The sequence below is a fragment of the Sporolactobacillus sp. STSJ-5 genome, from assembly GCF_024385605.1.
Taxonomy (GTDB): domain Bacteria; phylum Bacillota; class Bacilli; order Bacillales; family Sporolactobacillaceae; genus Sporolactobacillus.
In genome coordinates this window covers 1-54,949 of sequence record NZ_JANFOJ010000011.1, presented here as the reverse complement: position 1 = coordinate 54,949, position 54,949 = coordinate 1, and the positions used below count along the sequence as shown (strand labels likewise).

77 protein-coding genes and 1 pseudogene (1 of these 78 cut by a window edge) are annotated in these 54,949 nt (G+C 42.8%); 71 read left to right on the top strand and 7 right to left on the bottom strand.

The genetic code is table 11. The features are described from left to right. On the bottom strand, positions 1-722 hold the 5' portion of the coding sequence (locus tag NOM01_RS11245) for a type I restriction endonuclease (protein ID WP_255748592.1). The gene continues 349 nt to the left of window position 1, outside the view; the window shows 722 of its 1,071 coding nt (coding positions 1-722); the start codon lies at positions 720-722; its stop codon lies beyond the left edge, outside the window. 68 nt (positions 723-790) lie between these two features. Beyond that, the gene (locus tag NOM01_RS11240; RefSeq protein WP_370646071.1) at positions 791-1,153 is read right to left on the bottom strand and encodes a helix-turn-helix domain-containing protein; all 363 of its coding nucleotides are present in this window, start codon (positions 1,151-1,153) and stop codon (positions 791-793) included. A 178-nt stretch (positions 1,154-1,331) separates the two neighbouring features. On the opposite strand from NOM01_RS11240, the gene NOM01_RS11235 reads away from it, so the two are divergent. From NOM01_RS11235 to NOM01_RS10950, 58 genes are all read left to right on the top strand, one after another. Then, the gene (locus tag NOM01_RS11235; RefSeq protein WP_255748591.1) at positions 1,332-1,559 is read left to right on the top strand and encodes a helix-turn-helix transcriptional regulator; all 228 of its coding nucleotides are present in this window, start codon (positions 1,332-1,334) and stop codon (positions 1,557-1,559) included. Positions 1,560-1,592: 33 nt separating this feature from the next. Beyond that, complete coding sequence (locus NOM01_RS11230) at positions 1,593-1,781, top strand: hypothetical protein (protein WP_255748590.1); 189 nt, start codon at positions 1,593-1,595, stop codon at positions 1,779-1,781. Between the two features lie 14 nt (positions 1,782-1,795). Next, positions 1,796-2,113 carry a hypothetical protein gene (locus NOM01_RS11225; RefSeq protein WP_255748589.1) on the top strand — a complete coding sequence of 106 codons (318 nt, stop codon included), beginning with the start codon at positions 1,796-1,798 and terminating at the stop codon, positions 2,111-2,113. Between the two features lie 53 nt (positions 2,114-2,166). After that, complete coding sequence (locus NOM01_RS11220) at positions 2,167-2,781, top strand: hypothetical protein (protein WP_255748588.1); 615 nt, start codon at positions 2,167-2,169, stop codon at positions 2,779-2,781. Beyond that, entirely contained in the window at positions 2,778-2,921 is a 144-nt protein-coding gene (locus tag NOM01_RS11215) for a hypothetical protein (protein ID WP_255748587.1), read from the top strand. The genes NOM01_RS11220 and NOM01_RS11215 overlap by 4 nt, the downstream gene beginning before the upstream one ends. Further along, the gene (locus NOM01_RS11210; protein ID WP_255748586.1) at positions 2,909-3,055 is read left to right on the top strand and encodes a hypothetical protein; all 147 of its coding nucleotides are present in this window, start codon (positions 2,909-2,911) and stop codon (positions 3,053-3,055) included. The genes NOM01_RS11215 and NOM01_RS11210 overlap by 13 nt, the downstream gene beginning before the upstream one ends. After that, positions 3,048-3,209: a hypothetical protein gene (locus tag NOM01_RS11205; RefSeq protein ID WP_255748585.1), complete on the top strand. Its 162-nt coding sequence runs from the start codon at positions 3,048-3,050 to the stop codon at positions 3,207-3,209. The genes NOM01_RS11210 and NOM01_RS11205 overlap by 8 nt, the downstream gene beginning before the upstream one ends. Before the next feature lie 14 nt (positions 3,210-3,223). Then, positions 3,224-3,448, top strand: a complete 225-nt coding sequence (locus NOM01_RS11200; RefSeq protein ID WP_255748584.1) for a hypothetical protein — start codon at positions 3,224-3,226, stop codon at positions 3,446-3,448. A gap of 76 nt (positions 3,449-3,524) precedes the next feature. Continuing rightward, on the top strand, positions 3,525-5,513 hold the full coding sequence (locus NOM01_RS11195; protein ID WP_255748583.1) for an AAA family ATPase: 1,989 nt from the start codon (positions 3,525-3,527) through the stop codon (positions 5,511-5,513). Further along, positions 5,514-6,650 carry a hypothetical protein gene (locus tag NOM01_RS11190; RefSeq protein ID WP_255748582.1) on the top strand — a complete coding sequence of 379 codons (1,137 nt, stop codon included), beginning with the start codon at positions 5,514-5,516 and terminating at the stop codon, positions 6,648-6,650. It abuts the gene before it with no gap. After that, on the top strand, positions 6,650-7,354 hold the full coding sequence (locus NOM01_RS11185; protein WP_255748581.1) for an MBL fold metallo-hydrolase: 705 nt from the start codon (positions 6,650-6,652) through the stop codon (positions 7,352-7,354). The genes NOM01_RS11190 and NOM01_RS11185 overlap by 1 nt, the downstream gene beginning before the upstream one ends. Positions 7,355-7,367: 13 nt before the next feature. Further along, on the top strand, positions 7,368-7,847 hold the full coding sequence (gene ssb, locus NOM01_RS11180) for a single-stranded DNA-binding protein (protein WP_255748580.1): 480 nt from the start codon (positions 7,368-7,370) through the stop codon (positions 7,845-7,847). A gap of 28 nt (positions 7,848-7,875) precedes the next feature. Next, complete coding sequence (locus NOM01_RS11175; protein WP_255748579.1) at positions 7,876-8,724, top strand: DnaD domain protein; 849 nt, start codon at positions 7,876-7,878, stop codon at positions 8,722-8,724. Between the two features lie 13 nt (positions 8,725-8,737). Continuing rightward, positions 8,738-8,872 carry a hypothetical protein gene (locus NOM01_RS11170; RefSeq protein ID WP_255748578.1) on the top strand — a complete coding sequence of 45 codons (135 nt, stop codon included), beginning with the start codon at positions 8,738-8,740 and terminating at the stop codon, positions 8,870-8,872. Then, the gene (locus NOM01_RS11165) at positions 8,859-9,086 is read left to right on the top strand and encodes a DUF3850 domain-containing protein (protein WP_255748577.1); all 228 of its coding nucleotides are present in this window, start codon (positions 8,859-8,861) and stop codon (positions 9,084-9,086) included. The genes NOM01_RS11170 and NOM01_RS11165 overlap by 14 nt, the downstream gene beginning before the upstream one ends. Before the next feature lie 13 nt (positions 9,087-9,099). Next, positions 9,100-9,441, top strand: coding sequence for a hypothetical protein (locus NOM01_RS11160; RefSeq protein ID WP_255748575.1), 342 nt, complete (start codon positions 9,100-9,102; stop codon positions 9,439-9,441). Further along, positions 9,441-9,962, top strand: coding sequence for a Holliday junction resolvase RecU (locus tag NOM01_RS11155; protein ID WP_255748574.1), 522 nt, complete (start codon positions 9,441-9,443; stop codon positions 9,960-9,962). The genes NOM01_RS11160 and NOM01_RS11155 overlap by 1 nt, the downstream gene beginning before the upstream one ends. Then, entirely contained in the window at positions 9,959-10,138 is a 180-nt protein-coding gene (locus NOM01_RS11150) for a hypothetical protein (protein ID WP_255748573.1), read from the top strand. The genes NOM01_RS11155 and NOM01_RS11150 overlap by 4 nt, the downstream gene beginning before the upstream one ends. A gap of 108 nt (positions 10,139-10,246) precedes the next feature. Then, positions 10,247-10,597, top strand: a complete 351-nt coding sequence (locus tag NOM01_RS11145) for a hypothetical protein (RefSeq protein ID WP_255748572.1) — start codon at positions 10,247-10,249, stop codon at positions 10,595-10,597. A 12-nt stretch (positions 10,598-10,609) separates the two neighbouring features. Then, positions 10,610-11,413 carry a DNA adenine methylase gene (locus NOM01_RS11140; RefSeq protein WP_255748571.1) on the top strand — a complete coding sequence of 268 codons (804 nt, stop codon included), beginning with the start codon at positions 10,610-10,612 and terminating at the stop codon, positions 11,411-11,413. 325 nt (positions 11,414-11,738) lie between these two features. Then, on the top strand, positions 11,739-11,939 hold the full coding sequence (locus NOM01_RS11135) for an XtrA/YqaO family protein (RefSeq protein ID WP_255748570.1): 201 nt from the start codon (positions 11,739-11,741) through the stop codon (positions 11,937-11,939). Then, a complete protein-coding gene (locus tag NOM01_RS11130; RefSeq protein ID WP_255748569.1) occupies positions 11,936-12,319 on the top strand; it encodes a hypothetical protein in 384 nt (127 codons plus the stop codon). The genes NOM01_RS11135 and NOM01_RS11130 overlap by 4 nt, the downstream gene beginning before the upstream one ends. A gap of 100 nt (positions 12,320-12,419) precedes the next feature. Beyond that, complete coding sequence (locus NOM01_RS11125; protein WP_255748568.1) at positions 12,420-12,590, top strand: hypothetical protein; 171 nt, start codon at positions 12,420-12,422, stop codon at positions 12,588-12,590. Position 12,591: 1 nt separating this feature from the next. Continuing rightward, complete coding sequence (locus tag NOM01_RS11120) at positions 12,592-13,008, top strand: hypothetical protein (protein WP_255748567.1); 417 nt, start codon at positions 12,592-12,594, stop codon at positions 13,006-13,008. Positions 13,009-13,189: 181 nt separating this feature from the next. Beyond that, positions 13,190-13,714 carry a YfbU family protein gene (locus NOM01_RS11115; RefSeq protein ID WP_255748566.1) on the top strand — a complete coding sequence of 175 codons (525 nt, stop codon included), beginning with the start codon at positions 13,190-13,192 and terminating at the stop codon, positions 13,712-13,714. Then, the gene (locus NOM01_RS11110; RefSeq protein WP_255748565.1) at positions 13,714-14,211 is read left to right on the top strand and encodes a hypothetical protein; all 498 of its coding nucleotides are present in this window, start codon (positions 13,714-13,716) and stop codon (positions 14,209-14,211) included. The genes NOM01_RS11115 and NOM01_RS11110 overlap by 1 nt, the downstream gene beginning before the upstream one ends. 102 nt (positions 14,212-14,313) lie before the next feature. Next, positions 14,314-14,637 (top strand): hypothetical protein, encoded by a 324-nt coding sequence (locus tag NOM01_RS11105; protein ID WP_255748564.1) that lies wholly within the window; start codon positions 14,314-14,316, stop codon positions 14,635-14,637. A gap of 63 nt (positions 14,638-14,700) precedes the next feature. Then, positions 14,701-15,285: a DNA-packaging protein gene (locus tag NOM01_RS11100; protein ID WP_255748563.1), complete on the top strand. Its 585-nt coding sequence runs from the start codon at positions 14,701-14,703 to the stop codon at positions 15,283-15,285. Next, positions 15,272-16,681 (top strand): phage terminase large subunit, encoded by a 1,410-nt coding sequence (gene terL / locus NOM01_RS11095; protein WP_255748646.1) that lies wholly within the window; start codon positions 15,272-15,274, stop codon positions 16,679-16,681. The genes NOM01_RS11100 and terL overlap by 14 nt, the downstream gene beginning before the upstream one ends. Positions 16,682-17,067: 386 nt before the next feature. After that, the gene (locus NOM01_RS11090; protein WP_255748562.1) at positions 17,068-19,905 is read left to right on the top strand and encodes a phage minor head protein; all 2,838 of its coding nucleotides are present in this window, start codon (positions 17,068-17,070) and stop codon (positions 19,903-19,905) included. Next, positions 19,895-20,038 (top strand): hypothetical protein, encoded by a 144-nt coding sequence (locus tag NOM01_RS11085; protein WP_255748561.1) that lies wholly within the window; start codon positions 19,895-19,897, stop codon positions 20,036-20,038. Before NOM01_RS11090 ends, NOM01_RS11085 begins: the two co-directional genes overlap by 11 nt. Then, on the top strand, positions 20,031-21,236 hold the full coding sequence (locus NOM01_RS11080) for a hypothetical protein (protein ID WP_255748560.1): 1,206 nt from the start codon (positions 20,031-20,033) through the stop codon (positions 21,234-21,236). Before NOM01_RS11085 ends, NOM01_RS11080 begins: the two co-directional genes overlap by 8 nt. Next, positions 21,236-21,622 carry a hypothetical protein gene (locus tag NOM01_RS11075; protein ID WP_255748559.1) on the top strand — a complete coding sequence of 129 codons (387 nt, stop codon included), beginning with the start codon at positions 21,236-21,238 and terminating at the stop codon, positions 21,620-21,622. The genes NOM01_RS11080 and NOM01_RS11075 overlap by 1 nt, the downstream gene beginning before the upstream one ends. Before the next feature lie 13 nt (positions 21,623-21,635). Then, positions 21,636-22,721, top strand: coding sequence for a phage major capsid protein (locus NOM01_RS11070; protein WP_255748558.1), 1,086 nt, complete (start codon positions 21,636-21,638; stop codon positions 22,719-22,721). Positions 22,722-22,733: 12 nt separating this feature from the next. Next, positions 22,734-22,904 (top strand): hypothetical protein, encoded by a 171-nt coding sequence (locus NOM01_RS11065; protein ID WP_255748557.1) that lies wholly within the window; start codon positions 22,734-22,736, stop codon positions 22,902-22,904. 1 nt (position 22,905) lies between these two features. Continuing rightward, complete coding sequence (locus tag NOM01_RS11060) at positions 22,906-23,322, top strand: head-tail connector protein (protein WP_255748556.1); 417 nt, start codon at positions 22,906-22,908, stop codon at positions 23,320-23,322. Beyond that, positions 23,319-23,681 carry a putative minor capsid protein gene (locus tag NOM01_RS11055; RefSeq protein ID WP_255748555.1) on the top strand — a complete coding sequence of 121 codons (363 nt, stop codon included), beginning with the start codon at positions 23,319-23,321 and terminating at the stop codon, positions 23,679-23,681. Before NOM01_RS11060 ends, NOM01_RS11055 begins: the two co-directional genes overlap by 4 nt. After that, positions 23,682-24,089 carry an HK97 gp10 family phage protein gene (locus NOM01_RS11050; RefSeq protein WP_255748554.1) on the top strand — a complete coding sequence of 136 codons (408 nt, stop codon included), beginning with the start codon at positions 23,682-23,684 and terminating at the stop codon, positions 24,087-24,089. Positions 24,090-24,101: 12 nt separating this feature from the next. After that, entirely contained in the window at positions 24,102-24,461 is a 360-nt protein-coding gene (locus tag NOM01_RS11045; protein ID WP_255748553.1) for a hypothetical protein, read from the top strand. A 13-nt stretch (positions 24,462-24,474) separates the two neighbouring features. Further along, complete coding sequence (locus NOM01_RS11040) at positions 24,475-25,287, top strand: phage tail tube protein (protein WP_255748552.1); 813 nt, start codon at positions 24,475-24,477, stop codon at positions 25,285-25,287. Positions 25,288-25,300: 13 nt separating this feature from the next. After that, the gene (locus NOM01_RS11035) at positions 25,301-25,738 is read left to right on the top strand and encodes a hypothetical protein (protein WP_255748551.1); all 438 of its coding nucleotides are present in this window, start codon (positions 25,301-25,303) and stop codon (positions 25,736-25,738) included. A 65-nt stretch (positions 25,739-25,803) separates the two neighbouring features. Further along, the gene (locus NOM01_RS11030) at positions 25,804-26,091 is read left to right on the top strand and encodes a hypothetical protein (protein WP_255748550.1); all 288 of its coding nucleotides are present in this window, start codon (positions 25,804-25,806) and stop codon (positions 26,089-26,091) included. 40 nt (positions 26,092-26,131) lie between these two features. After that, the gene (locus tag NOM01_RS11025; protein WP_255748549.1) at positions 26,132-29,377 is read left to right on the top strand and encodes a tape measure protein; all 3,246 of its coding nucleotides are present in this window, start codon (positions 26,132-26,134) and stop codon (positions 29,375-29,377) included. Then, on the top strand, positions 29,374-30,222 hold the full coding sequence (locus tag NOM01_RS11020; RefSeq protein WP_255748548.1) for a phage tail family protein: 849 nt from the start codon (positions 29,374-29,376) through the stop codon (positions 30,220-30,222). Before NOM01_RS11025 ends, NOM01_RS11020 begins: the two co-directional genes overlap by 4 nt. A gap of 9 nt (positions 30,223-30,231) precedes the next feature. Beyond that, positions 30,232-31,311 carry a phage tail protein gene (locus NOM01_RS11015; protein WP_255748547.1) on the top strand — a complete coding sequence of 360 codons (1,080 nt, stop codon included), beginning with the start codon at positions 30,232-30,234 and terminating at the stop codon, positions 31,309-31,311. Then, the gene (locus NOM01_RS11010; RefSeq protein WP_255748546.1) at positions 31,304-31,591 is read left to right on the top strand and encodes an HU family DNA-binding protein; all 288 of its coding nucleotides are present in this window, start codon (positions 31,304-31,306) and stop codon (positions 31,589-31,591) included. The genes NOM01_RS11015 and NOM01_RS11010 overlap by 8 nt, the downstream gene beginning before the upstream one ends. Positions 31,592-31,606: 15 nt before the next feature. Then, the gene (locus NOM01_RS11005) at positions 31,607-33,775 is read left to right on the top strand and encodes a hypothetical protein (RefSeq protein WP_255748545.1); all 2,169 of its coding nucleotides are present in this window, start codon (positions 31,607-31,609) and stop codon (positions 33,773-33,775) included. Beyond that, entirely contained in the window at positions 33,776-33,952 is a 177-nt protein-coding gene (locus NOM01_RS11000; protein WP_255748544.1) for a hypothetical protein, read from the top strand. It abuts the gene before it with no gap. Continuing rightward, complete coding sequence (locus NOM01_RS10995) at positions 33,953-34,270, top strand: hypothetical protein (RefSeq protein WP_255748543.1); 318 nt, start codon at positions 33,953-33,955, stop codon at positions 34,268-34,270. It begins immediately after the preceding gene. 1 nt (position 34,271) lies between these two features. Then, a complete protein-coding gene (locus NOM01_RS10990; RefSeq protein WP_255748542.1) occupies positions 34,272-34,706 on the top strand; it encodes a gp53-like domain-containing protein in 435 nt (144 codons plus the stop codon). Between the two features lie 14 nt (positions 34,707-34,720). Further along, positions 34,721-35,038: a hypothetical protein gene (locus NOM01_RS10985; RefSeq protein WP_255748541.1), complete on the top strand. Its 318-nt coding sequence runs from the start codon at positions 34,721-34,723 to the stop codon at positions 35,036-35,038. Beyond that, positions 35,031-35,162 (top strand): XkdX family protein, encoded by a 132-nt coding sequence (locus NOM01_RS10980; protein ID WP_255748540.1) that lies wholly within the window; start codon positions 35,031-35,033, stop codon positions 35,160-35,162. The genes NOM01_RS10985 and NOM01_RS10980 overlap by 8 nt, the downstream gene beginning before the upstream one ends. Before the next feature lie 261 nt (positions 35,163-35,423). Further along, complete coding sequence (locus tag NOM01_RS10975; RefSeq protein WP_255748539.1) at positions 35,424-35,966, top strand: hypothetical protein; 543 nt, start codon at positions 35,424-35,426, stop codon at positions 35,964-35,966. A 95-nt stretch (positions 35,967-36,061) separates the two neighbouring features. Beyond that, a complete protein-coding gene (locus NOM01_RS10970; RefSeq protein WP_255748538.1) occupies positions 36,062-36,586 on the top strand; it encodes a hypothetical protein in 525 nt (174 codons plus the stop codon). 71 nt (positions 36,587-36,657) lie between these two features. Continuing rightward, positions 36,658-37,077 (top strand): phage holin family protein, encoded by a 420-nt coding sequence (locus NOM01_RS10965; protein WP_255748537.1) that lies wholly within the window; start codon positions 36,658-36,660, stop codon positions 37,075-37,077. Further along, positions 37,074-38,192, top strand: a complete 1,119-nt coding sequence (locus NOM01_RS10960; RefSeq protein WP_255748536.1) for a GH25 family lysozyme — start codon at positions 37,074-37,076, stop codon at positions 38,190-38,192. The genes NOM01_RS10965 and NOM01_RS10960 overlap by 4 nt, the downstream gene beginning before the upstream one ends. 2 nt (positions 38,193-38,194) lie before the next feature. After that, entirely contained in the window at positions 38,195-38,587 is a 393-nt protein-coding gene (locus NOM01_RS10955) for a hypothetical protein (RefSeq protein ID WP_255748535.1), read from the top strand. Positions 38,588-38,704: 117 nt separating this feature from the next. Next, a complete protein-coding gene (locus NOM01_RS10950; protein WP_255748534.1) occupies positions 38,705-39,751 on the top strand; it encodes a hypothetical protein in 1,047 nt (348 codons plus the stop codon). A gap of 426 nt (positions 39,752-40,177) precedes the next feature. Here NOM01_RS10950 and NOM01_RS10945 read toward each other — a convergent pair whose 3' ends face one another. Next, positions 40,178-40,405, bottom strand: a complete 228-nt coding sequence (locus NOM01_RS10945) for a hypothetical protein (RefSeq protein WP_255748533.1) — start codon at positions 40,403-40,405, stop codon at positions 40,178-40,180. A 152-nt stretch (positions 40,406-40,557) separates the two neighbouring features. After that, positions 40,558-40,878: a YolD-like family protein gene (locus tag NOM01_RS10940; RefSeq protein ID WP_255748532.1), complete on the bottom strand. Its 321-nt coding sequence runs from the start codon at positions 40,876-40,878 to the stop codon at positions 40,558-40,560. Positions 40,879-40,958: 80 nt separating this feature from the next. Here NOM01_RS10940 and NOM01_RS17350 point away from each other — a divergent pair, with 80 nt between their 5' ends. The 9 genes and pseudogenes from NOM01_RS17350 to NOM01_RS10900 all read left to right on the top strand — a co-directional run bounded on the left by NOM01_RS17350 (position 40,959) and on the right by NOM01_RS10900 (position 46,298). Beyond that, entirely contained in the window at positions 40,959-41,207 is a 249-nt protein-coding gene (locus NOM01_RS17350; protein WP_483315991.1) for a WYL domain-containing protein, read from the top strand. A gap of 100 nt (positions 41,208-41,307) precedes the next feature. Then, the gene (locus tag NOM01_RS10935) at positions 41,308-41,487 is read left to right on the top strand and encodes a type II toxin-antitoxin system RelB/DinJ family antitoxin (protein ID WP_255748531.1); all 180 of its coding nucleotides are present in this window, start codon (positions 41,308-41,310) and stop codon (positions 41,485-41,487) included. Positions 41,488-41,696: 209 nt separating this feature from the next. After that, a complete protein-coding gene (locus NOM01_RS10930) occupies positions 41,697-42,029 on the top strand; it encodes a hypothetical protein (RefSeq protein WP_255748530.1) in 333 nt (110 codons plus the stop codon). 59 nt (positions 42,030-42,088) lie between these two features. Continuing rightward, positions 42,089-43,060, top strand: coding sequence for a ParM/StbA family protein (locus tag NOM01_RS10925; protein WP_255748529.1), 972 nt, complete (start codon positions 42,089-42,091; stop codon positions 43,058-43,060). Then, on the top strand, positions 43,039-43,323 hold the full coding sequence (locus NOM01_RS10920; protein WP_255748528.1) for a hypothetical protein: 285 nt from the start codon (positions 43,039-43,041) through the stop codon (positions 43,321-43,323). Before NOM01_RS10925 ends, NOM01_RS10920 begins: the two co-directional genes overlap by 22 nt. Before the next feature lie 116 nt (positions 43,324-43,439). Beyond that, positions 43,440-43,511, top strand: a pseudogene (gene rpsI, locus NOM01_RS10915) (30S ribosomal protein S9); the annotation flags it as partial. Between the two features lie 316 nt (positions 43,512-43,827). Continuing rightward, positions 43,828-44,382 carry a biotin transporter BioY gene (locus NOM01_RS10910; protein ID WP_255748527.1) on the top strand — a complete coding sequence of 185 codons (555 nt, stop codon included), beginning with the start codon at positions 43,828-43,830 and terminating at the stop codon, positions 44,380-44,382. 17 nt (positions 44,383-44,399) lie between these two features. Beyond that, positions 44,400-45,392, top strand: coding sequence for a biotin synthase BioB (gene bioB / locus NOM01_RS10905; RefSeq protein WP_255748526.1), 993 nt, complete (start codon positions 44,400-44,402; stop codon positions 45,390-45,392). A gap of 474 nt (positions 45,393-45,866) precedes the next feature. After that, entirely contained in the window at positions 45,867-46,298 is a 432-nt protein-coding gene (locus NOM01_RS10900) for a DUF2383 domain-containing protein (RefSeq protein WP_255748525.1), read from the top strand. Positions 46,299-46,366: 68 nt separating this feature from the next. Here NOM01_RS10900 and NOM01_RS10895 read toward each other — a convergent pair whose 3' ends face one another. Next, the gene (locus NOM01_RS10895) at positions 46,367-49,735 is read right to left on the bottom strand and encodes a hypothetical protein (protein WP_255748524.1); all 3,369 of its coding nucleotides are present in this window, start codon (positions 49,733-49,735) and stop codon (positions 46,367-46,369) included. Positions 49,736-49,755: 20 nt separating this feature from the next. After that, positions 49,756-50,079 carry a hypothetical protein gene (locus NOM01_RS10890; protein ID WP_255748523.1) on the bottom strand — a complete coding sequence of 108 codons (324 nt, stop codon included), beginning with the start codon at positions 50,077-50,079 and terminating at the stop codon, positions 49,756-49,758. Between the two features lie 213 nt (positions 50,080-50,292). Here NOM01_RS10890 and NOM01_RS10885 point away from each other — a divergent pair, with 213 nt between their 5' ends. From NOM01_RS10885 to gerD, 4 genes are all read left to right on the top strand, one after another. Continuing rightward, positions 50,293-50,727: a DUF2521 family protein gene (locus NOM01_RS10885; protein WP_255748522.1), complete on the top strand. Its 435-nt coding sequence runs from the start codon at positions 50,293-50,295 to the stop codon at positions 50,725-50,727. Between the two features lie 71 nt (positions 50,728-50,798). Then, positions 50,799-51,509 carry an N-acetylmuramoyl-L-alanine amidase CwlD gene (cwlD, locus tag NOM01_RS10880; protein ID WP_255748521.1) on the top strand — a complete coding sequence of 237 codons (711 nt, stop codon included), beginning with the start codon at positions 50,799-50,801 and terminating at the stop codon, positions 51,507-51,509. Between the two features lie 84 nt (positions 51,510-51,593). Further along, a complete protein-coding gene (locus NOM01_RS10875; RefSeq protein ID WP_255748520.1) occupies positions 51,594-52,637 on the top strand; it encodes an Mrp/NBP35 family ATP-binding protein in 1,044 nt (347 codons plus the stop codon). A 623-nt stretch (positions 52,638-53,260) separates the two neighbouring features. Further along, positions 53,261-53,845, top strand: a complete 585-nt coding sequence (gerD, locus tag NOM01_RS10870) for a spore germination lipoprotein GerD (RefSeq protein WP_255748519.1) — start codon at positions 53,261-53,263, stop codon at positions 53,843-53,845. Here gerD and NOM01_RS10865 read toward each other — a convergent pair. Beyond that, positions 53,842-54,594, bottom strand: coding sequence for a polysaccharide deacetylase family protein (locus NOM01_RS10865; protein ID WP_255748518.1), 753 nt, complete (start codon positions 54,592-54,594; stop codon positions 53,842-53,844). The genes gerD and NOM01_RS10865 overlap by 4 nt on opposite strands. Positions 54,595-54,949: the final 355 nt, after the last annotated feature.

Here is a 54,949-nt window from a genome sequence, read left to right as displayed (position 1 = left end):
TCTTCTTTTGAATCATCTAATGCAGATTGCAGTTTATCATTAATTTTTTCGTTAATGAACTGATTGAGCGTCGTTTTTACTATGCCCTTAAACTTATCAATCACATTCTGTGTTTTGCGTCCGTCATAAAAACCATTCAGAAAGAAAACTGTAAACTCATCTGATGGATTGTCTAACTCTGCGGTCAAGATTCGACGAATTTCACTTTTGTAGCGAAGTACAGAGGCTGAATCGAATATCTGTTCAACATCAAAACCTGCTTTGCGAAATTTCTTTAATTCTACTATCCGACTGTCTTTAAGATCGGCCAAATCAAATGTGAAGAATGGCTTTTTATCCATCTTGTTCTGTTCATCGAGGTCGGTATAGAATTTATAAATTTTTCCATTTGTTAAAATACCAAATTTGGCTGATGTTGTTCCAAAATATCGAAAAAGTTGGGAATCGCGTTTGGAAAGGTCATCGTAAAATGCCTTGCATTCAATGAGAATCAAGGGAGCACCATCTTTTAAAATGGCATAATCTACTTTTTCGCCTTTCTTAATTCCAACATCTGCGGTAAACTCTGGCATAAATTCCGTTGGATCAAATACATCATATCCTAGTGCTTGAAAGAAAGGCATGATCGCACTTGTCTTGGCTGCTTCTTCATTTGTCTGTACTTCACTAATTTGAAGAACACGTTTTGATAAAGTTTTAATCTTTTCTGCAAATTCATCCATATGTATTACCTCCCTGAAACAGAACGTATATTTGTAATACAAAATACCTATTATGACGATAAAAATTTTTATTTCTTCTTTTTTCGTTCATCACGCTCTTTAATCAGCTTAAGAAAGCCAATCAAGTCCTCTTTAGCTTCTTCTGGGCTGCCTGGGTATTCTTTGTAAGCAACCATGAAGTCAGGATCTTCTAAAAGATTTTTTAACTCCGCGTCAATTTCTTCATTAGGATTATCAGTGTCACCTAGTAAATAGCCTCTGGTTACCCCGAAAAAGTCTGCAAGCTTTTGCAAAGTATCATAATCAGGATTGCGCTTCCCTTGCTCATACATCGCATAGGTAGTCCGAGCAATACCGATCTTCCTTGCTAAGTCCTCTTGTCTTAATTTTCTTTCAGTTCTCAATTCGCTAAGTCGATCATTTAGCAGCATAAGATCATTCTCCCAACATTATTGAGACAATTATAACTCCACAATATGTGACATTTAAATATATTACGCAATAAGTGTAAATAATTTATAAATAGTATTGACACTACACATAACGTGACATATAATTAGTTCATAAGTTAATTACACAATATGCGTCATTGAAAGGATGGTGAATAATATGAGAGATTGGCTTCTTGCTATTCGCAAGCAACGAAATCTTACACAGTCAGAAGTTGCTGAACGTGCTGAGATAGCGAGAACAACTTATGCCATGATTGAAACTGGTGAACGCAACGCTTCTGTTGATAATGCGAAAAGAATTGCTGAGTCACTGGGATTTGACTGGACTATTTTTTTTGAAAATCAATGTCACGAAACGCGTAATAAAGAGCAGGAGGTGCACTAACCAACCCCACTACAGAAAGGAGGCGGATCAAAAATGAATCAACCAGTAACCGTAGCAGATTTCCGAATTGCAGGATCAGGACAGCTTTACATCACGAAATCGCCTGAAAAGCAACTCGTTTCAAATCTAGCAGAACAAGCAAATATTCTTATTGCTAGAGACGGATTCTCTGATGATGTTAGGGACATTGTCCAAGCCATTGCCACACTTAAGCAAAACTGAAAGGAGGCGATCACGTGGCTCGCGTAGCACTCACACCAGACGATTTCAATGATGACATGATCGACTACATTCAAACGCTGTGCCGGAAAGCTTATGAACAAGGAGTACAAGAAGGCCGAGATAAATACGATCTTCCAATGATGCTTACTCGCCAGCACATTGCAGCACAGTTGCAGGTCAGTCTGCCAACGGTTGATCGGATTACAAGTCTTCCTGGATTTCCAAGAAGTAAGTTAATCAAAAGTCGTTTTCCAAGAGACGCGGTGTTCAAGTTTATGGAAGAGAACATTGAGCGAGTTCGACAGATCACAGTACGTCGGATGAAAATCTAGCAATCCATATTTCTATATTATTCCAAGTCATTAATCAGTCGGAGGCGAACGTTGTGGCGAACATGAAACGGCCTGCTCTCGTGTTTCGGGCATCTTCTTTACGTGAGGTTCTTAAAGCAGCACGAGAATATTCTGTCAAGGAGAACATGCGAACGAAAACAGGTCTTGCAGAAGCAATTGGCACTCAGCGGTTTAGGATTGCAAGTGTCGAGGATGGACTAAGTAATATCAGCCTTGATGAAGCACTAACATGGTGTGATGCCTGTGAGGACAGACTTGCAAGACAAGCAGTATTGCACATCTTCGGAATATCAAGAATACCAACAGATCCGAGGTTGATCGAGAAGATTGAGCAGCAGCTAATCAACTACATCGATCAAGCCCAAAAAGGAATCAAGGCCGCTCAAGAATTGTTGATATTCAGCAAGGATATGAGACCAGGACAAGAACTTAGTGACCGACAGATAGCGGAAATTAAGGAAAAGGCGGGGCAAATCGATGATACATTCCAAGCTTCGGAATGCGTACTGATGTCGATCGAGATGAACTGGAACATACCTTGGGCGGACATACAGAATGCCTGGATGAATGAAGCGTTAGTTGACAAAGTGGCAGTGAGCTCGGTTGATCGGCTTATCAAGATCGAGCGTGAGAAGGTGTATGGATGATCGCACATGTTCTAAGAACCAGGGATGACATCATCGATGATCTGAAATACCGAATGGATCCGACTCAATTCAAAGCGTATTTGAACAGCTTGGAAAATCTGAGAAAAGAAAACGAGGTGGGAAATCCATGGAAGAAGTAATGGCGCGAATCACAATGCTTGAAAACATGAAAAACGTTGCTAGACGTAACGGATTTGTAAAAGCGGAACGCTGGGCAATGGCAGAACTTGCACAAATGAAAGTGATTTTGAAGCGTGGTGAACTGAATGGCTGATTGGTCGAATGATGCAGCGCTCGGATATATGCTGCTAGCTGCTGCAAAGGTTGGTTTGACTGAGGATCAAAAGAAGAAAATGCTCGGCGCTATGTATTTTGAGTTCGATTTCAAGACGGTGAAAGAAGCGGCTGAATATTATCGTAATCGCTAAAAGGGGGTGAGTACTTGGAGAAAAGCCATTTTGCAGAACTGGTTCTTTTTACAAAAAAACTTGCTGAACAAGATTTGAAAACGGCACAGGATTTATCCTATTTTAGTCAAACGGATGCGGAAAAAGGTTTCTACGCGGGAATGGCTCAAGCTAGTTCCAGTGAAGTTAACCGGATTGAAAGGCTTTATGAAGTTTGCTTGGCAAATGAAAAGAACGCCGGCCAGGGCGTTCTAGGGTAAGGCAATTTATGTTGATATTCATCCCCTTCATTTTAACAGGGGATGATCGGAAAAATCAAATGGAGGTGCACAACGAATGAAAGACATCAAACTCGATGAACTCGAAATCATTAATTTTAAAGGCGTACGCAACCTGTTCATTAAAGCGGATGGTAAAGACTTAAATGTCTTCGGCGAGAATGCTTCCGGTAAGACAACCATTTCTGATGGTTACAGCTGGCTCCTATTCGGAAAAGACAGCCGCGATCGTGCTGACTTTTCAATCAAGCCGTTGCTTAAAAGTGGTGAGCAGGTTCATCATCGCGATTCTTCGGTCAGTGGTGCATTTACTGTGAATGGAACTGCTTTGTCGCTGAAACGTGTTTTTCACGAAGTGTGGACGAGAAAAAAAGACTCTCCTAAGGAGACGTTTTCCGGCCATGAAACAAAGTATTACATCAACGGCGTACCCAGCCGAAAACGTGAATATGATCTGCAGGTGATAAACCTAGTCAATGGCGATGAAAAGCTTTTTAAGCTTCTTTCTTCACCTACCTATTTTAGTGAGACGCTGCCATGGAAAGAACGTCGTAGCACGGTGCTGAACATCTGCGGTAATGTCGCTGACAAAGATGTAATTGCAGCCAACCCAGAACTGGCCGAACTTCCAGAAATTCTTGGATCTCACTCAATTGAGGATTACCGGAAAATTGTCAAAGAGCAGCAAAAAAATATCAATCATCAGCTGAAATCTCTTCCTGATCGTATCGATGAAGCAAATCGAGCAAAGTCGGATGTTGGTGGACTGAGCGAAAGTGAGTTGGAAAAACAGGCTTCGGATATCCAAGAAAAGATCAATGAAGTTGATGACCGTATCGCTCAAATCCGTTCCGGTGGAGAAGTCACTGAACTAAAGAACAAAATTCTTAAAATCCGAGGCGAACAACAGGAATTTCGCAACGGTTATCAATCGGATTTACACAAAAAGATCGATGATCTTCGTATTGAATACTACGATCGGAAAGTAATAGTCGACAAGGGTAACCGGCGAATTAAAGAAATTGAGGAAGCCAATTTAAAAAAACAAAACGTGATTGCCAGATTGAAAGGCAAGGCCGAGGATCTTCGCCATGAGTGGGCCTCGGTAAACGCTGAACAGTTTAATTTTACTGGTGTGACCATTTGCCCAAAATGTGGACAAGATCTTCAGCCTGAAAAAGTTGAAGATGCACGGAAACACGCAGAACAACATTTTAACTTGAAAAAGGCACAGCGCTTGGAATCGATCCAAAACGAAGGCAAAGATACCATGGCCAAGGTCAGTGAACTTGAAAAAGAGATCAAGGTATCTAATGCCGAGGTTGAGGATACCAGGGCTGATCTATCGAAGAAAACAGCTGCTCTTAATGCGCTAAAAGCAGAGATTGATGAGCTCAATACTGGAACATCTTCTGTCATGGATGATCCTAAGTATCAAGAATTTGGGAACCAAATTGCCAAGATCAATAGAGAAATAAACGATATACGTGAGTCTACTGATTTTGTCATCATGAAAGCAAATGAGGAGAAAGCAAAGCTAAGAGCGCAGCAGGCTAATCTGGCAACAGTACTTGGACGATTTGAAACGAACCGGACGCAAGAGCAGCGAATTTTAGAACTTGAACAATTAGAGAAAGATCTTACCAAAAAGTTCGAACGTGCCGAATATATCCAACACCTGACTGATGTATTTACTGAAACAAAAGTAAATATGTTGGAGTCACGGATTAATGGCAAATTCAAGTTTGCGCGATTTAAACTGTTTGATCGCCAAGTAAACGGTAGCCTAGCTGATGTTTGCGAGATAACTTTTGAGGGCGTTCCGTACAGTGACTTAAATAATGCAGCGCGGATCAACGTCGGCCTAGATGCGATTGAAACCCTTTCCGAGTTTTACGGTATTCGGGTACCAATTTTTGTGGACAACCGTGAATCCGTGACAAACCTCGCGGAAACAGATGCCCAGGTCGTTAGCTTGATCGTGTCTGCTGAAGACAAGGAATTACGCATCGTTAACAGATCAGAGATCACGGAGGAGGTTATCTAAATGGCATTTTCAACAGCTTTAACAAAGATCAATGATACGTTCGCGCCAATGATTGAGAACCAGCTGACTGGCAGCGGAATCAAAATGGATACTTACTCAAAGCAGTGCGTACTATCAGCAATTGCAGCGATTAATAACGTTCTAGATTCAAAATTGATTAGTTGGAATGATGAGCAGCTTGATAAAAGCAATGTCACAGATACGTTGCTCCAGGTTGCGGCTCTTAAATTGAACGCTGCAGCGAGCCCACGTGAAGTGTACTTCCAGTTGAGAAACGTCGGATTTCAGGCCCAGGGAAGCAAAGATAAAGTATGGAAAAAGCAAATTGAAATGGGCATTGAAGGAGATGGGAATGATTCCATTCTTGCCCGATTCGGACGAGATGTGAAATCAGTCAAGCAGTTTTGGATGATCCGTGAAAACGATAAGTTCGAATACCCTTCTTACAACGGTTTGGAAATGACATCGCCAAAGTGGACACCGTCTGGGACAGGTAAGGTGATTCGGGTTGTTTATCCGATTATCAAGACTGACGACACAGTTGAATACTACATCGCTGAACGCGCGGATGTAGCTAGAAACCTAATTGCACATATTAGCAACAATCTGATGAATGAGACGTTTGGTATCGCTGAAAGCAGATACAAAGCGACAGCGGAGCAAAAGAAAGAAATAAGTAAAAAGAAAAAAGAGCTTTTAAAAAAGGCTTCAGATTTGGGTCTTGACGCTCTTGATGATCCGTCACTAAGTGACTATATCAGTCCGGCATGGAAAGATCCGCAAAGCCGGGAAACTATGATTATTCGCAAGATGCGAAACAACATCGTCAAAAAGATTCCAAAAGATTTCGGTAATGCGTTAATTCAAATGAGTTATGAAGAAACCGATGGTGAGACATCACGTGTCCGTAAAGAAATTGCCACGAATGCAAATCGCGAAACGATTGATGTTGAAGTGTCCGAAACCGGAAGTAATCAGGAGGAAGAACAACCGAATCATCGGGAAAAAGCTGAGCCGATTCATAAGAATGAACCTATCCAGGATAATCCCAAAGCAGAAGAACAAGAGACCAGGGTTGAAGATGATCCTGCAGGTGACTTTGAAAAGTCCGCAGCTGCTGGCGGTCCTGGGTTCTGATGATTGAAATCATGCCGCTTGCTTCGGGCTCATCTGGAAATGCCTACAAGATCACAGATGGTCACACGTTACTGTTACTGGAAGCAGGAATCAATTACAAGGGCATTCAAATTGGATTCGATTTTCACATGTCCCAAGTGGCCGGATGTCTTGTCACTCATGAACATGGTGATCATTCAAAAGCGATAAAAGATGTAATCAGGAAAGGAGCGATTGATGTTTATGCGAGTAAAGGTACGTTCTCCAAACTCGGCATTGCCGGGCATCGCGTGAAGCCTGTTGAGGCAAGGAAACAGTTCCAGTTAGGAACCTGGACGATCATGCCCTTCGATGTTCAGCATGACGTGAGCGAACCACTGGGCTACCTATTGGCCAATCAATCTGGAGAGAAGTTATTATTTGCAACCGACACTTACTACATAAGATACAAGTTTAATAACTTGTCACACATCATGGTCGAATGCAATTACAGCCTCGATATCCTAGATCAAAACATCCTGGATGGACGTATTCCTCAGGTTATGAGAAGGAGGCTGATCCGATCTCACTTTTCGTTGGATAATGTGAAAGATTTTTTAAAGGCAAATGATCTTTCACGAGTTCGAGAGATTTGGCTGCTCCATCTCTCTAACAATAACTCAGATGCAGCACGATTCAAGCGAGAAATTATGGAATTAACGGGGAAACCCGTTTATATCGCATGAAAGGAGCTCACTAATGATCAATCGTGTAGTTTTGGTCGGTAGATTGACCAAGGATCCGGAATTAAGATATACGCCGAATGGTGTTGCCGTGACGAGTTTTACGATTGCTGTTAATCGACCATTTAAGAAACAAGATGGTGAACAAGAAGCGGACTTCATTCCAGTCGTTGTCTGGAGAAAGCAAGCAGAAAACGCGGCGAACTTTCTGAGTAAAGGAAGCCTTGCGGGCGTAGATGGGCGGATCCAAACAAGAAACTACAAAGACAACAAGAAACGCATGGTTTATATCACTGAAGTTATTGCCGACAGTGTGCAGTTCTTAGAGCCCAAAGGCTCTCATTCTAGCAATCAGCCAGCAAGTGGTAACAACTATAGCGGTGGCAATCAAAGCACCGGCAGGAGCCAATCTCAGCAATCTGAACCAAGTTTTGAAGATCCGTTTGCCAATGATGGTACCCAAGTGAACATCTCAGATGATGATTTACCATTTTGATTCAAGAGTTATGTGAGGAGGTGGGTCCTTGAACTACATTCGATTGATTAATGCATTCTATGATCGGCTCGAAACAAGTCAGCTTAGCACATCAGCAATTGCTTTATGGCACGCATTGGCGAACGTAAACAATAAGGCTGGATGGCTTAGAGAATTTGGGGTAGCTGTATCGGTGTTGTGCATTAAGACGGGCCTCTCTGAGAGAACGATATCAAACGCACGTAATGATTTAAAAATGAAAGGTTTTATTGATTTTAGATCAAGGAAGGGAAGCAAGTCAGCTATCTATCAACTATATGATTTGTCGGCAATGGTTGCCTACAAAGTTTCCGAGAAATCATTGCTGTCGGCAATAGATGCCGACAATCTTTCCGACAATGTTTCCGACAACCTTTCCGACAAACCTTCCGACAATGTTTCCGCATTAGTTAGTTATGAAACGAAACAAAACGAAACAAAACAAACAACTGCAGTTAGTCGGCAGAATTGGTTCGATGAATATTATCAATGCTTTGGAAAACAACCCAACCCGATGCAGTGTAAAAATATCGTCGTGTACCTTGATCAAGATGGCCTAGAAGATGCTGTTATCTGTAAAGCTTTTCGTATGGCAGCAGAGGTTGGTAAAACCTATGGCTACGCTGTTGGTATTCTGAACAATTGGTCGAAAAAAGGCATTAAGAAATTGTCTGATGTTGAACGGGAGCAGAAAGAATTCCAAGCACAGCGACAGAGAAATCATCGTCCCAATGATCAGCAGCATAGGGAAATTGAACCTGAGTGGATGGACAAGCCACAGAAGGAACAACCTCAGGAAGATCCAGAAGTGGTACAGCAACGTGCACGAGAACTTGATGAATTCTTGAAATCAATCTGAGAGGAGCAGGGGAATGACAACTCTATTGATTTTGATATGTACACCAATCGTCTTTTCAGCTCTACTGACGCTGTTCGCATGGCGTAAGGGCTGCGAGATGGAAGAACGGCTACAGATGAAGGAGGCAGGGGTATATGGCAACTCATAAGATCAAGATCCTTCCTAAGTTTTTTCAAGCAGTTGGTGAAGGTAGAAAGCGATTCGAGGTTCGGGAAAACGATCGCGACTACCACGAAGGCGATACCGTAGTGCTACAGGAATTTGTAGTCGGAAAGTATACGGGATTTCAAATCACCAAGCAGGTTGGCTATGTGACAAACTTTGAGCAAAAGCCTGGTTACGTAGTGTTCAACTTGGTGTAAGGAGGTAATGGGGATGATCAAACCATTCATGATCGACGGTCACGAAATTGAAGGCGAGTTGCTCGAGAAAATGGAACAGAACGGGCTGACGAAAGCTAATGTTCAGCACCGGATCCACTATCAAAAGTGGACACCTGAGGAAGCGGTGAGTACCAAGCGGGGAGAAAAACGGCCGCCAAGAGCACCGAAGCCGAGGACGCCGCTTGTTAATCCGGCGAATGGACCAGTTAATACTTATTTTCTCTCGGAGACGGAGCTTGCAGAACTGCACAAGCGAGTTGGAAAGCCGGGGCAGTTAGTCAAGGTTTATAGCCAGAAAAAAGCGCCGATCGGCTTAAGAAGGGCGTGGGACTGATGACTACACACGCAAATCTAGGCATGCAGCTCGAACACGAGATCGAATCTAGCAATCTCGTTTATCAGCATAAAGGCATTGCAGTGATTCAGAAGATTGCAACACCTTTTAAGCCTATTCGAGATAAGCAAGGCAACTTTAGCAAACTGATCCCAGCGAAGAAGAGCACTGTGGACTTTATTGGCTGCTTGAATGGTCAGGGCATTGCCTTTGATGCGAAGGAGACCGTAGAGCGGACACGTTTCCCACTTGCTAATGTTCACGATCATCAAGTGAGATTCCTTGAACGGTATAGGAATTGCGGCGGACACGCATTCCTGCTTGTACGATTTGTGAAGCACAAAGAGACATACATTGTGCCTATCAAAGAGTTTGTTAAATGGCACGATGCGGTACCGAACGGCGGGCGAAAAAGCATTCCTTATGAATGGTTTCTGGAAAATTGTGAATCGGTATGGAGCAGGAACGGTATTATGTTGGATTACCTGCATCCGTTCCTGGTCGGGAGGGTGACGGCATGACAAAAGATCAATTGATTAAATGGCTACAGGAAGATGATACGTCAGGCGAGACGCCGGTGTATATGCCGACAAGCATTGAATGTGATGAATATACGGAGATTGAAGATACAGGGCATGACCGCGTGGGTACGCTGGAAAATCCGCAAATAATTATTGTGCTTTACCCTTGGGGGTGATCTCATGCGGCGAAAATGGATCTTACTTTTTCGGATGGAAGATCGGCATAAGGTTTGGAGATATGAACCACTGCAGCGGTACGATCTCAATGCGAGGATAAGAGACGGATGGAAGGAAGTAAGGGTAAAGTGAACGATCCGGACACGTTTAAAAATCCTTGTGCGATCTGTCATAAACGACCGGCAACAAGGTATTGCGATTATATTATCGGTTATTCGGATTTACAAATGTTTATTAGGGACTTCCAGCAGTTGCGCGCAAATAACGGTCCGGACTATGAAACCTGTGACGTTCCGATGTGCGACGAATGTGCAAAGAATATTGGACGTGAAATGGATTTCTGTCCATACCATTTTGAACTTTACCAGAAGGCAAAAGAGATACCGGAAGAGCTACGCAAAGCACAGGCGCGAGTAAAGATGCAGATCAATACAGAGTTGCTGCATGGAAGCGATTGAGAGGTGAGAACAATGTCCATACCGCGCATTCTGCACTATCCCGGCAGCAAGTGGAGCATGGCCAGCTGGATCATTAGCCACATGCCGGAACATAGCACATATTTAGAACCGTTCTTCGGGAGTGGCGCGGTGTTCTTTAACAAACAGCCATCTGATGTTGAGACGATCAATGACTTAGATGAGCAAGTTGTCAATCTGTTTCGAGAGATCCGGATTCACGCAGATGAATTGGCTAAATTAATTGCCTTCACTCCGCTAAGCCGTCAGGAGTATTACGAATCCTACGAGATGACAGGGGGGGTGGAAGGTGCCCGGCGTTTCCTTGTACGCTGTTGGCAAGCGATTGGAGCCAAGACAAGTGACCGAACTGGATGGCGTAGCCTGATTTCGTCAAATGGGCCTAAGACGGCACAAGAGTGGGACAGGCTGCCGGATAAGATTTTAAAGGTTGCTGGCAGATTGAAAAATGCACAAATTGAGCATCAGCCAGCTGTGAAGTTAATTGAGCGGTACCGGCGTCCAGACTGTCTAATCTATGCCGATCCACCGTACATCATTGAGACGCGAACCAAGCGGCATTATGCATGTGAAATGACGATAGACGATCATATCGAACTGCTTGAGTATTTAGGCAAGCATCCGGGACCGGTACTGTTGAGTGGTTATCATCATCCGCTGTATGACCAGCTGGTTGATGAAGGTTGGAAGATGGAAGAGTTTCAAGCAAACGCAGAAGCCGGGGCAAAACGTACAGAAGTCTTGTGGATCAATCCGGTGGCAGCGCGGACGGGATTTTATCAGGAATCGTTGTTCTGAAAATGGCTTGCTCAACTACCCCAAGGACTTTTCAACTGGGGGTTTTCCATACCTGCAGCATATAAGCTTGCACCGATTGCCCATATTGTTTCTGTTGCTGTCTTAAAGATTTCGTTTATCAACGGCAACACCTCCCAAAAGTTATTAATACTTAATTCTCTTAGAGCGATAAGGAGGAAGAAACTGCTGAGGTATTTCAGCATGGCGGTTCGAGCCACTTTATCCTTGGGAAAGTTCAACAAGCCATTAAGACCATTATAGCAAAAAAGCTCGGATCCCTCCGAGTCATACCGATACCTCATTTTACCATATCGGAGGGATTACCGTGAGATTAAAAGAAATGAAGATAGACCCTGCCACAATGCAGCTGAATGTTGATATAATAAACAAAAAGGAAGCATTTGCCATTGTGGTGTGTGACGGTAAGGCAAGAATGACCAAGCTGCCGGAACACGGGGAGACAATCATTGTGACGCACCAGGGCAAAGTTAAGCGTGTGAAGTGGGACGAGGGGGAGGAGTTTTGAACGTTTATGAATATCTAAATAAAAGTACCTCAATTACGCTTCTTGACACATTGTTAATCGCAATTGCCGCTTCAATTATGTCACCGATTATTGTCTTGATCGCCAAAAAAATATTTGGTATTTTTCATCTAGCGATATCAAAAATAATAGGTTGGATTAAATACAAGAAGAGATTGAAAAAAGGAAATCTAAATTATAGAGATCTGAAACGATTAGAAGAGAAAGAAGAAAAAGGAGAACTATCTAAAAAAGAACGAGAAGCGCTTGGTATGTATAAGCAAAAGATGCTAGAAGCTATGAAAGATTTAAATTTTGAAGTGCCTAAGATGCCTGAAATCCCTATCATGAGGAATAACTTCAAAAATCCATTTGATCCATAAATGGTTGAAAGTTCTACCAGTCAGCTGGAGGACGCGAAATAACGGTTAAACGCCGTTGTTTCTGCGTCCTCTTTTTATTTGCTCAAAAGGGGGCAATACCATGAATCGTTCCGAAAATAGCAGAAAAAGAACCAATTCAGAGGGTAATCGTTCACGAAAACAGGGGTATCGTTCCGAAAAGCTGTCGAGGCGGACGCTTGAGAATTTGATGGGTGTGGATCAGCCAATATTTGAGCGGCATAATCACGCCGTGCGCAGGAAGGGGCGGTAACGTGGCAAAAACAAAGTTACTTCCCCTTGAATTATACAATGACCTCTGCAAGGAGATTGACTGTCTGTATCTGCGAATTAATCAGCTAGAAACCGAACGCGACTATTATTGGCAAATGGGCACTCATCCAACCAAAGCCATGATGCCGCTTGATCGTGCGCTAGATGAAATGTATCGGGTGGATGATGTTCTTATTCCGCTTAACCGAATCATGAATGATAAAGAGCAAACGAAGCGGGATATTGAAAAGAAAATGAGTGAATTTAACGGCATCGAATATAAGGTTGCTTATCGCAGATTGCAAGGATATTCGCTGATTGAAATAGCTGATGAATTAGGATACAGCTACGACTGGATCAAACACGTAAACGCAAAAATTAGCAACGGACTGTTCAAAAAATATCAAGAGACTTCCTAACAACAACACCAAGACGACACTTCTAGTTGGATTTTTTATGTTATCCTTATATCGTAAATAAGTGCATGGCAGGCGTACCTTCGGTACTTAAATTAATAAAGAAAATGGCATCCGAGAGGGTGCTATGTTTTTTCCAATGCTTGGATTATTATATTAATACAAACGTTGGGGAGTGATTAATATGGAAATAAACCAGGTTCAAAGATATATGATAGTTAATCAATTAAAAATTCTTGAGAAATTATATCCTGAAGAAAAAGAATATTATCAAGTCGATAGAAAAGCTTTTGAAGAGGGATATCAACTTCATTATAAAGAGATATTGAATCAAACCGTTAGCGAAGATGAATTAACCCCGGAGCAATGTAGGGAAGTAATCGACATTTTAAATATGTATAGGTCAATTACTTTTTCACATATGAAACTTGACGAGGACGACAGAAAAGAAGTCAATGAACACGGTTCCATTAAATTTAAAGGATTTGATGGCAATGATGAATATGAAGTAAAATGTCTTTTATATACGCGGTATTTTATTGTAGACTTGGACAGATTCCAGGAACTAATAGAAGACAAAAAATATCCCGATTTTAATAGTCATTGGCCAATGATCGAGCGTTACAGAGAGATGCTCAGTATCTATAAGGGATATGATACAACAATCCTGACAAAAGAGATGATTATTAATCTTATAGGGCGCAGCTAATGATTTTCACGACGATTGTACAAATAATAACCGCACTTGTATCATTAATTGCTGCAATAATATCGCTGATTAACGCATCTAGAACTAAGAAGGATAAATCAGAAGTTGCACGAACTAAAGAGGCAATACTTGGTTATGTAAAAGAAAAGAAAAAGGTTGACGCGATTTCACAGCTTAAATCGAGTACTGACGTATTTCAAAAAAGTATGTCTATATTTATTACTAACCATGAATTAGCTGGATTAAATATTGATAATTCCATAAAAGAATTCGATGAATACATGTCGTTGTTAAAAGAAAATGACTGGATATTTGATGGAGAAAAAACAAATTTTGCTGATGATCTTTATTACAGGTTGCAAAAAATCTTTACTGAAGTCACTGAATCTAAACAAACTTGGGGAGATATGAAAAAGGCAGCACTCAATGTAAAAGCAGAAATAGAAACATTTAAATCAGTTCTAGAAAAGACATATCAAGATACCATCATAAAATGATTGTTTGGCACCCAACCGGGGTGCTTTTTATTTTGCAAAGTAGCAGGAACATTGTCCTATTTTGTGGAATAGATTGGTATTCTGCAGAATGGAGTTGAAGCTATGTCTTTATCCAAAAAAGAGGTTCAGCATATAATTGCTCATTATCTAAACGATCATGAAAAAACACAATTTGGATCTTTAATTGATAGTGTGAAAAAGGTGTTAGAAGACAAGGGTCAAATAGGTGAGATAACAGAACATAGGGGCAGCCTCTTAACAGTGACGCATTATGAAAACATATCAAACGAGGATGCTTTATTGATAAATGACGTGATTTATGATTTTCTTTATGAAAGGATAATCACGCCTGGAATTGATAGGAACAACTTAGAACTTCCGTTTCTCCATGTTTCTGACAAAGAAAAACTAAATAAATATCTGTAAATAATAGCGCACTCCTTCGGGGGTGTTTTTATTTTGCATAAAAGGAGATGGTGGCGATGCCGTATGAGTAAAGGGAAGTACGAGCGATGGATTACTGTTGAAGGATTAACGATGATTGGAGGTTGGGCACGCGAAGGTTGTACAGATGAACAAATTGCACATAATATTGGCATTTCTCGGTCGACTCTTAATGAGTGGAAAAAGAAGTTCCCGGACATATCGGACACCTTAAAAAAAGGCAAAGAGGTTGTTGACTACCAAGTTGAAAATGCGCTGCTCAAAAGGGCGCTTGGCTATACATTTACGGAGAAAAAATATGAGCTGGTGAAAATGTCTGATGAAGAATACTACGCCAAGAAGATGCAAATCGTAAACCGCTATAAGCTTGAACATCCGGAAGCGACTATGGAAGATATTCGAGTTGTAGAATTAGGTGTTTCTAAATATAAAAGTGTCGTGATGGAGGAAAGAGTGAAAGAAATTGCTCCGGACACCACGGCACAAATCTTCTGGCTGAAGAACCGCAAGCCTGCCAAGTGGCGCGATAAGCAGGAGATTGAGCACAGCGGCAGCATGAACAATAATGTGAATTTTTCAGGGTTGTCACTCGAGGAGTTGAGACGCCTTGCCAAAGATGCAATTGACTGATGGACAGCGAGAGGCACTCGCTTATTTGGCACGTAATGAATTATGCCGTCGTTCTTACCGTGATTATGTTGAGATTGTCCATCGTGGTCAGTATCAACATTTCCGGCATACAGAATTGATTTGTAAAGAGTTGCAACCAATAGCGGAGGGAAAACAACGATTCATTATTATCGAAATGCCTCCACGACACAGCAAGTCAATGACGGTCACAGAATCTTTTCCGTCTTATTTTATTGGGCGGAATCCGGAAAAGCGAGTGATTATCGCTTCATACTCAGATACACTTGCTCGAAAGTTTGGACGACGTAACCGGGATAAAATTAACGAATACGGCTCGTCATTCTTTGGTGTTCAGCTGTCACAAGATAATGCAGCAAGTAATAACTGGTCTTTAGAAGGACGCCGCGGCGGACTGCTGGCAACTGGTATCGGTGGTTCAATTACCGGTGAAGGTGCGGACGTGCTCATTATCGACGACCCATTTAAGAATGCTGAAGAATCAAAGTCAAAAACGATTCGTGATAAGGTCTGGGACGAGTGGGAAAGCACCCTATCAACACGTTTGCATAAAGGCGCATCCGTCATTGTCGTTATGACAAGGTGGAATGAGGATGATATTGTCGGCAGGCTGTTGACTACAAGCCCGCATGACTGGGTGCGGTTGAGGCTTCCAGCAATTGCAGAGGATGCTGATGACTTATTGGAACGTGAACCCGGTGAAGCCCTTTGCCCAGAGCTTGGATTTGATGAGGAATGGGCGAAGAACAAGAAGATTGAAGTGGGATCACGAACGTGGGCGGCTCTTTTTCAACAGAGACCGTCTCCGGAAAGTGGCGATATTTTTAATCGTAAATGGTGGAAATATTACAAAGAACTTCCGGGACGCTTTGATGAAGTCGTTCAATCTTGGGATTGCACATTCAAGGACAACAAAGAAAGCGATTATGTGGTTGGGCAAGTCTGGGGACGGCTGAAGGCTGATAAGTATTTGATTGATCAAGTGCGTGACCGGATGAACTTTCCGACGACCGTGCAAGCCATACGAAACATGACAGCAAAACATCCGGAAGCGAACGCTAAATATATTGAGGATAAAGCGAACGGATCCGCCGTAATTCAAATATTGTCCAACGACATACCGGGGATTATTCCGGTAACGCCAGACGGTGGCAAGGTTGCCCGTGCATCAGCGGTCAGTCCAGATATCGAAGCGGGCAATGTTTACCTTCCTGATCCGTCCATTGCTCCATGGGTCAGTGATCTCGTTGAGGAAGCAACAGCATTCCCGAATGGCGCACACGATGACCAAGTGGACAGTATGACACAAGCCATTAATCAGATGCACAAACCAAAAGAATACGCGCACATTCTGCCGCCAAGTCTAGACGGCTTTTAAACATAAGAAAAATATCTCCGAAATAAGTAATAAGTTTACTTTGGAGGTATTTTTATGAGATTGTCACTCGGAACAAAGATCGCAATGTTAGAAAAGTCAATCGTAGCAATTCAGGCTCCATTTCTGTTGCTTGCATTATTTTTTGGAGTACTTAAGTTTAAGAGATATTATATATTTGGGCATTTGATTAAACACTACTCTAAACATTACATTGATGTTCATTTTCCGATGGTATTCATTGACGGACAGATTATGAAGTTTACACTAATTGTTTTAGCACTAAATTTTGTCCTTAGTTTTATAAGATTAGGAAAGCCAATACCATTTGAATAATTTTTGAAGAGTCCTTCGGGGCTCTTTTATTTTACCGCGAAAGGGGTGATGCCATGAAACTAATTGATCAGTACAGAACTTGGCGAATGAAACGAGTTGCAAAAAAGTATTTCGGGAGTCTTAACCAGTCGATTGATAACCACTTAATCGGTGGTCGTGAGACGCAATCCAAGTGGGAACGCCAGTTCATGTGGTATGACGGAGTAATCAAGCGGAATCACCTACACCAACGCAGTGTGATGGAGACGCTATCCTTTATTCGCGACATAAGCCCGGACGCAAGCATGGCAATCTGGAACTTCCTGCGGCTTGCCAATAATGGGCATGAACTCGATGCTACGGATTCTAATGGTAATCCGGACGAAAGCGCGCTGGACTACATCAATAGTCTAGCGGCGCGCGTCGGCAAGCTATACGGTGGTGGAACGGATCAGCTGATTAATGTGATGCTACTTACCGGCTATACGCAGGGAGCGATTGCGCTAGAAGTTGAGTTGGAAGAAAACTTGAAAGATGTGCGCGACTTCCACGCGCTTGATCCGTCACGGCTTGATTTTCAAGTGGACAAGGATACGCAGGAAACTAAACTTGTGCAGAAGCAGGTGGACGGTTCCTACAAGGAATTGAACCCGAATCAAGTATTCTATCAACCGTTTGATCCGGATGTTGATGATCCATATGGCCGGTCGCCTATTCTTCCGGTCTTGCAGATCATCTTTTTTCAGGTTGAAGTGCTGAAAGACTTGAAACAGGTGGCGCACCATCAAGGACATGCGCGGTTTGATGTTTCAGTGGTGGAAGAATCCATTATGAATAATATTCCTCCTCAGATAAAGGCACAGGGGGAATCAGCAGTAAGATCGTTTGTTACTAACTATATCAGTGATATTAACTCAGCATTCAAAAAGCTGAAGCCTGACGATAATTTCTTTCATACCGATTCTGTTAAAGTCGATATGTCTGGCGGAACACAAGGCAAGAGCATGGATGGCACGGCACTGATTAACATCATCAATCAGCAAGTGACAACCGCACTCAAACAGTTGCCCGTCCTGCTCGGACACAACGACACGGTTACAGAAACGCACGGCACTGTACAATATCAAATCTTTGTCGCTGGTGTGGAGAGCATCAGGCGTGGCGTGAAACGTATGCTTGAGCGTGCTTATAATCTAGCGTTGCAGGTGCAAGGTTCACAGAGTACGGCGAAGCTGACATTTAACGAGATACGTGTCACAGACCGAATGAAAGACGCACAGGCGGCACAACAGGAAACGAATACACTGATCACTCAGGTAAAACAAGGGTGGATTGATAACGATGAAGCAGCCAATCAAGCGGTTGGACATGATGCCGTTGGGGAACCGCAAGCACCAGATATCTCGAACGTGTTGCGATCGATGCCCATTGAACAGCGAGGAGCAAGCTCAAAAAAATCTAAGACGGGGAAAGGGGGTGATGACTTTGTTAAGGAACTAGAGACCGGATATGCAGATGATCTAGCGAAGCTAACAACAAGCACCACAGACGCGCTGCATAAGCAATTGTCCGATCAGTTAGCCACTTATCAAAGTCGAATCAAGAAGTCCGGGACACCGCCGACACGTGTTTTGATGGTCGTTGTTCGGTCGGTTGAAAAAAGAAGCCCCGGAATACCGCCAGAGTTTGAGCGTTGGGTAAAGGTCCATATTCTGAATGACAGCGATGGAAATATCCGAGAGTGGAACGATAAACTGGTGAAATGGATGGAGCAGGCAGCAGATATTGCAGGAGAAGCTACGCTGGCTGAACTGACAACGGATTTAGACTTCAATAGCAGAGATACGCAGTTGCTCCGGTGGCTTCAGGAACGTTCCCTGAGAGACGCTGATTTAATTCAAGGTGTGACCGATGAAGATGTGATCCAAACGCTTTGGGACACCGTCATAGAAGGGAAATATACGATAAATAAGGCTGCCGAAAATCTTCAGCAGTCTTTTTCATTCAGTAAAGGACGTTCCCGGACAATCGCTAGAACTGAATTGATCAGTGCTGGACGTTCCGGACAGTTTCATGCTGATCGTCAATCCGGTATGGTGATCGGTAAGACGTGGCACAGCACCTATGATGGACGAACCAGACACGCGCATGCCGAAGCTGACGGACAAACTGTTAAGTTCGATGATCCGTTTATTGTTTGGGGAGAACAGCTCATGTTTCCAGGTGATGGAGGCAGTGCCAAGAATGTGGTCAATTGCCGGTGCTTCTATACTCGTATTCTTCAAGGCGAAGAGGACAAGTTGGGCAAACTGGTTAAGCCTGATGACTCGTACATGATCACGATGCCAGACGGTTCGGATCGCCCAGCTACCGTCGATAACTCAATTGGCATACCGATCATGAAACCAGAACGGATGAATACTGAGAAACAGCAACTGACAATCGACAATGTTAAAGACTTTATCAATCAGATTCCGAAAAAACATCAGAATGTCATCAAGGAAATCCATCTGCTTGATGCCTATGACCAAGATGGTGACGAGATATTCGACAGTGCAGTCGGCGGTTTCGATCTGCAAACAAAAAATATCGAAATTTACAGAAACGATTGGCTCAGTGAGGACCGTTTAAAGCAAACGCTTGCCGGAACGTTGCGTCATGAAACAGCTCATGCTCTCCAGGAATCTCTTGGAGAACAGTTCTTGAAGGATTGGGGAAAGGCGATAAAAAAAGATGTCGGATACATTACTGACTATGCGAAAACTGATATGTATGAGGATATTGCCGAAACGATCATGTATCATTGGAGTCCTGATTCAATTGAGCGCCGGACAGTGGAAATGTTTTTCCCAGAACGTTTTAAAGTGCTGAATAAATATGGCGTACTGGCAGGTGGGGCGAATGAAGATTAAAACATTCTACATGGAAGCTGATCGGAAAACTGAGACCGATGAACAGCATGCCGTGTATATGGTTCGGCGGTTGTACGACGATGAGGACAATTTCATAAAGGAGACATTTGGCCGCTTGAAAGGGGGTGATTGAAACGGGCGACAATTTAATTTATCTACCAGTTAGAGTAGATGCCGGCGCAGCAGGCAGTGAAGCAGATGATATGGCAAAGATCAACAAGCAGGCGATTGAGCCATTAAAATCAGAAGATGTATTCCGTTATTCAGGTGTCTGTAGTAATGACAACATGGATTCTTATTTCACGCGAATGGATCCACAAACAACGCTGCAAAATTATGTTCAGGATTTGCAAAGCGGAGTTGCACTGCTCGAAGGTCACGATCATGATAAGAATCCATACGGCCGTTCGTTCGACGCACAGATGATTGGAGACGGTCAGGTAAATTCGGTTCGCGGCTATTGGTATTTAATCCGAGGATTGCAGATGAACGGTGGGAGCACGGATAGTTTTATCAAGGCAATCACCGGTGGAATCATCCGCGACATGAGTGTTGGTTTCGGGGGACCTGACATTGATTACGTTTGTAGTGCTGACGGAAAAAGTCTGTGGGATTCGCCATTTATGCCTGGTGACTTGGATCCGGACGGAAAACGTGTATTCTATTGGATTAAGAATGCGCGGCTGATTGAAGTCAGCACAGTGTTCAAGGGATCGACGCCGGGGGCATACATCGATAAAGCACAGGACATGGTCAGCCAAGGTGAACTGGAACCATCAAGAATAGCAACATTAGAGCGACGTTATCAAGTCCGACTGGACGATGGTAAGCGGCGCTTTTATTTTAATCAACCAAAAGGGAGTGAACGCACAGTGGACGTATTGAGTGAACTGAGAAAAGCCATTGAAGAAAACAAAATTGAAAAGGCACGGGCTTATGCGGTACTGGACGGTACCGGAGAAAAGTTCCGTCAGCCGGATGATATTGCACTGCGAAATGAACTTGGCGACAATGCTACCGTCGAGGGCATCAAGGCGTTAAATAAAGAAGCAGAGCAGGGCCGCGCTTATGTTGCTGATCTGATTGATCAGGCAGTGGCAAGCCGTGTGAGATCACAAGGTCAAGACTTCAAGGCCGATTCTTACAAACAAATGCTTGTTCGCTCGGCAGACATTGAATTTATCAAGGATGAGATCCGGTCTTATGAGGAACTGGTCAAGAAAAATCTAAAAGGCGGCCGCAGTACACAAGGGGTCGATCCGCAGCACCGCGGCGACGATGATGATCCTGATGTGATCGTATCTGAAAATTTTAAGGAGGATGATGAATAATGCCTTATATCAAAACAGGCGGAATGCTACCAGATGATTACGGACTGTCACTCACGGTATTTGCAAGTCAGGCTACAGCCGAAGCACCTATTAAAGCAGGGCAGCTTCTAAAATTTGATACTGCCGCAGGGTATTCAGTATTGAAAGTCGCTGATGGTGACGCTGTGCAGGCAATTGCCAAGCATGACGTGTCATCACCGGATGCACCACTTGGTGTTTATGTGCTCGGCTTCAACCGTAATTATGTGGCACCGTACTCTGGAACGGTTGCTGTTGGAAATTCCGTTGTTGCCGATGGCAGTGGCGGCTTAAAAGTAGCGGGCGCTGCCAACAATACATTGGTTGTGCAAGTGAACGACGATAATACATGCGAGTTTCTCGCCTAAGGAGATGGGATGAATGAAAAAAATTAAAAATGCACGCGGTGAAGTCGTCGAACTGAAAAGTGGCGCAGAACTGCAAGCTGAAATGCGCAGCATCGCTGCAAAAGACAAGCGATTAGCTGTAAATGCAGACGACTTGGCAAATGGCCGGTCGTCTATTTTGTTCCAACGTTATTTGGAAAACGAAGGCGTGACGCTCAAAGATGCGATCCGTGCATTCGGTTATGACCAGATCGGTCTTGAATCAGTTCGATCTCTGTATTCGAATGACAATACGAAACCGTTGTTCAATACGATTGTTGAAGACGGGATTCGTATTGGCTATGCAAAGCAAGGTCGTGCATCTCAGCTTGTTGCAAAGACGGTCGGCATCGATCAACAAACGTATCAGTGGTATTACATTGAAGATCCGGATAAGGATGAACTGGACTTCTCAAAAGTTGGTCAGGCGGCTCCTATTCCGACAGCAATCATCAAAATTGACGGTAGCCACACGATTCAAGTATTTAAACGCGGCGCTGGTGTTGAGATTGCGGACGAAGCGAAGTCGATGAACATTGATTTGCTGGCACTGCATGTTCAGCTACGTGGGCAGCGCCTGGCACGTACCGACGAATATCGGGCGATTGACCGCCTGCTGAATGGTTATTTTGGTGATGGAGCCGATGCGGCACCGACGATTGGCGTCAAAACAGCCAACACGCTGAAATTGACTGATGCTTGGTATTCTGCTCAGTACATGCAGGATGAATATGGGTTCACACCAAAATTGGCCGTAATGAATCTAAAAACTGCTGAAGCTTGGGCTGAACAAAAAGAGGATTCCGGTAATTTAATTTTCCTGCAGGAACTGAGAAACGGAAATGTGCCTGATTTTATCAATGCCTCTCCGTTTGTTTCCAGTAAAATGCCTGACAACCGGATTATGCTGGTTGATACGGACTATGCGCTGATCAATTATCAGTTCAAACCACTTTCAGTAGAGTCTCAGCGTAACGTCAAGACGCAGGTCGAAGGTTCTTATGCGACGGTCACTGACGACTATGTACCATTCCAAAAGAATGCACGTCTCATCATGACGCTAGATACTGCGAGAAGCTAAGGAGTGAGATAAATGGCAGCAACTAACCAATCACCAAAATTATTTAAGCTTAAGGACCCAAAAACGCAATATGCTGAGAGTTCTTTTAGTTTGGCGGGAACACAAGAAAAGGAACTCCCGAAGAATCCTTCTCCTGAACTTAGGAAACGGATCAAGGCAGGTTTTATTGTTGAGGTGAAGTGATATGTTTGCCATATTGGAAAATATCAGGGACGGAACAGCCTTCCCTGAGGTAAAAGAATTAGATGATGAAAAACTGACGGCTTATATTAAGCGTGCCGAACGGTGGATTTATTATGCGACTGGTGTTGATTACTCGGGTACGGCTGACGAAGGCATATTGACTGACCTGCAGACGGCAGATATCCATCTTGTCGATCTGCTTTGGTATCAAAGCCAAGATGACGTGAAGGATGAAGCGATCTCCGGCATGCAGTCGGAGCGTATGGGCAATTACCAATATACAAAGATGCAGAAGGCGACGCCGCAAAGCGACAGCACCGGCATTCCTGAACTGGATATGATTTTAAAGGGGCTTACACCGTCAAAAGTTTACGGTGCGAGCTTTTTTTCTGTGTCCGGACCAGGTGATTGCCGATGAGTTTCCGAAAAATGCTGATCCATCGATGCACGTTGCATATTCCCGGCATAAAAACAGGTGAAGATGACTATGGTCAGCCGATTTATTCTAATCCGACTGAGATTGAGGATGTTCTGTGCCGCGTCCATCAGGTCCACAAAACTGTTTCAGTAGATCCGAATGGGCAGAACTATATCACGCAATATGTTCTGTTCACTGGACCAGGACAGGAACTGAACAATGCAATGACGGTTAATGACCTGAAAGATAAAGCTGGAAATGCTGTGCTAACTGGATCGTTTTCACTCCAAGATGCGCAGCCAATTTATGGACGCACGCGCCTGCACCACTACGAAGCCGTATTGAAGGGTAGTGAGTAAATGGCCGATGGTATGAAGTTCAATATGAATATTGATAAAAAAACGCAACGGTGGTTTCAAAAAACGGCGCCGCAAAAGCTTGTTTCAGCAAAGAAAAAAGCTGTTCAGGCAGCAGGAATGGCATGGGCGGATACAGCGAAAGAAGTTACGAGGAACGAAGGTCATATTGATACTGGACTTTATGTTAACTCAATCGGTTATAAGTCGGGTTCTCCTGCAACTGATGCCGATGTTATTCATGAAATTGTTGACCAAAATGGTAAAACAATTTTGCGTATTGGCTCCAATGTCGTCTATGCAAGCAGCTTGGAAAAACGATTTAACATCATGGCTGATGCGCTCGACCAATCAAAAGAGCGCATGGTTAAAGTGTCTCAAGAACAAATCAAGCGGACACTTGGACTGTAAGGGGGCTACCAGATGATTGATTATGTTGATCCGATTCCTCCTGTACTTAAATTTTTTAAAACGTACATTCCTAATGTTCCAGTCTATGGTAATGAGATACCCACGGGGGCTACACTGCCTGTTCTGATGATTAAAAATGCAGGGGGTAGCGATTATACCCGATTGCAGTTATTGGTTCGTGCAGTGTCATCCTCGCAAGCCACGCAAGCACTTATTCGAGCGATGAACATGATTGAACGGTATGCAGGAAACATACAAGGGCTTGATGTAATGTGGTGTCAACATGAGACGGCACCAATGCCTGATATAGACGATGACACAGGAAAACCGGAGTCATGGTGCTATATGAGATTAGATAATTGTGAAGCCTAGGGAGGGCATATAAATGGCAAAATTTCAGAGAATCAACAATAAACAAGCTACTGTTTACGGTGGACCGGGACGGCTTTTGATCGCTCCTTTTGGCGCAACACGCCCAGAAAAGCTATCGGATATCATTGATCTTGCGAGCTACGATGCAAAAGCTGGTTGGCGTGATCTTGGCGCTACCAACGATGGTATCTCAACATCACGTGGGTTTGACACGGATGATGTTGAAGTAGATCAGTCCGTTGAGCCAATCGATCAGACGATCACAGGATTTACAAACACGCTGTCTACTAATCTTGCAGAACCGACCATTGATAACCGTCAGCTTGCTTGGATTGGTGGAACGATCACGGAAGTGCCGGCAGAACTTGGTACAGCAACCACAATGTCCAATGCAACGGTAGCAGGTTCAACCGTGCTTAACGTAGCTTCGGGGACTGGGTTTACTGCGAATGGATATTTGAAGATTGATGATGAATTTAAAAAGATAGCTGCCGTAGATGGGAATAAAATTACGCTGGCTGAAGCCTTGACTTCGCCGCACACTGAATCAGCAGAAGTATCTCCAGTAACTGAACTCGGCTACAAAAAAATGAGTTATGGCGCACCGTCAGACGTACCTGCATTCCAAGTTGCTCTGCTTTCTATGAAAAAAGACGGCACACTTTATGGGATCGTGTTCTATAACTGCAAAGTATCTGGTGATGATTCGGAAACAACTTATGAAAAAGGTCAGAAACTGCTTCCTTTGCAGATGAATGCACATACGGTTGATGATCTTCCAGAAGATGAAAATGTCATGGTTGAATTTGAACAGGTATTGGCCTAAGGAGGGACTTTAATTGGCGACAAAAACAGTAGAATCGCTTGATCTTGATAATCTTGGAACGGTGAAGCTTGAAAGCGGCATTGAACTGCCCATCCCAAAGTTGACAAATCGTCGCGTTATTCAGCTGGCGAAGTTGATTGCGGATAGCGGAACAGAAATTTTAGAAAGTATCGATGGATATGAGAAAATGACAGAGATTGAAGTTGTTTCAACTGTTCTATCGTTGCTAAACGAGGAACAAATTGCAAAATTATTGAATGTTGCTCTTGATATTAATGAGGACAAAGCGCTTGATCTTGACTTTGTTGATACCTTGCAACTGCTTCAAGCGTTCATGGAGAAGTCGAACATTAAAAAGGCTTTTACGGCAGTCCAGAACATGGCAAAAGTATTCCGCAAAAAGAACACGAAAGCAGCTACAAAAGCGGCAACAGTAGCGGCGGCGAAGTAAGTTCTGGACGTAACTTCGAAGAATTTTTATCCGACATGGGATCACTCGTACAGGATGTAATCAGCATGGTTGAGCGTGTATCTTCTCACTTTCGATATACGGAAGAATACGTGATTAATCATACGTTCCATTGGCTCAAGCGAAAATGCGAACAAGCGAATAGAGAACAGTATGAACACAGACAAATGACATCTGAAGAAACTATGCGCGGCGTTTTGGCGGCGATTAGCGGAATGTTTGGCGAAAGTCATCCGGAAAAGATGCTGCTTCCTGATTATGAGGATAATCGAACACAAGAAGAGGACACTGGAGATTGGGTAACTGGTCAATGGTGGAAACCAAAGGCAGGCTAATGCTTGGTTTTTTTATTTTTGTTTGAAAGGTGGGGGGAACATGGCGAATACAGTTGGCGGTGCCAATGTCGAGATCAGTGTTGACGATAGCAATGCGCGAAAAGGATTAAAGGGCTTTATCGGATATCTTAAGGGCGTTTCCAAGATTGCAACTGGTGTTGCTGTCGGAAAAGCAATCTTTACTGGGGTTGCTAAAGCTATAAATGTAGCAGGGGCATCGACCATTGGCGCTAATGCTAACATGGAGCAGTATTTAAATACACTGACAGTCGTCATGAAAAGCCACAAAAAAGCGGCTCAAACACTTGCTTGGGCAAAGAATTTTGCAAATAAGACACCGTTTGAAACCGATGAAATTGTCGATGCGACGGCTAAACTTTCATCTTATGGATTGAACGCCCGCAAGATTCTACCTGCAGTAGGCGATATGGCTTCTGTTATGGGGAAATCCATGGATCAGGGTGTGGAAGCTATAGCTGATGCTCAGACAGGTGAATTGGAGCGGTTGAAAGAGTTTGGCATCACTAAAAATATGATTGTTGATCAAGCAAAGCAGATGCGTCTGGGTCTTGTCGTCAACAATAAGGGCCAGATCACCGATCAAAAGAAATTTAATCAAGCTCTTTTAGGATTGATGCAAGAACGCTATAAAAACGGCATGAAGATTCAATCCACGACATGGAAAGGTATGCTGTCTAATATCCGAGGCTTTGTGTCAACAGCAATACAAGAGTTGTCTAAACCGATGTTTGATAAACTCGAATCCGGGCTTAGGCATATTATGCCGCTTTTTGATGGGGCAACTGCTTTAATGAATGGCGATATTAACGGCTTCAAGAATTCGCTTGTTGAGGTATTCGGACAAAGTGGTGCGAACATGCTTATGGGCTTCTTTAATAACGTCAATCAAGGCGCTCAGACTGCTTCTAAAGGATTCAATTTTGTTAAAGACGCAATATCCGGTGTCTTTAATATATTGACTGGCAATACCGGAAAAGGCGTATCTATTTTAATCGCTTTGGGACTATCTCCGGAACAAGTGAACATGGTCATTTCCGCTATAAATACGGTCAAGACCTACGTTACGATGTCGCTAAATAACATTGTGAAGTCGTTTCAAGGAATCGGTAAGTTTATCATTGCCGCTTGGAATATCATTTGGCCGTACTTGAAACCGGGGATTATGGCATTCATCGATTTTGTGCAATCAGTTGTTAATCAAATAGTAGATTTTTGGAAAGAAAACGGAGATGTGATCACATCTGCAGTTAAGAACGTCATGAATGTGATCTTGGCAATATTGAAACTTGCTATGCCAATCATCGCCTTTATTGTCGAGAGTGTCTTTGGCACGATTAAGGGTGTTGTCCAGGGTGCTTTAAATATCCTCATGGGGTTAATTAAGATTTTCGCAGGCCTGTTCACTGGAAACTGGGGCAAGATGTGGGAAGGCATAAAGCAACTTTTTTCCGGAGCGATACAGTTTATCTGGAACATCTTTGATCTCTTATTTGTCGGACGGATTCTAAAGGGTGCGAAAGCCTTCGGAGGTTTGCTGAAGACGGTTTTTTCCTCTCTATGGGGATTTATTAAGTACCTTTGGGATAGCTCCATTGGAATAGTAGTCAAGATGATTACGGGTCATTGGGCACAGATTTACCCTGCGTTGATCGGACCATTAACGAGAGCGAAAGGTGCAATTAGCACCGCTTGGTCATTTATTAAATGGCTGTGGGATAACAGTATAGGTGCAGTAATCGGAATGGTTAGAGGTCATTGGGGACAAATATCTGGCTTTTTCAGCCATCCTCTATCGTCTATGAAAAGCATGGCATCAAGTGCTTGGAATCACATCGTAGATGGTGCCAAAGCACTGCCGGGGCGCATTGGTGACGGCATTAAGTCTATGGGGAAGAAAGCTGTTAACGGTGTTATTTGGCTATCAAATAAGATGAATGATGGTATTGCAAAGGGGATCAACGCTGTAACGGGGGGCATAGAATGGATTCTCGGGAAAATAGGTATAAAGTGGAAAATGCCGGATTTTAAAGCTGCACAATTCGCTTATTATGCCAAAGGAACAGGTGGACATCCGGGTGGCGACGCTGTTATGGGCGATGGTGGCAAAAAAGAACCGTACATGTTGCCAAATGGTCAAATGGGAGTCAGTCCTAATAAGCCGACCTTGTATCCAAATCTACCAAAAGGTACGGTTGTCTGGTCATCCATTAAAAAGATGATGAGTACTATGCCGGCCTATAAAAATGGTGTTGGCAGCTGGATCACAGGTGCTGCAAGTAAAGCATGGGGTGGGATTACAAGCATCGCCGGCAAAGCGAAGGATATGGCACTTGATGTTTGGGATTACGCATCACATCCTACTGAGTTATTAAACACGGTATTAGATAAAATGGGCTTCGGTACACCAGACCTACCCGGTGCATTCGGAAACCTCTCCAAAGGCGCTTTAACTAAGATTAAAGATTCAGCCGGAGCCTTTGTTAAGAAAAAGTTCGCTCTTGCTGACGATCCACCGGGGCAAGGCGTTGAACGTTGGAGATCGACTGTTCAGCGAGCACTGGCAATGAATGGCGTGCCGACGTCAGCATCCTATATCAATGCGTGGCTTCGACAAATTAAGTCTGAATCAGGTGGTAATGCAAAAGCGGTTCAACACGGATACACTGATGCGAACACGAAAACGGGCGATTTGGCAAAAGGACTTGTTCAAACGATCAGTGCGACATTCAACGCCTACAAATTTCCGGGGTTTGGGAACATATTCAAAGGGTTAGACAGCCTTCTGGCCGGTATTAATTACGCAAAAAGTAGGTATGGCATTAAGGGTATGTTAAGCGTCATCGGCCACGGTCACGGTTACGCAAACGGAACCAAAGGCCATCCGGGCGGTGATGCCGTTCTAGGCGATGACGGTAAGAAAGAACCGTTCCTTCTGCCAAATGGTTTGTTGGGATTAAGTCCTGCTTTCCCTACGCTGTTTAAGAAATTGCCAAAGGGCACGCAGGTATGGCCGTCAATTAAAGAGTTCATGGCTGATATTCCGCATTATGCCCAAGGGATTCATGACTTGGCTAATCGGTCATTTAATCTGTCCATGCCTAAGCTGCAATTAAGTGGAGTTGGCTCGCCTATGGCTCCAACAGTTAATGTCTATGTCACTGGTGATAACCATTTCGAATATGAAACAGATGAGGACGAGTTTTCACAGAGCATCGCTGACAGAGCTGCTGCTGCATTGTATCGGAAGGGGGTTAGACCTCAATGATTCATATTCCCAAATATCTGAGCCACAACTTTCGAATTGTTCGTCTTAACGGCGATGAATATGATATGCGGTCGGCCGGTATACTCGTCAAAGGGTTCTATCCTGATGCTCCTTCGCCAGTTCACAGCAGAGAAACGATTGAGGGGCGTAATGGATTTATTGACATGGGGACGACGTTAGACGGTCGAACGCTGCACGCTGAATGTGAACTTCGATCCGTGGATATTCCGGATTTCACTTTGTATCAAGATGAAGTGTTTCGTGCGTTTGATAGCCGTGAGTATTTCTATCTAATCTGCGACGCCCAACCAGGAAAACGTTGGCATGTGAAGTATGACAGTAAATTCAACATAGAGCAGAAGGCGCGAGAAGGTAAATTTACAATCGATTTAATCAGCGATTCGCCCTATGCGCAGAGTGTCGGTCGAACAGACGTTGATCCAGTAGATTTCGATTCGAACAAGTGGCAGGCGGTCGGCGCAGGAATCACGCTGGAAGATGATCTGCAATATATCTGGTCGCAAAACAGTTTTCAAATTTATAACGGCGGTGATGAGACTGTCGATCCACGGTTTCACGAATTGCTGATTAAATTTATTGGTGCATCAAATGGAATGACGATTACAAATCAGACAACAGGCGATTCATTCACGTTTAACCAACCGACAGGATCTGGCGATGAGCTCGACTTGAACGGTCCGCGTGTCTTATTAAATGGAGCATCGGCCTTATCTAAGAGCAATCGGAAATTTATCCGTCTCGTGCCGGGATGGAATGATATACAAGTCAGTGGAACAAGTGGAGCATTCACAATCAGCTTTGGATTCCGCTGGCTTTCTTTATGAGGTGATTACATGGATGCATTTATACGATCACTCATAACGGGACAAGAAGAAATGATTCTTGATGCGGAAATCACGCGAAAGAATATCACAAACGGTCAGAAAACGCTTGATGTGACGGCAAGGCAGACAGCGAAAAATCAATACGGATTCGTGCTTCTCATGAACGAGAATTATGTCTTGTACGGCGATGATGAGTACGTGATTAAGAACCTTACTCAAAATACCAAAGGACGGCGCACAATCAAGACATTTACAGCGGAACACCGCTTTTATGAAGACTTAATCAGCATGCATATTTACGAAACACTGACTGGCACATACTCGATGCAACAGCTGTGTGACTTTGCGTTAGCCGGTACTGGATATGGCGTGCAGATTAATGTAGATGGATTGAACAATTCGGTTGAAGTTGAGAATTTCGGTGATGACAATTCATCTGCGTTATTCCAAAGTGCGATTGAAAAATTCGGTTGTGAATATGAGATAAACGGTAAAGTATTCACAATTGCGAAAGAGTTATCGCGTCATACCGATTATCAATTTCGTTATCTCATGAACGCACAAGATCCACAGATACAGATTGACACGACCAACCTATGCACGTACATTCGAGGCTATGGTAAGCAGAATGAGGACGGAAGCTATGTCACCCAAGCTGAATATACAAGCCCACTGGCTCAGACCTATGGAATTAGGCACGCTGCTCCTATTCGAGATGAGCGATTCACCCAGTATGATAGCTTACTTGCTTACATCAAAGCACAGCTGACCGATTCCATACCGATCACAATCACGTTAACGGCACTGCAGCTTGAAAGTTTAGGCGTGCAAGACGTGCGTAAAGGTGATTATTGCTGGGTGACGCTTGATCCGTTTGGGATTGATCTCGAATTGCGTGTTTCAGAGGTTGATGATTATAACACTGGCAAGTCTCCGTTGTACACTTTCGGTGTGCTACAAAGAAAAGCAGAAGATATTTTATCCGGATTGTCCAAGACCGCTGCATCAGTACCATTGATCGATCAGATTGCAAATAGTGCATACGCTTCTCGTTTTCTGTCTGAAAAGGTTGGTGAGGTTGATGACTGATATTCGACAGATAAAGGATCCGGACGGGACAACTTGGTATCCACAAACGCATGCAGAGGCAGTCGTTGGACTCGATAAAAAGCTTGATAAAACCTATGAATATAGTCAGCTTACGCCTTCTGATACTTGGAATATCACTCATAATCTAGGTAAGATGCCGTCTGTGGCAATTGTAGACAGCTCAGGTACGCAAGTGATCGGTGAAGTGCAATATACAGATTTAAATAATCTAACAGTTAGCTTTTCCGCAGCGTTTGCCGGAAAGGCCTATTTAAATTGAGGGAGGTGAGGAAGTTTGCCCAAGTATTTAGCTCCGATTGATTTAGCTCAAAACGAATTGCAAAATGCCACTATACAAAATCTTGCTACTACACCGGGTAACCCAGCGCCAGGACAGATTTATTTTGATACTACACAAAATACGTTGCTCGTTTTTACTGGGACCGCTTGGAAAGACCTTGCACAAGTGCTTGCGGCTGCTGACATACTGACTATGCTAAAAACAGTAGACGGATCCGGAAGCGGACTTGATGCAGATACGCTTGACGGCCACGAGTCATCATATTTTTTAACGACAACGGGAATAGCTGCATCAGCTACTAAACTTGCAACAGCTAGGAAAATTAGTCTTGGTGGAGATGCTGGTGGTTATGTAAATTTCGATGGGACAGCAGATGGGACTATTACAGTTGTACTAGCAAATAGTGGAGTGACTGCTGGAACTTACACTAAAGTTACTGTAGACGCTAAAGGAAGAGTTACTGGATCGGCAGCATTGTCTGCATCTGATATTCCAGGACTGGACTGGACTAAGGTCACTACCGGTAAACCTACTACTGTTGGAGGATATGGGATTACCGATGCAATCAAAAATTTGGGAAATGTTCCAAGTTTCCAGTCAGGATTGGATGCAAGCAAATCATCAGCTACTGGTAGTAAAGCAGTTTATTTCGCAACGGATACGAAGAAAATATATCAGGATACAGCGACTGGAACATGGACTCAACTCGGTGGTCAGGATACTCTTGCTTGGGGGTCTATAACTGGTAAACCGAGCACGTTCACACCTCCTATCGCAACAGATACAGTTCTTGGTGGTATTAAAGCTGGAGCCAATGTGACAATTGAAGCCGACGGTACATTAAACGCAAACGATAATCCGGCAGCATTCATAAGGAAGCAAGAGAGATTTGTATTGACTGCAGGACAAACCGCATTGACGCTGACAACCGGAACATATAAGCCAGGAACAACCTGCATGTCTTGGTTTATGAACGGCATGAAACAGGATGATCGAGCACTGACTGAAACTTCATCAACGGTTGTCACTTTACCTTCAGGGTTGCCTGAAGGAACGGAAATCATGCTGGAGTATTTTGAGACCATCAACATGAATCCATTCCCTTATCATGCAAGCGAACATCTTTCTACAGGTGCCGATCCAATACCAGATGCGACAGACAACCAAGACGGTTTAATGAGTTCTTCGGACAAAACGAAACTAGATGGTGTAGCTACAAATGCTAATAATTACGTTCACCCAGCTAGCCATCCTGCATCTATGATAACCGGTTTGGCAACTGTAGCGACTAGTGGTAGTTACAATGATCTTAGTAGTAAACCTACTCTTGGTACGGTTGCATCAAAAAACACAGGAACGACTAACGGTTCGATCCCGATAATCGGTTCGGATGGGAAACTTGATCAAACAATCTTACCAGCACTTGCAATAACAGACACTTATCCAGTAGCGAGTCAAACAGCAATGCTAGCACTCACTGCTCAGGTTGGTGACATAGCGGTTCGGTCCGACATTAACAAGAGTTTCATTCTTAAAACGGCTGACCCAACAGTGCTTGCGAACTGGCAAGAGTTACTTACTCCAACGGACCTTGTTCAATCGGTTGCTGGGAAAACTGGGGTTGTCGTGTTGGTAAAAGGTGACGTTGGTCTTGGTAATGTTGACAATACAAGTGATGTTAATAAACCAGTTTCAACAGCTCAGCAAACGGCATTAAATGCAAAAGTTGATGACTCGCAAGTCGTAACAGTGGCAGCTGCTAATAAGATCTTACAGTTAGATTCATCTGGTAAACTTCCAGCAGATACCACAGGTAATTCAGCTACTGCTACTAAACTGGCAACATCTAGGACGATTAGTGCGACTGGAGGAGATGTAGTTGGATCAGCAGTTGGTTTTGATGGGACTTCAAATATATCATTAAACTTAACGCTATCCACATATCGAACTAAGAAATATGCCGCGACGATCGGTGACGGTACGACAACGAGTTTTGTAATAGCTCACAATCTTGGAACTTTAGATGTTGCTGTTATGATTCGAGAGATATCAACTGGAGCCGGTGTTATTCCTGACATTACTATTACTGGTACAAACTCAATAAATGTTGCTTTTGCGACTGCGCCGACAAGTGGACAATACAGAGTAACGGTGGTGGGATAAATGAAATTATTAGGCATGACGCTGACATTTCAAGGATTTGATATTTGGCATAAAGGTAATCTTACAAAGTTGTCTCAGTTGCAAAATGATTTGGGACTGGGTTTGACGATTACGGTCAGCACAACAGCTCCTTCTTCAACAACAGCTGGGCAACTTTGGTATAAGGTGGTGAGTTAAATGGGATCTGTTAATGCTCCATACAGGACGATAGGCGTGACACTCAATCGAGATTTTCGCAACAACCAGAACGCTAACTTAGTAGACATCGGAAACGATGTATTGATGATCTATAACATGATTCAATCGATTGTGGCACAAGGGGACAGCAGCCCACAAGCGGCTGCAGCACAAGTTGGGCAAGACGGAACAGCATATGCTTCACTTAAAGCTCGGCTCGATGCCGAGTTTTTAAAATTGCGTGGACGATTTACGGCAACAGCAGCAGAACCTTCTAGTCCTATTGCTGGTGACATTTGGTATAAGGAGATGAGCTGATATGACAGCAGGAGTTACAAAGAAATTTACCATTCAACAACGCAATAGTGAGAATACAGACTGGGACACGCTGCATCCTGAGAGCGAGATATCGCAGATTGTTGGCTTGCAAGATGCACTTGACAATATTAATACCACGCTTGATGGAAAAGCGAATAGTAGTAATTTTTCAAATAACCTTTATATCAATGGATTCCAAAATCTTCAAGGTGGTTTGATTATCCAGTGGGGATTTCAAAGTGGAGTTGGAAATGATGGATTCAATATTGTCTTTCCAGTTGCTTTTAATGAAGTTTATTCTTTCGTCGCCACTGTAGTATCAAATGATGCTGGAGGGACTACTTCGACAGTTTGGTGTACCGATTTAAGTACATTGTCAGCATATTGCCGTTGTACGGATAGCAGAACAATTCGTTGGATTGCTATTGGCCATTAAGAGGAGGGGCTATCATGTCAAAATATTTAACTATTAATCAAGATGGATCATTTGGGTTTAAAGATGACGATATTAATCAGATATCAGACAGTGATGTCAATATTTCAGATGATATATACAATCAATTTTTTCAGAATCAAGCAGAAGGTAAGCAATATGAAATTAAAAATACAGCCGGGACAACATTCGATGATATTTTTGAAGAGTATATACCTGAATCTGCTATACCAACACCAACCACTGAACAGCAACAAATCGCACAACTGCTCTTAATCACCGCGCAACAAGCACAACAAATCGCAGCACTGCAGGAGGCGAGCACAAATGGTTGATTGGATCACTAATTTTTATAAGTTGGGGCTTTACACGGTTGACCAGGTGAAAAGTTTTGTTGCGTGTGGGTGGATTACAGCAGATCAGTATCAGACGATTACAGGACAGATCTACACGAAATAAAAGGCGGTGCAAATAATGATTAGACATATTGACACAGATGATTTTATGGCAATCAATATTATATTTAGCTTTATCATATATTTTAGCTTGCCGTTGTTTTTCTCTTTGTTTCACCTGCAATGGTATATTGTTCCTGTTGTTGTGTTCCTTCACACTATTATTTTTTGGAAAGGCATTCTATATATTGAAGCAAAAAAATAAAAACTTAAATTGAATGTCTATAAACCTCAATGTATAATTTTAGGCAACGAGGTGGATACAATGGGCGTGAAAGCGACACTAGATCATGAAATTGACTTGATACAAAATAATGTTAACTTTTCACTTGAACTAACGTGGACCATTCTTGGCGTAGTTGTAGCAATTATTGGGGTTGCGCTATATTTTTTATCGAAATTATGGGTAGAAAAAAGAGTGGATAAAACACTTGAATCTTTGACTAACAGCGTTAAGGGATTGGAAAAATCAAGCGATGATTTTAATCAAAGGTTGAATAAAATGATTGTAGGCAATGGAGCTTCTGGTTGGGGATATACGCATCTAGAAGATGGTACTCATATTTGTTATTTAAAGGCTAAAGCACCTGATCATTCATGTTCGGTCAAATATTCGTTTCCATGCGCTTTCAACAAGAAAGAAGACGTTATTCCAACGATTAGCATGTTGAACAGTCAATATGTAAGTGCCTGTATTGAATCATTTGATGCAGGTGGGATTACTGTTGTATTCGATATTCCCGATAAAGTGAAGACAATAAATGAAGATGAAACTATGGTATCAATTATTGCGATAGGTAAGTTTTGAAAAGCAGACGCAACTATGCGACTAATTTATTTTGCAGGAATATGTTCATGTTTGTCGAAACATAATCTAACAAAGTAATGAAAGGGATGATTATTTTGGAGGATTTGTTTCAAGAGATTGAAAAAGGGTTATCTGTCGGATTGTACCATATGGCTCTTGGGCTTACACTTTGTATTCCAGACATGTGTGCGGCACTTCAGTCTGAAAATGGTCAAACAACGGGTAAAAAATATAGAAATTGGTATAGAGAAAATTTTACTGATGATCAGAACCTATTATCTGCAGAAGATTGTTATTCGTTTAGATGTTCTTTTTTACACCAAGGAACAACTCAAGAAAATGGATCAAGATATGCAAGGATTGTATTCGCCGAGCCTGGTCCAATGACTATGCATAATAATGTTTTTATTAACAAAGTTAAAAAAGGAAACGAACTAATCGAAGAAAGAGTATTAAATATCGATATTGAAATATTCTGTACCATCATGATTAATTCGGCTAGCAGATGGATTCAAAAAGTCAAAGACACAGAAGTATTCAAACGTAATTCTGAAAAAGCGTTTAGTAAATATCCTGAGGGTTTGTCTCCATATATTGTAGGAGTTCCTGTTTATTCTTAAAAAAAAGACCCTTCGAGGTCTTTTTATTTTGCCTAAAAGGGGAGGTGGTACCCCATGAAGGGAGACTTTTGATGCAACACAATACAGACACATTATGGACAGTTGTACTCGGCAGCGCCTATTCGGCAGCTGCTTTTTTATTGGGTGGACTTGATAACCTGGTCATGGCTTTTGGCGTGATGATGGGTACCGACTACGTGAGTGGAGTGATGGCAGCGTACTATATGCGCACTGTCTCTTCCTATGTTGCATGGCGTGGGCTCATGAAAAAGTCTGGCATGATCATGGCGGTGGTCGTTGCTCACTCACTAGACATGGCGACTGGATCCGGAACGTTTATGCGTAATGCAATGCTCATGTTCTTGATCGGTACGGAAGGGATCAGCTTTACCGAGAATCTTGGGCATATGGGCGTACCTTTGCCCCAAAAAATATCAAACGCATTTGCTCAGTTAAAGGGTGACAATGCGAAGGGAGAGAAGAAACAGTGAAGAAAATCAAATATCTTATGGCGCTGGTGCTGAGTTTAGCACTGACGTTTTCTTTTTGTCTGCCGGCGAGTGCGGCAACTCCAGATAAGGATTTCGTTGATGTAAGTCACTGGAATAATAACAGCGGTCTGCCACTGAGTTTTTATCAAACGATTAAGGCAGGCGGATATAAGGCAGCGGTAGTCAAAGTCTCTGATGCAACGAATTATCTGGACCCAACTGCGAGCGTAAATATTGCCAATGCACATGCGGCTGGCCTTAAGGTCCATGCATATCACTTCACTCGGCTGACATCGACTGCAGATGCTAATGCCGAAGCGAATTGGTTTGCTACTTGCTTGAAAAACGTTGGTTTCAAGGCATCTTACGGCATTGTTGTAGCAGATGTTGAGACAACCAACGGTGTGAGCAAGCCCAAACTTACTGATTATACCAATATGTTTTTAAAAGCCATGCAAGATAAAGGCTACATGGTTGACCTTTACACTGGTTCTAGCTTTTATAAATCACATCTTGATGCGGACAAGCTTTCCGTTAATGAACCATGGCTTGCAAGATATAACAACGGATCAGCAGAGCCATCCTGGAATAATGGCAAGAAAGGCGCTTGGCAGTGGACAAGCAGTGAAGTGATCAACGGTCGGTACTTTGATGTCAGTCAGGACTTCGCAGGTAAGTACACAAAGTCGGTCAGCAAAACAGTTGGCAAGATTAAATCTATCAGTCTTGTAAACTACCTTAAGAGTAAGGGCAAACCATGGAGTTATGCTGCACGTGAGAAGCTGGCCAAACAGTATGGTATTAATAACTACACCGGAACGGCTGCACAAAACCTTGCCTTGGTCGCAAAGCTTCAATCTGGGATCAAACCAGCAAAGCTGTACAATCCCAAGGATTATCTCAGCGGTGTTAAAAAGGTTAAGACGACAAAGACTGTTTACCTGTATCGGTCGACGAACTTCGCTGGTAAGTATCGCGTGGCTAAGTTTAAAAAAGGCACGCTCTTTACGATTAAAGCGACTGGAAATAGTCCAATTAAACAGGTACCACGACTGAAAACGAAGTCAGGATTTTGGATAACAGCAAATAAAAAATATGTAAAGGTGGTTAAATAATCATGGAAAAAATCATTGAAGATGTACTTGTTGATCTGCTGCAATTGCTTGGTATTGGTGTATTGTCCGTTATTGGCTACTATGTGTACCATTCAGCAACCTATAAAAAATTGGAAAAGCTAGTGCTTATCGCAGAAAAGAAATCACCCGTACTGGAATCTCTGGTCGAGAAGGTCAAAACAGATGCTGAGAAGTTGCTAAGTAGCCAAGAAGCAAAAGATGCGACAGCACAGGCAATTGCTACGGTGCTGCAGAAAAAGGGGCTTCCAGTCACAGAAGATAACGTAAAAAAGGTTATCGATGCGTTGGAAAGCGATCAGGTGGAGGATGCTGCAGTGGAAAATGCAGCTACACCTGGTAGTAATGCTGTTCAGTCTCCAGCACAGAAAGCATGACATAATGATTCATACCCGGCTATGCCGGGATACATGACAATAAAGTATCATTTCACAGTTGCAATTGTCTTTTAGTATGTCAAAATAAAGACATTAAAATAATAGGATGGTGGAACTATGACAAATGAAGAAGAAACAAAAAAAATATCAGAATTTATAAAGAACAACAATATACCTATTGTTCAAGTTGATGAAAACAGAGGATACTGGCTAGTGCGCACACAATCAGGTGAATATCACAATGAATTTTATTTCGACAACTTTGTAGCAATAGACTGGAATGAGTTTTCAGATACTAAACTATTTGAAAAGACTGAAAAGGAAACAGTAGTTGAACTAATACATAAAAAGTATCCTGACAATAAGCAACCAGGCTTAATTTATAATCAAATCAAACGATTTCTATATGAGATGAAAATCGGCGATGTTGTAATGATTCCTAGCGAAAATACATCACATATTTCTTTTGGAATAGTTGATTCTGAGGTATATTTTGACCGAGTAAGCGATACTGCCATTGATGAAGGAAAATGTCCATTTATAAAAAGGCGTAATGTAAAATGGATAAAGACTGTTAATCGTGACAAACTTGATCCTAACTTATACAAAATGATGAATTCGCGACATACAATAAATAATGCCAACGATTATGCTGAATTCATAGACAGGACATTATATTCATTTTATGTTAAGGGAAATAAAGCTCATTTAATTTTAAATATTAAAAAGGATGGTAAGATTCCAGCAATTGGTGTAGCCAGAATGGTGGACTCTATTGTTGATCTAATACCCTACTTAAATGAAATATTACCAGGATCAAATTTTCAAGAAGACGACATTGAAATGAAGGCAACTTTTAATTCACCAGGTATAATTGATTTAGGTGGAATATTCTTATTAATAATGGGAGCGGGAATGGTTCTACATTATATTGTTGGTGGGAAATACGAAGCAGCATTAAAAACCGACGGAAAAAGTATTGATACAAAACTAAAGGGAGAAACAGACGGACTTTTAGAAAAAATATTAAAATTCAAAAAAGAAAACCCGGAAAAAGTAAAAGAATCATCTCAAAACATTGATAAACAGCTAAAGAAGGTTAATGCTGACATTCCTGCTGAGTTAAAGGGCAGTCAACAAACGGCTGATTACGATAACAAGTAATTATTTGTAAGGAGAACTGATTTTAAAAAATTTCCATATTATAAAAAGAGAGTTAGCAATAACAATAGCAATGCATAAAAGAGGGACAGTATTGAATAAATGTAGATCTGTATTAAAAGTAATAAAATAAAGTATTACAATTTGTATGAAACATAATGCTCCAAAAATCATCATGAACGTTCCAGTAATTGAAATATAGTGGAGAAAATTATTTAAAGATACCTTTTTATTCAATCTTTATCCCCCCTTCTTATTAGCATTGTATTTTATGATTTATTATTTGTGATTATTATAGCATTCAAGTGATGCTGATCAATGAATATGAACAACTTTTGAAATTAAAATTTTGAGTCTGCTCAGAGCAGGCTCTTTTTTAAGAGCCGAATATTCCTTTATTAAACATCCATCCAATCCATCTTAATGTTTTTATTTTTGACTATCTCTCCAATCATTAATCACAAGAGCTACAACATCGTTAACCTTAACTCGATCGTTTAACCCAAAATACCAAAGTATAATGTCTTCGTATTCCAGTAAGACTTTTGTAGACAGATATCCTGCTTTTGATTGTTCCGTGTACTCAATAAGCATTCTTTTCTCAAGCTCTACTCTAACAGCATGCAAAAGTCGATATTCGATTTCAGTATGTTTCATCATCATCCCTACTTTCCATTGTTTTCTTCATATATTAAGTAGAGATAACTTCGAAAAATGGTGAGGTAATTAAAGAAATGATGACATAAAAAATACCCATGCTGATGCACAGGGAAGGAGTAGAGGGAATGTATTTAGTATCGTCAGGAAAATTAATAATTAGACTGCTCATTACCACCTAAGTGAACATCAATAACATCCTGAAAATCATACTTCCACTTAATTCCGAAAGAATCATGAACAATCAATTGTTTAGTGATTGGATCAAGTCGAACTGGATAACAAATGGCCTGTTTAATAAAACCATCTTTGTAGTGGCTTAATTCAATGAGTGAATGTTTCTCAATAGCTTCCTGCAGTGTGCGCCCGATCTGTTCCAGCTCATCTTCGTCCAAGATAGGTCGATCAATCTTCTTCTCATTTTCAAGATCCTCTCGAATCCGTGCTATGTGTTCCGGTAACATCATACGCATGCTTTCCCATCTCATGTTGCTTCCATCAGTTAATTTGTTTGTCAAAATTATCACCTCTGTTTGATATTATACACGAACAAATGTTCTTTTTATACTTGATATTAAGAACTTATGTTCGTTATAATAAGGACAACGAGGTGAATATAATGCGATCGGGAGATATCGTAGTGATCATATATCAGTCAAAAAGTGGGCAGTTTAGCAAACGAAGAATCCGGATTATTAACATGGGAGAGACGTATGTAAAAGCATATTGTTATTCTCGTCATCAAGTCAGGACTTTTTCGACAGACCGCATATTCGCCAGCCAACGGATACAAACAGCATAATTATAGAAGATAAACAGCTGATCGGTGGCTGTCTTTTTTTATGATGCTTTGACATATATATTGCATATATATAATATAGTAATTGTGTGGGGGTGATCAATTGGCGGAGCGTATCATGCTCGGAACGACTGTGGATAGCGAATTAAAAAAACAGTTTAAAAAGAAATGTGATGAGATTGGATTGACAATGAGTGAGGCTCTGGACGCAATATTAAAAGCGGTGATATCAGGAAACATTATCTTAGATAAACACATTACTGCTGAACAAAAAGACCAGTAAGCTAAAAGGCAACCCGTCTCCTGGACAGAGATAACGGATTGCCGTAGCACCAAGCCACATAAGGGCCTGACCACTACATTATAACAGGATATGAACCATACGACCAAGAAACCAAAAGACCAGGAGACCCAACGACCCAAAGGCCCTAAGTAAAAAGCGTTCTCTCGCGCGTACGCGCGGGGAATTGAGGGAAAGGGGAGTGGAGTTTTTTGAAAAAGCATGACATCAAATTTAAAATTCCAGCTACTGATAAGCAAAAATTAATGCTTATGGCCATGGATGAAGACCAATCACTCACTGCTTTTTGTTCAAAGCTTGTCCGAACGGAGCTTGTGCGGTACCGCGAATACGAAGGTATTCCTTACCCGGAACAAGGATTAATGGTCCACGTAAAGCTAGAGGAAGATTACTTCAAAATGGTTCAGACATTATCTGCTCAGTGGCTGCTCTCTTACCGAAAAGTTATCCACAGGTTAATCACAAATTATCTAAAAGAACCCAATCCATCGGACGCAATGATCATCTCCTACCATGATTTGTAAGACAATGTCGTTCAATGTCATACATCGTATGACAAAATCACATGAGGAGGCTGTTTTGTATGACAAATGTTAGCATCGATTTGGGTTATGGATGGACAAAAGCACTTGCCAATGGCGATAAGTTTTTTCAACCGTCCGTTATCGGTAATTATCGGCAGCTGATGGAGCAACAGACAAAACAAGGTGATTTAATTTTCACAGAGGGTACAGAGCAATATTTTGTTGGCGACTTAGCATTACGTCAAAGTTATGTTCGTTACACATCCACTGGCGAAGATAAAACAGATACCTGGACAACTGGCGTGTTACTTAAAACCGTTTTGGCCAAACTTGCACCGACCGGTACCGTAAATATAGTTACAGGATTGCCTGTTGATTATTATCTATCGCAACGCGCTGGATTCGAGAAACTGCTTGATACGGTAAACCAATCAGGAAAGTATCAGATTGAAATTGTGGGTCAAGGAACCGTGCATGCAAATCCACTTATTAATAGAAGAAAAATCGTTCCGCAGCCATTTGGTTCAGCAATGGATTACTTGCTAAATGCAGATGGATCGGTGGCTAAAATGGACGCCGCGCGTAAATCAATATTGGTCGTTGACGTCGGATATTACACGCTGGATCTACTCGAGTTAAATGCTATGGAGATTGGCAAGAACAGCAGATCTCCACGCAATCTTGGAGTGGATACAGCCTATAATCTGCTTCACACTTATCTGCTTGAAAATATTGGTCGTGCTCCAGATCGATTTGAATTAGACAAATATGTGCTAGATGGAAATTATGCAGGTTACGATATTCATCCTTTGATCGATAAGTCATTCAAGTCCCTTGCACAGCAAATCCGGTTAGAAATCGATAATCAATCAGAGTTTTACGATCTTTATCTTATTACTGGCGGTTCCGCATCGCTTATCGCTGGGTACTTAAACTTGCCAAATCAGATTGTTCTGGAAGATCCACAGTTTGCGAACTGCAGAGGTTATGCAAAGATCGGAGCTCGTGCATGGCAAAAGACAAATGCATAATTCAGTGTCGACTGCGGTCAGGTAAGGATGATGATCTACGAGACGCGATCGATAAATTGCCAGCAAGCAAAGACAAAAGCGATGTGTTGCGGGATGCGCTCAGGCTATATTTCTTTGATGGCCATAAAAATGAGGATAAGATCATGCCTCCATCAGCTGCAGTTACTATAGATAAAAAAGAAGAGCCTGTCCAGTTACAGAAGGTTCAAGAACCGGAAGACTCTTTATCAGGAAAGCTTGATGATCTGCTTGGGGAGTTTTAATCCGTGACCATGTTTTGACCATATTTTTGTGATTCGTTAAGATTCTTGATGATTATTATTTCCTATTAAAAAGCATAAACATTTGTTTTTTATACTTGATGATTTACACAAATAATGCAGGTTCGAAAGAACGTAAGAAATACGGACTCAAAGGCGCACGTCGCGCACCACAGTTCTCAAAACGCTGATTTGTCAACGTTTCAAGCCCCTTTTCGAGAGATCGAAAGGGGCTTTTTTCATGGCCAAAAACAGCCCCGTGACGATATTTTGACGATATTTAATTTTCTTTTGCATTTTTCATGTAGTCTTCGTACTTTCTGACTTCCTCGATTTTGATTCATTTTTATGCCTTCTCACGTCTGATCGTTTGTCCACTAATAAACACATTAAAATCACTAATGAAATATGCGTATGCAAAATATGTTAACCTTAATTTATTTTGGGTTGACGTATTTAAAAGGTAAACTTAAAATTATATTTTGTTAACGAAAGGAGAATGTGTCTTTGAAAACAAAATCGCTTACTTTAATTTCATTGTTTGTTGCGATGATGATTGCCTTTGGTGCACTGCCTGCCGTCGCTATTCCGTTTATCCCCGTTCCGTTTACTTTTCAGATGATTGGTGTCATGTTGGTCGGCAGTATTCTTGATGCCAAGAAAGGACTTGCGGCTATGCTTGTTTTTACTGCACTTGCGGCTGCCGGTGTTCCGGTATTGTCCGGATACCGTGGCGGTTTGGGTGTTCTGCTCGGACCGACTGGAGGCTACGTACTTGCATGGCCACTTGCTGTATTTGTTATTGGCCTACTTACTGATTACATAAAAATAGAAAAATGGATGGTTTTCGGGCATTACCTCGCGATACTTGTCGGTATTCTGATTATCTATGCAATTGGTGTATCGTGGTTTGCTTTTTATAATCATCTTTCGCTTCTTGCAGTTGCAGAGAGCAACTTAATACTTTTTCTTCTTGACCTTGTTAAGACAGTTCTATGTACTGTGGTCGCTGTTCAACTAAAACAGAGGCTTTCAGTTATAAGAAAATCTAAAGCAGTTTAAAAAAGGATGGTGCACTTTTGAAATGGTATGATTTAGCTCAGAGTATTATTGCCGGTGATGCATGTACAGCAGAAGAAGCACAGCAGATTTTGAATGTTCCCGATGATGAAACATTGGATCTTGTCTGCGGTGCTTACCAATTACGAAAATATTATTTTGGAATGAACATGAAATTGAATTTGATTATTAACGCTAAAAGTGGTCGTTGTGCAGAGAACTGCGGCTATTGCTCACAGTCTATTTATGCGGATACATCGATTAAAGAATATCCGCTTGTTAGTGAGGAGATCATCGTGAACGGTGCCAAACAAGCTTATGAAAATCAAATTGGTACCTACTGCATTGTAATGAGTGGGCGAAAAGCAGCGCCTAGAGAAATACGCGCAGTTTGCTCAGCAGTTGAAAAAATAAAAGAAACAATGCCGACAATGAAAATATGTGCATGTCTCGGCTTGATTAATGAAGAACAGGCAAAAGCACTAAAGAAGGCCGGTGTTGACCGATTTAATCACAACTTGAATACAAGTGCCTCTCATTATAATCAAATTGCAACCACACATCATTACCAGGATCGTGTAGACACCATTGAAGCGGTCAAAAAGGCAAATATTTCTCCATGTTCCGGCATCATTTGCGGAATGGGAGAAACGAATGAAGATATCATTGACATGGCTTTTGCTCTGAGAAAATTGGACGCAGACTCAATTCCGGTGAATTTTCTTAATCCCATTCCGGGAACAGAACTAGAGAATATGCACGAATTGACGCCAAACCGTTGTTTGAAGATTTTAGCGCTTTTTCGTTTTATGAATCCGACAAAAGAAATACGTATCGCCGGCGGTCGTGAAGTGAACCTGCGTTCCTCACAGAATCTTGGACTTTATATTGCAAATTCAATTTTTATTGGAGATTATTTGACAACAGAAGGTCAAAGCAAGTCGAAGGATTATCAAATGATTGAGGATCTCGGCTTTGCAATTGAAGCCAAAACAGTCGAAACCAAAATATAAACATGCAAATGAATGAATCAAACAATTATTTAATAGAAAAATTTTCTGTTTATTGCGGAAAATGATGGAAATAAAAAAGATTGAACCGATAAATTAAGTGATCAAAGAACTTAATCCCCTTGACGGACCTACAATGTAGGCCCTTTTTTTACGTTCAGCCATGGTTAAGCAAAAATTAAGATTTGAAGTGCACAATAATAGATGAAGCTACAACAGCTTCCTCCTTAGGTCCCCCTCGGGGGTCCATTAATTTAAATTTTTAAGTAATTGCTTCCCCCTGTATTACTTTTCTTGGGACTCTGCGGAGTCCTATTTTTTTGCACAACTAGAAACGATAAAATTCAAAGAGTAAGTCTCTAATCAACATGTATGGACGTTATGATCGTTTTTCTCAAATCTCACATATCAGTTAAACGGGTAGACTGATGATTTTGCTTTTCTTGGAAATCCTAAAAGTGAAAGGTGCGATTAATGATGAAAAATGAAGAAATAGCCGCTCTAAATGAACTACTGAAAGGTTTATATATGGGCATCCACGCCTATGATCATTTTATGGAAAAAGCAAAGGATTCTGACCTCAAGCAAAAGTTTCAAACGATCCAGTATGAAATTAGGGAACAGGCACTGCGCATTGTCGAACGCGTGCAGGATCTCGGCGGCACGCCTGTTGAAACTGCCGGTTTAATTGGTGCCTTTCAAGATTATCTCGTCAAATTGAGGGTCCCTAATGAGGACGGTCAAATCATTCAAAAGGCGATTGAAGGCGAGCAGCTTGGTATTGAGATGACCGAAAAGATGGTGCGCGGAGATCTCTCAGCGGAAAGTGAACGGGTCGTCAGGGAAGTGCTGGATCAGGATCGATCGCATGTGGATAAGCTGAGGGCAATGATTGGACAAACCGTGTAAAAAAATTCAGAAGCAGCAAAAAGACGGCTCAGAAATTCAACATGAGCCGTCCATTTTTTTCAAACTAATTAATGCCATGCATTGAGGTAATGCTTGATTTTTTGCATCATTGACTCGCGCGGCGGCAAATTAAGCTTGGCGCGGCGGAGCTTATCCTGTCTGGTCCACTCAGCGATACTGGCGATGGCGATCAGCACGAATCCGCCGATGACTAGATAAAACCACCAAGGCAGCTCGATCCACATATGGCGCCGGTTATACAGCAAGCTTATAATGAGCGCAACGATGCTCGTGAAGAAGTAGGACTTATATTTTAAAAGAAATCCGATGCTCGTGCCGACTAATGCCACAATAGCGAAGGTGAGCAGGGCTCCTGTCTCGCCGATTGTAAGCGCAAGCAGCATCAGGCGTAGATAAATAACGGCAACCGCAATCCATTCAATGCGCAGAGCATAGAGACTTGTGCTCCATAGTTTGCGGCAGGACAGTGAGACAATGATCAAAAAGAGCGCGGCAAGCAGTACATGATTCATAAAAGGAAAGAGTGGACTCTTTTGCAGAATAATCGCTGCCGGCCAAAGTAAAGCGATCAGCGCTCCGTTCATCCATATTTTCCGTTCTAAAAGGTGCACACTGCGGTACGCGTTCAATGCGCCATATATGACCACAAGACAAGCAGCGGTCAGCTTTCCAAAATAAAGGTTGTGCGCGGCCATGTACCCGTAAAAAGCGAACAGATAGGCAAAAGCCGTGATGAGTTCATAATTAAGTGAAAAATTATTTTTCTTAATAAAGGGTTTCTGCTGCCAGAGTGAAATGGTGAGCAGAACCAGTGAAGCACTGAGAAAGCTTGCAGTTTTAATTGCAAAAGGTGCATGCACAAGATTCAGCCAAATCAGAAGGGAGAGCAGCATCATGGGTACAATGCTCAGGCTCTGCAGACGATAAACGTAAAGGAATACAAGCAGTCCGAGTGAGGCACAAATGCCAATTAAGGTAATGATGACGCCTGAGAGATCCCAAGTTGTGCGAACGGCGACCAGTGCTGTGAATGCTAAAAGACAGAAAACGGTCGGATGCAGGACGCAGCGCCATGATTCCTTGCTAAAAACCCAACACAACGTTGCAACGAGTGTGGTCAGTGCCAGCGAATAGACCGCGTCTTGTGTGATCGGCAGAAGATCCTGAAGCCGCGAGCCCCAAAGGAAAATGAGCAGGAGAACAATGTTGCTGAATACATAACGTTCAACAATTTTAACCGCATGCCAGGCAAACCATACAAATCCGCCAAGCGGAATGATCATCCAGTAGAATGGATCAAGAAAGGCAGTTGGCACGGCGAGACCAAGAAAAACAAGTGTCGGATAAAAGGCAGTCCGTTTCCATGAGCTGTTTGCTTTAATATAAAACAAGTATAAAATCACGGCTGTAACGGAAACACATTGCCAGAAGCTTATTCCGGTCATGGACCAGAAAACTTGAATATTTTCAAACAGCCCGAGGACAAGGATGGCAGAGCAGCAAAAGCTGATCAGCCGAGCTGTCGCGTTTTTCGTTTTGAAGCAATAGAACATATAACCTCCTGCTGCCAGGAGCGACACCACAGGAAAAGCTGGCGCTTCAAAAAAGCTGTTCCAAGTGAGTAAGACGCCGAAAAGCATAAGTATATGTGTCAGCCAATAATAAATGGGTCCGGCAATCGTCAGCTTTTTTTGATTAAGTAGGTAGCATGCTGCTACAGCCGTGAGCGCCGCTGCTTCCAGGTAGAGTACAAGCCCTGTAACCTGAACGCCATGGCTTGCAAGCAGCCAAACCGGATAAAACAGGGCGGCTCCGGCAAGTAGTCCATGCAATGCCGCCCATAAATCGTTAGGGTTGCGCATCAGGAGTACGGCAGAAATCAGCACGCCGTAAATGAGGATAACGAGACCTGAAACAGTTGGTCCTGACGCAATTTCATTAAACATAAACAGAAGCGAAAGCAGGTAATAAACACCGCTTGTATAAAGGATGGTCATCCGGTAGGCGCGGTTGTACGTGCGTGCGAGCAGGTGAGCCGCGAGCAGTACGGTACTCGCAGATACTAGTTGGATATCGTAGTGCCAATGCTCAGGGAAAAGGATAAGCAGTACAAGCCCGAATACAGCGGATTGAGTATGCCCAGCGATCTTTGCGCTCAGATCCGTACGTAGTAAGCTGGTCAGCAGCATGAGTGCCCAGACGATCAACGCCCAGGTCAGCCACTCCCATTTGTCAAAAATCGCATAGCTCGCGATCAAGCTGAGCAGCATGAAACTTGCGGTGACAATCGGAATCGCCGACTGATAACTTGACATGAAGCGTGCTGTCCTTTTATAGAGGAAAAGCCCTGTATAAAGCACAATACTGAGAATCATCACGCAGCGAAGTTCAGTCGCAAAAGAACTTTTAAAGATAATGCAGGCGTCAAAGACGAGCGTATAAGCAGCAAACAATGCAGCGTAAGGAAACCATGTCTTCGGATGCCGCCAGGTCAAATAGACGAGAATGCCGAAAATAACGGCAAGGCAGAGCGGAGACAAAAAGTAACTCATGCTGTTCGGCTCAATAGCAATTTTGAAATACGTGATGAACGGAATCATGATGCAGAACAAGCAGCAGGCGGCAGCGCTTAAATGCTGGTAAACGCGAGCCCAGAGCGGATCTGCGAATCGCTGAATGCCAAATTCCGAAAGACCGGTATAGAAAATAAGCAGAACGGTCCATAAAATGATCGACAGTGAATAATTGTGAGTAAACAGTATCGTTTGTTGAAAAGTCAAAGCGCAAAAAAACAAATAACCGGCATGGTAGCCCTTGGACAATCCTTTATAAACGCACCAGAGAAATGCGCAAGACACAAGTAGGGTTACGATCGCATACACGGTTGCTGGACGCCAGAAGGCTAAAGCGAGCAGAGCATTCGCCGCAACAAGAACTTGCGTAAACAGTTGGTCGTACTTCAGTGTGTAGTGAAAAAAGCGGGACTGTCTCACGCGCTGCAAGAAGTAAGGTGCGGCGAGCCATATAAGACTAAACAGGTTAATGAGCACTTGCCATGCAGTTACTTGATGGGTCATGAAGTAGGTGCCGAAGCACAGTGCGGCGTAGCTGAATAAAAGTGACAGGCCTTCAAAGAGGCGGGACGCAAAACGCCGGGCAATCCAATGATAGAGCAGAACAAAGAGCAGGGATGAGACAAAGCCGAGAAGCGATGCACCGTTACCATGAAGAGCGAAATAGGTGCCGAAAAGCTGATAATAGGAAGCACAGACAAGCACAATAGGAAGAAAGAGCGCAGATAATGTAGTGAACGCGAAGGCTGTTTGACGGATGTGAAGCTTTCGCGCAATGAAGCTCATTACAGAAAAGACAATGGAAACAGAAAGAATGGCCAGCATCTTCACCCAAGCACTCATCGTACCCCAGTTCGTTGTTGCTAAAATGAATCCGCCGAGAAGAAGAAATGAAACACCAGAATCAGCACCAGCGTCAAATTTTTTTCGCGAAGATGCTCGCGGGTCAGCCTTTTCTTCGGCTGCTTGGGGACGTGTGCCGCTTTGCTTTTGCGGGCGTCTAACGGCTTTGGCTTTTCACTCAGCAGTTTTTTCGGCTGCGCGGGCGGCACTTTGGGTGCCTCGTTTATGTGCGCGATATAGCGTGTATAGACGGTGCGGAGACGTGACGCCTCGGCTTTGGTCAGATAACCGCCTTGCAGCATTCCTTCGATCTCGTCGAAAAATAGTCGGGTTCGATCAGTCAAGCACAATCACCTCCGGATTACTTCTCCATATTTAATTTTTCTTAACATAAGTATCAGTTTTTCATAAGACCGCGTCAATGCTTCAGAAGCAAACATTTTTCGTACTGTTTATGCTTCCACCACTTTCCTTATGGGCGGAAGCAGCATGGAAAAAGCTGTTACGGTTGATCGAAGCTCTCTTGCCTGATGATAAAGAGGGAAGGAGGAGCGATCATGGGTGTTGTCATGGATTTTAAAGAGAAACTGCGTCATAAACAGCTCGATTCAGAACGCCGGGCGCTTCAAGATTTATCGTTTTCTAAAATTGAACAGGCGGTGCAGGATTATTTTGACCGTTATTTAGTACTTGTCCCTGCGGCCGCAAAAACCGGCAAAGAAATGTGCGCAGAATACGCACTTGAGAGCTTCTTGCTGGGTTCTTCGATGGGACGCTTCGGCTTTTATGGGGAAGAAAAAATCGAAGCATTCAAACGAAGCAAAATTGAATTTTATGCCCTTTATGACGACTTTTATGATTTCTGGCTTTTCTGGGGAGCAGATCAGCAATCACTTGATGACCTGCAGGATACTTGTCGCAAATACTTATTCAACTGGTGGTCAGAGGGATTTGATGCCTCGCTGAAACGTTGGCGTCTCAAGCTTCACTAATCCGCGCATAATCGCAGGCTTTGTCCATATATATGAGATAGAGACAGGCTTGCATGTGTGGGGGGATTGGCGTGAGACGCAGATGGTTATTTTGGGGATGCATGGTTGTAGTGCTCGGCTTTGTGACACTGGCCGGTGTCAAATGGCTGGTAAGCTGGCATACGAGTCAGAATTGGCATACACCGCTCGCGGGGCGGGTTATTGTCATTGATGCAGGGCACGGCGGACCGGACGGAGGCGCGGTGGGCGGAAGTACTGAAGAAAAGGATATTACGCTTAAAATTGCACAGGATGTGCGCAATTACTTACAGGAAATGGGTGCTGTTGTAATGATGACCCGGGATAAAGACATGGATTTAGCGGATGACAATTATGAAGGGCGGCATAAAAGGCAGGATCTCGTGCGTCGGGCAGAACTTATTAATAAAACGCATCCGGATGCGTTTGTCAGTGTTCATCTTAATGCGATTCCAATGCCAAGCCTGCATGGTGCGCAAACCTTTTACCACCCGAAATTCAGCGAGAACCGCAAGCTCGCTCTGTTCATTCAGGATTCCTTGAAACGCAATCTCGGCAATACAAATCGGTACGCGAAACCAATCAGCCATGTCTATCTGCTGAAAAAGGCGGAGGCACCGTCCGCGCTCGTTGAGGTAGGATTTCTCTCGAATGCCCAGGAGCGTGCGCTGCTCGTACAACGTGATTATCAAAAACAAGCGGCAGCTTCCATTAGCCAAGGCGTCATGCGTTATTTCACAAATGAAAAGGTCCCTTCTGATTAAGGCATAAGTGTTCAATTACTGGGTTTTTGGTACCCGGATTGGTATACTGAAAATACATGCATTAGGGGAAGGGTTGGTGAGAAAATGATTAAACAACAGCAGGTTTTGGACGTGCTGAAAACCGTCCAGGACCCCTTTTTACATAAAAATCTTTTGGAAACGCAGGCATTAAAGAAATTAACGATCGAGGATGATCACGTTCGTCTGGACATTGCTCTTGCTAAGCACGATCAAGTGAAACAGATGCAAATTCAGGTCGAACTTTCTTCAAAAATTAAAGAGCAAGGCGCAAATGCGGTAAGCGTTCGTTTTGCGGTGCTCAGCGATGAAGAAATCAAACAGTTGGGCGGTTTTCCCGTTGATCTGCCAACACTGCTTTCACCCGGAGTGAAAACAGAGTTTATCGCTGTAGCGAGCGGCAAGGGCGGTGTCGGAAAATCCACGGTTTCCGTCAATCTCGCGCTTGCGCTTGCACGGCAGGGAAAGAAGGTCGGTTTGCTGGATGCCGATATTTACGGCTTCAGTGTGCCGGACATGATGGGCATTGAGAAGCGTCCGGCGATAAAAAATGACCGGATTATCCCGGTTGAGCGGTTCGGAATCAAAATCATCTCCATGGGCTTCTTTGTTGAAAATAATTCCCCAGTGATTTGGCGCGGTCCAATGCTCGGAAAAATGCTGAATAATTTCTTTAATGATGTATACTGGGGCGATCTTGATTATTTGGTACTCGATCTGCCGCCGGGAACCGGTGATGTGGCTATGGACATTCACAGCAAATTGCCGCATTCAAAAGAGATTATTGTCACCACGCCGCATCCGACCGCTGCATTTGTCGCGGCGCGTGCAGGGGCTATGGCGGCTCACACCAAGCATGAAATTCTCGGTGTTGTTGAAAACATGGCGTATTATCAAAGCAAAAAGACCGGGGAGATTGATTATGTCTTCGGCAAAGGCGGCGGCGACAAGCTCAGCGATCTACTGCACACCGATCTTCTCGGCCGAGTGCCGCTCACGCAGCCGAAGCCGAAAGAGGGAATGTTCGCTCCGGGCGTCTATTTTGAAGACGATCCGATCGCGCCGGTGTATAACGACATTGCAAAAAAGGTTATCAGTAAATTATCTTGATTTAAAACAAATCACCCCGGTCATTGGATGCTGGCATCCTAGATCCGGGGCTTTTTATTTGCCGCAGCCGTGTTTAAAGATGAAAACATGTTCACACCCTATCTTTCTCGATCATAGACGGATGATACGCAATAAGCCCGTAAGATTTGCTGACATCTGGACTTGTAACGAATCGTGGAAAGGTGGTAACGAAATCACAAAAAGTTGAAACGAACAAAGTTCAGTAATTATGCGGTTGGCTTTCGCTTTTATCGAATTGGTTTTAACTTTCTGGTTTCGCTTTAACTTTTGATGGATTAGCTTTAAGTTTACCGCCGTTTACTTTCACTTTTATAGGTTTGGCTTTAACCTTCTGGTTTCGCTTTAACTTTTGATGGATTAGCTTTAAATTTTCTGCTGTTCGCCTTCACTTTTCTCGCTTTCACCTTAACTTGCACTGTTTGTTGTCCTTCATGCGCTTTTATACACTTCGCAATCACTCCCTAACTATGCAAAATCCTACCTAATCCAAACAGTTCGATATTACCTTTTAATCATGTGATTGAATCCGAATTACCTGAATAAAAAAGTGCGGTTCACACATATTAAAGCAGGGACATTGTTGGTTAGGGAGGATCGCATTTATGGCTAGAGTACTATCATTGATCATGTGTACCGCTATGCTCGTCAGCTTGGCAGGCTGCGGAAACGGGCAAAAACCGCCAACCTATCAGGAAAATAAAAAAATGGTTTTGGATCTGCTCAAAACGGATGACGGTAAAGACACGATTAGGGATCTATTGAAGGACAGTGAAATGAGACAAGCCATTGTACTGGATGATCCGATTGTTCGCAAAACAGTGGTACAGACACTCACGACTGAGCAAGGGCAAAAATTATGGCGGCAACTATTTAACGATCCGGACTTCTCTGAACAGCTGGCAAAGACCATGGAGAGCGAAAATGAGAAATTATTAAAACAGATGATGAAGGATCCAGGGTATCAAGGCATGATGATGGATATTCTGAAAACACCTGAAATGCAGCAGCAGTACTTGAGTCTTCTTAAAACTAAGCCGTTTCGCGGACAAATCGAGCAGACCATTGGCGAACTTATGGCGACTCCTCTCTATAAAAAGCGGCTTGCTGATGCGATCATCGCGGCTTTAAAGAAGGAACAGGAAAAGTCGGAAAGCCAACAAAGTTCAGAAAGTCAGGAAAATCCTTAATCCATCAACTTGCTTTTTGACTGCGTATCAGAAATAAGACTCTTCACTGTGACAAATTGATACCCTCTGTTTTCAAGTTCTCTTATAATAAGTGGCAATGCACGATCCGTTCCCTTTGCCGAGTCCGAAGCATGGAGCTTAATAATGTCTCCTTTACCGGTTTTGCGTAAGACGCGGCTGACGATGACTTTATAACCTGGATTTTTTTCATCACGAGGATTCACACTCCAAAGCACCACCTGCTGATTTAGACTGCCGGCCGTACTCAATGTCTCTTTATTTGTCTTTCCGAAAGGCGGCCGAATCATGTTTGGGCGTTCGCCAAGTGTTTTATAAATAGCCTCACGCCCAAACAGGATGTCTGAGCGGACACGAGACGTGTCCAATTGCGTGTAATCTTCATGCCGCATTCCGTGGGATTCAACCTCATGACCGTTTCGTGCCATACTGCGAACAAGGCTCGGATGCCGTTCGGCCCATTCTCCGGAAATGAAGAAGGTCGCTTTTACATGTTCTTTATTAAGGGTCTTCAGAATCAGTGGGAGCTGCTGATCTCCCCAATTAATGTCGAATGTCAGAGCCAGATGCTTCTGATCAGTCTCAACTTTTGAGAGCGCTCCGGTTGATTGAATCGGTGTAAACACATCCGTCTCTTGTTTTTGAACGAATAAAATCAGCGCCGCAAAGAAGGCGGCAATAATAATCAGCATGATGTTCTTTATACGTTTGCCGTTGATGATCCAAAGCATGAGTGGTCCACCTCGTTCGAATGTTTGTACCATTGTATGGGCAAGCTCTGGTGAATATGCGGACGGCCTTTATATACAGAAAGAATAAAAAAACTGTTGACATTTTCTTTATAGCTGGTAAAATAAATTTTGTTGTCTTTCCGAAATAATGATTTGATGCGATCGAGTGATCAAAATTAAATTTAAAAAAGGGTTGACAATGAATAGTTAAGAAGATATAATTGTTTAGGTCGTCTGATAGAGACGATGAAGAATGTTCCTTGAAAACTGAACAAAAGCCAAGCGTGATATAAGGGTTTTAAACCCCATAATCAATTCAATTTTGCTATGGATCTTATGAACGAAAAAGCAAGGT

What these genes read in the sequence shown, in the direction of transcription:
- NOM01_RS11240 (WP_370646071.1), bottom strand. Translation starts at nt 1,153, where the DNA reads ATGCTGCTAAATGATCGACTTAGCGAATTGAGAACTGAAAGAAAATTA.
- NOM01_RS11235 (WP_255748591.1), top strand. Translation starts at nt 1,332, where the DNA reads ATGAGAGATTGGCTTCTTGCTATTCGCAAGCAACGAAATCTTACACAG.
- NOM01_RS11230 (WP_255748590.1), top strand. Translation starts at nt 1,593, where the DNA reads ATGAATCAACCAGTAACCGTAGCAGATTTCCGAATTGCAGGATCAGGA.
- NOM01_RS11215 (WP_255748587.1), top strand. Translation starts at nt 2,778, where the DNA reads ATGATCGCACATGTTCTAAGAACCAGGGATGACATCATCGATGATCTG.
- NOM01_RS11210 (WP_255748586.1), top strand. Translation starts at nt 2,909, where the DNA reads ATGGAAGAAGTAATGGCGCGAATCACAATGCTTGAAAACATGAAAAAC.
- NOM01_RS11205 (WP_255748585.1), top strand. Translation starts at nt 3,048, where the DNA reads ATGGCTGATTGGTCGAATGATGCAGCGCTCGGATATATGCTGCTAGCT.
- NOM01_RS11195 (WP_255748583.1), top strand. Translation starts at nt 3,525, where the DNA reads ATGAAAGACATCAAACTCGATGAACTCGAAATCATTAATTTTAAAGGC.
- NOM01_RS11190 (WP_255748582.1), top strand. Translation starts at nt 5,514, where the DNA reads ATGGCATTTTCAACAGCTTTAACAAAGATCAATGATACGTTCGCGCCA.
- NOM01_RS11185 (WP_255748581.1), top strand. Translation starts at nt 6,650, where the DNA reads ATGATTGAAATCATGCCGCTTGCTTCGGGCTCATCTGGAAATGCCTAC.
- ssb (WP_255748580.1), top strand. Translation starts at nt 7,368, where the DNA reads ATGATCAATCGTGTAGTTTTGGTCGGTAGATTGACCAAGGATCCGGAA.
- NOM01_RS11170 (WP_255748578.1), top strand. Translation starts at nt 8,738, where the DNA reads ATGACAACTCTATTGATTTTGATATGTACACCAATCGTCTTTTCAGCT.
- NOM01_RS11165 (WP_255748577.1), top strand. Translation starts at nt 8,859, where the DNA reads ATGGCAACTCATAAGATCAAGATCCTTCCTAAGTTTTTTCAAGCAGTT.
- NOM01_RS11160 (WP_255748575.1), top strand. Translation starts at nt 9,100, where the DNA reads ATGATCAAACCATTCATGATCGACGGTCACGAAATTGAAGGCGAGTTG.
- NOM01_RS11155 (WP_255748574.1), top strand. Translation starts at nt 9,441, where the DNA reads ATGACTACACACGCAAATCTAGGCATGCAGCTCGAACACGAGATCGAA.
- NOM01_RS11150 (WP_255748573.1), top strand. Translation starts at nt 9,959, where the DNA reads ATGACAAAAGATCAATTGATTAAATGGCTACAGGAAGATGATACGTCA.
- NOM01_RS11145 (WP_255748572.1), top strand. Translation starts at nt 10,247, where the DNA reads ATGGAAGGAAGTAAGGGTAAAGTGAACGATCCGGACACGTTTAAAAAT.
- NOM01_RS11140 (WP_255748571.1), top strand. Translation starts at nt 10,610, where the DNA reads ATGTCCATACCGCGCATTCTGCACTATCCCGGCAGCAAGTGGAGCATG.
- NOM01_RS11125 (WP_255748568.1), top strand. Translation starts at nt 12,420, where the DNA reads ATGAATCGTTCCGAAAATAGCAGAAAAAGAACCAATTCAGAGGGTAAT.
- NOM01_RS11115 (WP_255748566.1), top strand. Translation starts at nt 13,190, where the DNA reads ATGGAAATAAACCAGGTTCAAAGATATATGATAGTTAATCAATTAAAA.
- NOM01_RS11110 (WP_255748565.1), top strand. Translation starts at nt 13,714, where the DNA reads ATGATTTTCACGACGATTGTACAAATAATAACCGCACTTGTATCATTA.
- NOM01_RS11105 (WP_255748564.1), top strand. Translation starts at nt 14,314, where the DNA reads ATGTCTTTATCCAAAAAAGAGGTTCAGCATATAATTGCTCATTATCTA.
- NOM01_RS11100 (WP_255748563.1), top strand. Translation starts at nt 14,701, where the DNA reads ATGAGTAAAGGGAAGTACGAGCGATGGATTACTGTTGAAGGATTAACG.
- terL (WP_255748646.1), top strand. Translation starts at nt 15,272, where the DNA reads ATGCAATTGACTGATGGACAGCGAGAGGCACTCGCTTATTTGGCACGT.
- NOM01_RS11090 (WP_255748562.1), top strand. Translation starts at nt 17,068, where the DNA reads ATGAAACTAATTGATCAGTACAGAACTTGGCGAATGAAACGAGTTGCA.
- NOM01_RS11085 (WP_255748561.1), top strand. Translation starts at nt 19,895, where the DNA reads ATGAAGATTAAAACATTCTACATGGAAGCTGATCGGAAAACTGAGACC.
- NOM01_RS11075 (WP_255748559.1), top strand. Translation starts at nt 21,236, where the DNA reads ATGCCTTATATCAAAACAGGCGGAATGCTACCAGATGATTACGGACTG.
- NOM01_RS11070 (WP_255748558.1), top strand. Translation starts at nt 21,636, where the DNA reads ATGAAAAAAATTAAAAATGCACGCGGTGAAGTCGTCGAACTGAAAAGT.
- NOM01_RS11065 (WP_255748557.1), top strand. Translation starts at nt 22,734, where the DNA reads ATGGCAGCAACTAACCAATCACCAAAATTATTTAAGCTTAAGGACCCA.
- NOM01_RS11060 (WP_255748556.1), top strand. Translation starts at nt 22,906, where the DNA reads ATGTTTGCCATATTGGAAAATATCAGGGACGGAACAGCCTTCCCTGAG.
- NOM01_RS11055 (WP_255748555.1), top strand. Translation starts at nt 23,319, where the DNA reads ATGAGTTTCCGAAAAATGCTGATCCATCGATGCACGTTGCATATTCCC.
- NOM01_RS11050 (WP_255748554.1), top strand. Translation starts at nt 23,682, where the DNA reads ATGGCCGATGGTATGAAGTTCAATATGAATATTGATAAAAAAACGCAA.
- NOM01_RS11045 (WP_255748553.1), top strand. Translation starts at nt 24,102, where the DNA reads ATGATTGATTATGTTGATCCGATTCCTCCTGTACTTAAATTTTTTAAA.
- NOM01_RS11040 (WP_255748552.1), top strand. Translation starts at nt 24,475, where the DNA reads ATGGCAAAATTTCAGAGAATCAACAATAAACAAGCTACTGTTTACGGT.
- NOM01_RS11030 (WP_255748550.1), top strand. Translation starts at nt 25,804, where the DNA reads ATGGTTGAGCGTGTATCTTCTCACTTTCGATATACGGAAGAATACGTG.
- NOM01_RS11025 (WP_255748549.1), top strand. Translation starts at nt 26,132, where the DNA reads ATGGCGAATACAGTTGGCGGTGCCAATGTCGAGATCAGTGTTGACGAT.
- NOM01_RS11020 (WP_255748548.1), top strand. Translation starts at nt 29,374, where the DNA reads ATGATTCATATTCCCAAATATCTGAGCCACAACTTTCGAATTGTTCGT.
- NOM01_RS11015 (WP_255748547.1), top strand. Translation starts at nt 30,232, where the DNA reads ATGGATGCATTTATACGATCACTCATAACGGGACAAGAAGAAATGATT.
- NOM01_RS11010 (WP_255748546.1), top strand. Translation starts at nt 31,304, where the DNA reads ATGACTGATATTCGACAGATAAAGGATCCGGACGGGACAACTTGGTAT.
- NOM01_RS11000 (WP_255748544.1), top strand. Translation starts at nt 33,776, where the DNA reads ATGAAATTATTAGGCATGACGCTGACATTTCAAGGATTTGATATTTGG.
- NOM01_RS10995 (WP_255748543.1), top strand. Translation starts at nt 33,953, where the DNA reads ATGGGATCTGTTAATGCTCCATACAGGACGATAGGCGTGACACTCAAT.
- NOM01_RS10990 (WP_255748542.1), top strand. Translation starts at nt 34,272, where the DNA reads ATGACAGCAGGAGTTACAAAGAAATTTACCATTCAACAACGCAATAGT.
- NOM01_RS10985 (WP_255748541.1), top strand. Translation starts at nt 34,721, where the DNA reads ATGTCAAAATATTTAACTATTAATCAAGATGGATCATTTGGGTTTAAA.
- NOM01_RS10980 (WP_255748540.1), top strand. Translation starts at nt 35,031, where the DNA reads ATGGTTGATTGGATCACTAATTTTTATAAGTTGGGGCTTTACACGGTT.
- NOM01_RS10975 (WP_255748539.1), top strand. Translation starts at nt 35,424, where the DNA reads ATGGGCGTGAAAGCGACACTAGATCATGAAATTGACTTGATACAAAAT.
- NOM01_RS10965 (WP_255748537.1), top strand. Translation starts at nt 36,658, where the DNA reads ATGCAACACAATACAGACACATTATGGACAGTTGTACTCGGCAGCGCC.
- NOM01_RS10955 (WP_255748535.1), top strand. Translation starts at nt 38,195, where the DNA reads ATGGAAAAAATCATTGAAGATGTACTTGTTGATCTGCTGCAATTGCTT.
- NOM01_RS10950 (WP_255748534.1), top strand. Translation starts at nt 38,705, where the DNA reads ATGACAAATGAAGAAGAAACAAAAAAAATATCAGAATTTATAAAGAAC.
- NOM01_RS10945 (WP_255748533.1), bottom strand. Translation starts at nt 40,405, where the DNA reads ATGAAACATACTGAAATCGAATATCGACTTTTGCATGCTGTTAGAGTA.
- NOM01_RS10940 (WP_255748532.1), bottom strand. Translation starts at nt 40,878, where the DNA reads ATGCGTATGATGTTACCGGAACACATAGCACGGATTCGAGAGGATCTT.
- NOM01_RS17350 (WP_483315991.1), top strand. Translation starts at nt 40,959, where the DNA reads ATGTTCTTTTTATACTTGATATTAAGAACTTATGTTCGTTATAATAAG.
- NOM01_RS10925 (WP_255748529.1), top strand. Translation starts at nt 42,089, where the DNA reads ATGACAAATGTTAGCATCGATTTGGGTTATGGATGGACAAAAGCACTT.
- NOM01_RS10920 (WP_255748528.1), top strand. Translation starts at nt 43,039, where the DNA reads ATGGCAAAAGACAAATGCATAATTCAGTGTCGACTGCGGTCAGGTAAG.
- NOM01_RS10900 (WP_255748525.1), top strand. Translation starts at nt 45,867, where the DNA reads ATGAAAAATGAAGAAATAGCCGCTCTAAATGAACTACTGAAAGGTTTA.
- NOM01_RS10895 (WP_255748524.1), bottom strand. Translation starts at nt 49,735, where the DNA reads ATGAGTGCTTGGGTGAAGATGCTGGCCATTCTTTCTGTTTCCATTGTC.
- NOM01_RS10885 (WP_255748522.1), top strand. Translation starts at nt 50,293, where the DNA reads ATGGGTGTTGTCATGGATTTTAAAGAGAAACTGCGTCATAAACAGCTC.
- NOM01_RS10875 (WP_255748520.1), top strand. Translation starts at nt 51,594, where the DNA reads ATGATTAAACAACAGCAGGTTTTGGACGTGCTGAAAACCGTCCAGGAC.
- gerD (WP_255748519.1), top strand. Translation starts at nt 53,261, where the DNA reads ATGGCTAGAGTACTATCATTGATCATGTGTACCGCTATGCTCGTCAGC.
- NOM01_RS10865 (WP_255748518.1), bottom strand. Translation starts at nt 54,594, where the DNA reads ATGCTTTGGATCATCAACGGCAAACGTATAAAGAACATCATGCTGATT.